Below are 57,671 nucleotides of genomic sequence, written 5' to 3' on the forward strand. Positions count from 1 at the left end.
CGTGAAGCTGGCCCTGCTGATCGTGATCCTGGGCCTCGTCTACGTGAAGCGGGACGACGAGAAGGTGGACAAGGGCCTGTTCGGCCTGGTGGGCCTGCTGACCACGGCGAACATCTTCATCGCGGTGCTGTGGACGTGACATCGGCACGGACGGCCACCAAGGCCGCCCGGACCGCCGCCGCGGCGACCGCGAGCCACACGGCCACGGCGACCCACAGCAGCACCTCCCCGAGCCCCTTCAGCCATGGGACGCCGACGGCCGAGGCGACGGACAGCGTCGCCGCCGCCGTCACCCCCGTCGGGAACGCGGTCGACCACCGACGCACGTCGTAGCGCAGCCGTGGTCGCGGCCGCAGCAGCTCGGCCACCAGCAGGACGGCGTACCAGCACAGGGCGAGCACGAGCAGGGCGACGGTCACGGTGCGCAGGACGCCGAGGTTGTCGTCGTTCCACAGGTACAGGCTCGCGCTCTGGGCGGAGATCAGCTTCGCCCCCGCCAGCGCCGAGATGGCGAGCGCCCCGCCGGCCACCCACTGGTCGCCGGCCCCCTCGACGGTCTGGCGCAGGTCGAAGTAGGCCAGGGCGAAGCCGTAGAGCACGATCCCCAGCCAGAACAGCACCATCGCCGCGCGCGCGAGCCAGGCCGTCGACAGGGCCCCGGCGAGGGTGGCACCGAGCACCGCGAGCCCCTGCGTGGCGACGCACCCGAGGAACACCGTCCCCGGCATACGCCGCCGCCAGTGCCGTACGACGTCGACGAGCAGCACCGGCCACAGCACCACGGACAGCGCCAGCAGCGCCTCGGCGAGGGTGTGCCGGCCCAGTGCGGAGAAACGGGTGCCGAGCACGGTGGTGGCGGCGACCGAGGTGAGTGCGGCGGGCGTGCCCGCCCGGCGCACCCATTTCTCCCGTTCCCACAGCAGCTGCAGAGCGAAGTCCGCCGCCAGCGCCAGCCAGGCGGCGCAGGCGAGCACCAGGGCGATCCGGGACAGGACCTCGTACCCCGACAGCTGCAGACCGACGGACAGGATGCCGGTCGCGAGCACGGCGGCCCCGGCCGCCGGCGGACGCTGCGCCCACCAGGCGCGGGGAGAGGAGGAGCGGGGCATGGGCCGATGCTAAGGAGCACCGCGCGCGTTGCGAGCGGGGCACGCGCGCGGGCGCCCGAAAATACGCGCGGGCGCAGGCACAGCACCACGCTCCCTCAGGACCAGTGCTCCCCCACGCGCGCGTGCCGCACCGCAGTCGGCGGTCAGGCCGGACGCACCACGCTGTGGATCCCCGATTCGCCGTCGTAGTAGATCGACTCCTCGCGGACGTACGCGCCGGGCTTGGGGGCGTGGATCATCATGCCGTTGCCGATGTAGATGCCGACATGGCTGACGTCGTCGTAGAAGAAAACCAGGTCGCCCGGCTGCGCGTCGGCGAGGGAGACGGTGGTGCCGGCGTTCACCTGGTCGTAGGTGGTGCGCGGGAGGGTGACGCCGGCGGCCTTCCAGGCTGCCTGGGTGAGGCCGGAGCAGTCGTAGGAGTCGGGGCCCGTGGCGCCCCAGACATACGGCTTGCCGATCTGCGCGCGGGCGAAGGCGAGCGCCTTCTCGGCCTTGGTGGACGAGGTGGACGAGGAGGACGAGGAGGACGAGCCCGAGCTCGATGTCGTGCTCTCCGTAGCAGCAGCCGCAGCCGCCGCTGCTGCCTGCTGCTTCGCGAGCTCCGCCGCCTTGCGCGCGGCCTCCTCCTGCTTCTGCTTCTCGATCTCCGCCAGCCGGGCCTTCTCCTGGGCGGTCAGCTGCGACAGCAGCACGCGCGCGTCCGTGAGCTTCTCCTGCACGGTCGCCTTGGCTGTCTTGAGGTCGTCCTGCGAGTCGGTGAGCGTCTCGAGACTCTCGGTGGCCTCCCGGCGCTGCTTCATCGTCGCGGCCTGTTCGGTGACGTAGTCATCGACCGCGTCCTTCTGGCGCGAGGTCAGGCGACTCATCAGCTGGGCCTGGTCGAAGTAGTCCTGCGGCGAGTCCGCGAGCAGGAAGGTCGCGGTGTCGGCCGTGGTGGCGCCGGTCCGGTACTGCGCCGCGGCGAAGGAACCAAGCTCCTCGCGCGCTTCGTTGAGCTTCTGGGTGCGCTGGGCGACGTTGTCGAGGAGGGTGTCGACGCGCTTGCGCTGCTTCGCGGTCTTCTCCTTGGCCGCGTTGTAGTTCTCGGTCGCCGACTCGGCCTGGCGGTACAGGTCGTCGACCTTCTTCTCGACCTCTTCGAGGCTCGGCTTGCCGTCGTCGGCCGAGGGGCTGGCGTTGGCCGTCTGGGAGAGCAGGGCGACGGAGGTGAGGGCCGCCGTGGCGAGGGCGGGGGTTCGTATGCCGGCTACGCGCGTACCTGCGGGACGCGACTTGCGGTGCGACGCCAAGGGAGGCGACTCCTTCCACGCTCCGCCTACCGGGTTAGCTGTCGGGTTCGGGCGGATGGATCGGAAGGGTTGCCCTACGGCCTGTCTCCCATGGGGAGTCGGGCCGATTCACCCCGGGTCTCGGTTGGGTCCCCGGCTCCGGTCGCCGTGCGGGCGTACCGGACTCGGCGGAGGCCGCGCGGCCCGGCGACGTTCGCCGGTGGGGGTCGTGCGGCCTGCTCGGCACGGTAGCCAACTCGTGTGGCGCCTGTGAAGGTTGATGGGCGATATGCCCGATACATTTTCGTGACCTAAGGCCAGGGCATTGCTTGCCGTGGCCAATCTGGAGTGATCTGTGGTGACTTGTCCGGAGTGGTGACGTCCGCCCGCTTCGTCGCGCTAGCTTCCAGTCAGCCACGGTCGGGTGCCGTGGCGGGGGAGAGAGGTACGGCCATGAGGAAGCGCACAGCACTCGTCGTCGGCACGTCGGTCGCGCTCGCCGTCACCGCGGGCATCGCACCCGCGAGCGCCGCCGGCGCCACGGGCGGACACGCCGGCGCCAAGCCCGTGATCCGCGTCATCGCCAAGGGCCTCGACAACCCGCGCCAGCTCTCCTACGACGACGGGCACGTGTACGTCGCCGAAGCCGGCCGCGGCGGCAAGAAGTGCGTCGGCGCGGGAGAAGAAGGCCAAACCTGCGTCGGCCTCTCGTCCGCGGTCACCAAGATCTACTGGGACGGCGGCGCATGGCACCACTACCGGGTGGTGAAAGGGCTGCCGTCAGGCGCCGCACCGGACGGCGGCTTCGCGACCGGTGTGGACGGCGTCTCCGCGCTCGACGGCTGCGTCTGGGCCGTCGAGACCTACGCCCCGCCGGAGGCCGGCATTCCCACCGGACCGCCCTGGAACACGCTCGGGAAACTGCTCTCCGTCGACCATGGCACGGCACGGATCGCCGCGGACGTCACCGCCGTCGAACAGAAGTACAACCCGCACAAGGCGACGGTCGAATCCAACCCGTACGCCGTCCTCGCCCTCCCCGACGGCCGCAAGATCGTCGCCGACGCCGCCGGAAACGACCTGGTCGTGGTGGACCCGTCCGGAAAGGCCCGGCCCTTCACGGTCTTCCCCGACCACGACAGGCACCAGGCCGTCCCGACGTCCCTCGCGCTCGGCCCCGACGGCAAGCTCTACGTCGGCGAGCTGAACGGCGAGGCGGAGAAGCCCACCGCGCGCGTGTGGAAGGTCGACCCGCGGACCGGAAAGATCCTCGGCTGGAAGTCCGGCTTCGGCTCGATCACCGGGATCGCCTTCAACGACGACGGCGACCTGTACGTCAGCCAGCTCTTCGCGAGCAGGGTGACGAAGGTCTCGGGCGGCAAGCGTACGAACGTCCAGGTGCCCTTCCCGGCGGGCGTGGCCGTCGATCCGTACGACGGCAAGGTCTACGTCTCCGCCTGGTCGATCGCGGACCGCGACGGAACCGTCCTGGACGGCAGGAAGACGCCGGGCGGGCAGGTCTGGAAGATCCTCGGCTTCTGAGACCCGCGGTCCCCGGTCCCCGGCTCCCGATCCCCGTCACTCGATTCCGGGGATGTTCTCAGGGTGGCGGCGGGTTGTCGGTGGGGCGGCCTAGACTCGGAGAGCGATGAGCAGCCTCTTTGACGACAGCTTCCTGGCGGATCTCCAGGCCCCCCGGGCCCATGGGGAGGAACCCCCGCCTCCGCCCGAGGACGAGCACGTATCGGAGCCGATTCCGGACGACCTGTTCGGCGGGAAGTTCGACGTGCCGCCGGACCGGGACGCGTACTACCGCGACGGTGCCCCGCGCCCCGCGGTCGACCCGGCCGCCCTCCTGGAGGGGCTGAACGAGAACCAGCGTGCCGCCGTCGTCCACTCCGGCTCCCCACTGCTCATCGTGGCCGGCGCCGGCTCCGGCAAGACGCGCGTCCTCACCCACCGCATCGCCCACCTGCTCGGCGAGCGGAACGTGCATCCGGGCCAGATCCTCGCGATCACCTTCACCAACAAGGCCGCGGGCGAGATGAAGGAGCGCGTCGAGCACCTCGTCGGCCCGCGCGCGAACGCGATGTGGGTGATGACCTTCCACAGCGCGTGCGTGCGCATTCTGCGCCGCGAGAGCAAGAAGCTGGGCTTCACGTCCTCCTTCTCGATCTACGACGCCGCCGACTCCAAGCGTCTGATGGCCCTGGTCTGCCGCGACCTGGACCTCGATCCCAAGCGTTTCCCGCCGAAGTCCTTCAGCGCCAAGATCTCCAACCTGAAGAACGAGCTGATCGACGAGGAGGACTTCGCCGCCCAGGCCGCCGACGGCTTCGAGAAGACCCTCGCCCAGGCCTACGCCATGTACCAGTCGCGGCTGCGCGAGGCCAACGCCCTCGACTTCGACGACCTGATCATGACGACGGTCAACCTGCTGCGCGCGTTCCCGGACGTCGCCGAGCACTACCGCCGCCGCTTCCGCCATGTACTCGTCGACGAGTACCAGGACACGAACCACGCTCAGTACGCCCTGGTGCGTGAGCTCGTCGGCACGTCCGAACACCCCGTTGACGTGCCGCCCGCCGAGCACGACCTCCAGCCCGCCGAACTGTGCGTCGTGGGTGACGCCGACCAGTCGATCTACGCGTTCCGTGGCGCGACCATCCGCAACATCCTCCAGTTCGAGGAGGACTACCCGGACGCGACGACGATCCTGCTGGAGCAGAACTACCGCTCCACGCAGACCATCCTGAGCGCCGCCAACGCCGTCATCGAGCGCAACGAGTCCCGCCGTCCCAAGAACCTGTGGACCAACGCGGGCGCGGGCGCGAGCATCACCGGGTACGTCGCCGACACCGAGCACGACGAGGCGCAGTTCGTCGCCGACGAGATAGACCGCCTCACGGACGCGGGCCAGGCGAAGGCCGGTGACGTCGCCGTCTTCTACCGCACCAACGCCCAGTCCCGTGTCTTCGAGGAGATCTTCATCCGCGTCGGCCTGCCCTACAAGGTCGTCGGCGGCGTCCGCTTCTACGAGCGCAAGGAGGTCCGGGATGTCCTGGCCTACCTGCGCGTCCTGGCCAACCCGGAGGACTCGGTCCCGCTGCGGCGCATCCTCAACGTGCCCAAGCGCGGCATCGGCGAGCGCGCCGAGGCGATGATCGACGCCCTCTCCCAGCGCGAGAAGATCAGCTTCCCGCAGGCGCTGAAGCGCGTCGATGAGGCGTACGGCATGGCGGCGCGGTCGACGAACGCCGTCAAGCGGTTCAATACGCTGATGGAGGACCTCCGTACGATCGTCGATTCCGGCGCGGGCCCGGCGACCGTCCTCGAGGCGATCCTCGAACGTACCGGCTACCTCGCCGAGTTGCAGGCCTCCACCGACCCTCAGGACGAGACCCGCATCGAGAACCTCCAGGAACTCGCCGCGGTGGCCTTGGAGTTCGAGCAGGAGGCCGGCGAGGGCGAGACGCCGACCGGGCTCGCCGCCTTCCTGGAGCGGGTGGCCCTGGTCGCCGACTCCGACCAGATCCCCGACGAGGACGAGGACGGCTCCGGAGTCATCACGCTGATGACCCTGCACACCGCCAAGGGCCTGGAGTTCCCGGTCGTCTTCCTGACCGGCATGGAGGACGGCGTCTTCCCGCACATGCGCGCCCTCGGCCAGGCGAAGGAGCTGGAGGAGGAGCGCCGTCTGGCGTACGTTGGCATCACCCGCGCGCGTGAGCGGCTCTACCTCACGCGGTCGGCGATGCGCAGCGCCTGGGGGCAGCCGTCGTACAACCCGCCCTCCCGCTTCCTGGAGGAGATCCCGCCCGCTCACCTGGAGTGGAAGCGGACGGGCGCCACGGCGCCGGTGTCCTCGGGACCGGCCTCGGGGTTGGCGGCCTCGCTGTCGTCCTCGCGTTCGCGTTCGTCGGCGTCGGGCGCGTCCGGTTTCGCCACGCGCAGGGCCTCGGAGAAGCCGGTGGTGTCCCTGGCCGTCGGCGACCGGGTCACACACGACCAGTTCGGGCTCGGCACGGTCGTCGGGGTGAAGGGCACGGGCGGGAACGCCGAGGCGACGATCGACTTCGGGGACACGAAGCCGAAGCGGCTGCTGCTGCGATACGCGCCGGTGGAGAAGCTCTAGCGGTCATGAGTCGAGCCCCCGGCGCACATGCCGGGGGCTCCCTGGTACTTACTGCCGGTGCTCACCGCCGGCCCTTACTGCTGGGTTTTACGTCGGGTCGAGACCGTGGCTCCGCAGCCACGGGAGCGGGTCTATCGCCGAGCCGCCGCTGGGCCGTACCTCGAAGTGCAGGTGAGGACCGGTGGAGTTGCCCGAGTTCCCGGAGTACGCGATCGGGTCGCCGGCCTTCACCGTCGTGCCGGAGGCGACGCGGTAGCTGGAGAGGTGGCAGTACCACGTCTCCGTGCCGTCCTTCGCCGTCACGATCATCATGTTGCCGTACGCGCTGTTCCACTGCGTACGGACGGTGCCGTCGGTCGCGGACATCACGGTCGTGCCGTACGAGACCGGGAAGTCGATGCCGGTGTGCACAGACATCCAGTTGATACCGGCCTGGCCGAAGTAGGCGCTCAGCCCCTTCTGCTCGACCGGAAGGGCGTACTTCGGGCGCAGCCGCTCCTTGCGGGCCGCCTCCGCCGCCGCCTTCTTCTTCTCGGCCTCCTGCTGGGCCTTGAGGTCGATGCGCTCCTGCGTGCGGCTGGCCCGGTCGGCGAAGTCGTCGGCGCCGGCGGAGAGGCTCTCGAGCTGGGTGTCCAGCTTGTTGTTGGCGGCAGACGGTTTCACCGCCTGCGCGTCCGAGGCGGACGCCGTCGTGTCATTGCCGTCGTCGGTCAGGGTGCCGACGGAGGCGGCCGCGATCCCGGCGACACCCATCACGCACGCCGAGGGCACGGCCACGGTGAGCAGCGCGGAGCGCTTCGGGGGCGTACGGCGACGGGAACGGGACGCGCCGCGGGACGCCGCGCGCGGCGCCGGGAGCGGAACGGCCTCCTCCTGGTCGTCAAGGAGAGGCGCTACGGAGGGGAGTTCGCCGGTGTCGGTCGACTCGCCCTCTGCCGGGGCCGGTTCGTCGTCCGAGGCGGGGGACTCGTCGCCGTCGGTGTTCCACTGCGTGGCGTCGTACGCGCCGGTGTCGAAGACCTGCGTGCCCCATTCCCACTGCTGGGTCCGGTCGGCCGGAGTGCTGGACTGGTCCGGCTGCAGCCAGGTGTTCGCGTCCCTCCCCCAGAGGGGGGACCCCCAGCCGGAGACATCGGAGGCCGTGGCCTGCTGCGGGACGGCGGACAGCTGCTGGTAGTCGGCGGACCAGGTCGTCGTGTCGTACGCGCCCGTGTCGTAGGCGGCGTGGTGCTGGGCCGCGTACGGGTCGTAGTTCAGGGTCTGGTGCGCGCCGGTCGACCACTGGCCCGCGTCGTACGAGCCGCTGCTGTGACCGGAGTTGTGGCCGGTGTCGTACGAGCCGACGCCGTGAGCGTCCCCCGGGAGGTCGCCGAAGAGGGGGTCGGTCGCGAAGGCCGTGGCGGCTTGGGCACCGGTGTCGAAGCTGCCCGTTGCGAAGCCGTTCGCGTCATAGCCGCCGCCGTACGTGGTGAAGTCACCGTACTGGGCTTCCTGGGTGCCGTACGACGCGTAGTGCGCCGAGGCGGCGTCGGAAGCCGGAGCCGGGGTGGTCATGGTCCCCGACGGGTGACGGTCGTTCACCAACTTCTCTTTCGCCTCGACAACAGGGGCTGCCAGAGCAGTGCGGTGACTGTACCCGTCGGTATGCGGGCGCGACAATCTTCTGCAGGTTTCGTGCGCGCAGGAAACGGGCATTCGGCCGTGTTTCGGGGGACTGCGGGCACGAGTTTGGCTTTGCGTTCGAAGATTGTTCGAGTTCGAGGTGCCCTCAGGCCCCGGTAAGCCGGCCGCGGTGGGCCACTGTCAGGGCGAAGCGCGCTATATGTCTGCTATTTCCGTCGTGTTCTTATGCCACGGTCAGGTCATCTGCATGCGCGGCGGTGTCGGCGGCGGCGTCCGATGCCGGCTGCTGTGCGGTCTCGAGGGCCTGCCGTATCCCGGTCGCGACGGCCGGGTGTACGGGCAGGGCGAGGTGTCCGATCCCGCTCACCCGCACGTTCTGCGCCAGCAGGTCCGGGTGGTCGATGCAGGCGGTCTCCAGCGGGTCCATCACGTGGTCGAGGTCGCTCCAGAAGCTGACGAACTGCGTACGGCAGCCGGGGGCGGGTAGCGCCAGCTCCTCGATGACCTGGGAGCCGGGGCGCATCTGGCGCACGATGGGGTGCGCGTTCGCCAGTGGCACGGCCCGGGTGCCGGAGTGCGGGGTGCCGAGCGTGACCAGCGTGCGGACGCGCAGGTCACCGCCGAGCCGCTGGGCGTAGTACCGCGCGATCAGGCCGCCGAGGCTGTGCCCGACGATGTCGACCTGCCCGCTGCCCGTGCGCTCGCAGATCTCCTCTACGTGTCGGCCGAGCAGTTCTGCGGCGGTGCGGATGTCGCAGGTGAGCGGCGAGTAGTTGAGTGACATCACCCGGTGGCGGCCGTGCTGGGCGAGGCTGCGGCGCAACAGGACGAACACGGAGCGGTTGTCGATGAAGCCGTGGAGCAGGAGGACGGGGGGGTGGTCGGGCCGGGCCGGGAGCTGGGGGGTGTCCGGGGCGGCCGACGTGCGCCGCTCCTGGGCGATGCCGGAGGGATAAAGGAGGAGGTGTCCCGCGAGGATCGCGACCTCCAGGGCGGTGGCCTTCAGGAGGGCGACGGAGAATCCCGCCAGTCTGGTCGGCAGCAGCCACTGACAGAGGGGCAGTAAGGGCGGCAGTGCCCGGGTGACCTTCATGGCCGACCTCCTGTCGGCACACGGAGGACGGCTCTGTCCCCCGTGTGCTCTCGTGGAAGTCGCGGCGGAGGCTGTCGGTGCGGGTGCGCCGGGTGCGCTGTCGTTTCCTGCTGCCCTGCGTGTCCGGCGTTCCTGCGTCGACTCGCCGCACCGCCACGGCGCGCGGTTTTGCGGCGCGGTGGTACCGGCGACCTCGTTGCGGCTCCCGTGCGCGGGTTCCCTCCTCGCCCCTCGGCCGCAGGGCATGCGGCGCGTGGGCCGCGGAGACTCGGAACGATGCGCGGCGAACGTGTCCCATCGTGTGATTTCCCCCTCGGTGTCCTCCGCGAAACCGCCGGTTACGGGATGTTGGCGATAACGTTCGTTCACTTCCCCGGCGGTCTGGCGTGTGCGGTACTTGTCGGTAGGGATGGATGCAGTCGCTTCATGGAGGCAGTGATGGGTGTGGCAGCCGGTCCGATCCGCGTCGTAGTGGCCAAGCCGGGGCTCGACGGCCATGATCGTGGGGCCAAGGTGATCGCGCGGGCGCTGCGCGATGCCGGCATGGAGGTCATCTACACCGGGCTCCATCAGACTCCCGAGCAGATCGTCGACACCGCGATCCAGGAGGATGCCGACGCGATCGGGCTGTCCATCCTCTCCGGGGCACACAACACGCTCTTCGGGGCGGTGATCGACCTGCTCAAGGAGCGTGACGCGGAGGACATCCTGGTCTTCGGCGGCGGGATCATCCCTGAGGCGGACATCCCGCCGCTCAAGGAGAAGGGCGTCGCGGAGATCTTCACGCCCGGGGCGACGACGGCGTCGATCGTGGACTGGGTGCGGGCGAACGTACGGCAACCCGCCGGAGCGTAGCGGTTCAGCTACGAACGGTGAGTGTCGAGGCGGTGAGCGCCGTGGTGGCGGGGACGGCCGCGCCCAGCTCCTCCGCCATCACCGCGCGCAGGCGCAATGTGGTGACCAGGCGCTGGAAGGCCTCCGCCCAGTACCCCCCGGCCCCCGGTGACGCGTCCTCCGGTTCGTCGGGTATCGCCAGCAGGCCGTCGAGCCGGCTCGCCTCGGCCGGGGCGAGGCAGCGTTCCGCCAGCCCCATCACTCCGCTGAAGCTCCATGGGTAGCTCCCGGCGTCCCGTGCGATGTTGAGCGCGTCGACCACCGCCCGCCCGAGCGGCTCTGCCCACGGCACCGCGCACACCCCGAGCAGCTGGAACGCCTCGGACAGGCCGTGCGCGGCGATGAACCCGGCGACCCACCCGGCCCGCTCCCCAGCGGACAGCGTCCCGAGCAGCTTCGCCCGCTCGGCGAGGGACACCGCCCCCGGCCCGCCCGCCTCAGGCGCGGAGGGCACCCCGAGCAGCGCCCACGCCCACTCGGCGTCCCGCTGGCGCACCGCCGCCCGGCACCACGCCGCGTGCAGTTCGCCCTGCCAGTCGTCCGCCACGGGCAGCGTCACGATCTCCCGCGGGGTCCGTCCGGCGAGCCGCCCGGACCAGGTGGCGAGCGGTGCCGCCTCCACCAGCTGGCCGAACCACCACGATCGCTCACCCCGGCCCGCCGGAGCCTTGGCCACGACCCCGTCGCGCTCCATGTTCGCGTCGCACTCGTGCGGCGCCTCGACGGTGAGCATCGGCTCGGCCCGCATGTGGTCGACGGCCACGCACGCCCCGGCCCGCACCGCCATCCGCGCGGCGAGCGCCGAGCCCGGCAGCGCCGACAGCAACTCCGCCGCCGTCGCCCGCACATTGCGGCTCCGGTCGGCCAGCGCCTGCTCCAGGAAGTCCTCGTCCCGCGGACCGAGGCCCGTACGCAGGGAGTCGAGGAACATCAGCCGGTCCTCCGCGCGTTCCGTCGCCCAGGTTGCCGCGAGCAGCTCGCGCGCGGCCTCGGGCTCGCGCGCCCGTATCTCCGACAGCAGGGCGACCCGCTCGGCGAACAGGCCCTCCTGCCACAGCTGCCCGACCCTGTCCGCCTCCTCCGGGGCCGGCAGCGCCGCACCCCCGCCCGGGGTCGCGCGCAGGGCGAACCGCCAGTCCGGGTTCAGCTGGGCCAGCCACACCGCGCGCGGGCCCGCGAACGTCAGCGCCGCCGGTCGCAGGTCCGTACGACCGCGGGCCGCGTCCAGCAGCGCGGGCAGCGCTTGAGGGGGTGCGGCGAAACCGCGGGAGTTCGCCACCGCGAGCCACTGGGGCAGCAGCTCCATCAGATCCGGCGCCGTGCCTCTGCGACCTCCGCCGCCCACACCGGAACGGTCGGCCAGCAGCATCGTCAGCCTGTGCGCCGCCGCCGCGGGCAGCGCCGGGCGCGGGTCGGCGGGGGCCGGTTCCGGGCGCCGGGCCGCGCGGGCCGGCCGCAGCCCGGCCCGCCGCCGTACGGTCTCCGTGGCCGCCGCGTCCAGCAGCGCCACCGGTGCTTCCCGGCCCCGGCCGGGCCCGGAGGCGGGAGGTGTACGCCGGTCCGTCCCGAGCAGCGCCGCGGTGACCAGGTCCTCCCAGGCGCCCGGCGCGGGCGCGTCCACGGGAGCGGACGTCCTGTTCATAGGGTTCCTTTCCACAGATGGGTGGCGTGCGGTGGCCGACGGTTCAGCACAGCGGCACCGCCTCGCCCGCGCCCTCCGGCCAGGCCGTCAGCGGGGTGAAGCCCCGGTGGCCGCACTCGCCGAAGACCTTGACGGGGCCACCGCCCGAGAGGGCGACCAGGCGCCACAGGCCCGGGCGTGCGCGGGCGGTGGGGGCGAGCGGCAGGGCCGTGTCCTTGTCGGCGTCAGCCAGCTGCCAGGCGTCGCCGTCCTGGACCGGGATCACCCGGTCCAGCGTCACCGGGACCGAGTCCAGCCACGGGTCGTCCCGAAGAGCCTCGCCGTAGCGGGCCGTCGCCTCGGTCGTCGTCACTCCCGGCGGCCGTACCGCCGTCGGCGCGGGTGGTGCGAACTGTCCGCCCAGGGCCGCCCGTGGCTGTCCGGCGCCCGGGTACGCGGACACCTCGGCCTCCAGGGCCAGCCCCACCGGCAGCGCGAGCTCCGGGGCCCGGCCTGCGGCGCCGTAGGAGAGGACAAGCGCCGTACACCCCGAGTCGGCGCCGTGCAGCCAGATGCGGCGGGTCGTCAGTTTCGCGTCCGCCGTGTCGTATTGGGCGAGGACCAGCCAGCGGTCGCGCAGTGGCGGGCCGTCCGCCGCGCCGGGCAGGCCGATGCGGGAACGGACCGTCGCCGCCAGGCCGTCCGGCAGCCGCTCCCGGTGCAGCCAGCCCTGGTCGAGGAGGTGGAGCAGCGCGCACTCCTCCAGCAGACGCACCGGCCAGCCGGGCCCCGACGACGGGATCGCCCCCAACTCGCGCACGCGGGCCGCCAGTCCGGGCGCCTGCGCGTCGACCATGCGGGCCGCCGTCTCCTCCCACAGTCCGTACCCCGCCTGCTCCGCCGTGGCCAGGCCACCGCGCAGCAGGTCCGTCAGACGCTGCTCCAGCTCCGACGCCCCCGCTGTGATCCGCTCGGCCCGGCGCTCCGCCCTGCGCCGCGCCGCCTCGGGATCACCACTCCCCGGCGAGGAACCCCCGGCGCCCGCCGTCCGTTTCTCCCCCGCACGCTTCCTCCTCCCCTCCAGCCACTCCCCGGCCCAGGCCGGCGGCTGCCCCGGCGGCACCGCACCGTCCCCGCCCGCCCAGAGCAACAGCAGCCCGAGCGCGTGCTTGCACGGGAACTTGCGGCTCGGACAACTGCACTTGTACTCGGGGCCGGACGTGTCCGCGACGTCGACGACCGTCTGATACGGCTTGCTGCCGCTGCCCTTGCACAGTCCCCACACCGCCCCCTCGTCAGAACTGCCCGCCTCGGACCACGGGCCGGCCGTGCCGAGTTTGCTCCCCGCCTTGCGTGAAGCAGCGTCAGGCGCCAGTGCCAGCACCTGGTCCGCCGTCCAGCGCACCCCCTGCTGAGTCATGCCATCGAAGGTAGATCCCACCACTGACAATCGGCCCCGCGAGCGGGACGGCGCCGCGTTTGCGCAGGTCGGAACGCATTGTCAGTGCCGTGGTGCACGGTGGGCACCAGATCCGAACCGGCCGAGCTGGAGGGGGCCTCAGCCATGACTGTGTCCGTGGGAACTGTGTCCGTGGAACCGACGGTGGTCGATCCGCCCGCGCAAGAGACGGGCGAGGCGTTGCGGCCGCACGCCGAGGACGCCTTCGCCGCCGAACTCGCCGCACTGGCCGCGCAGGACGACCGCCCGCGCCCGGCCCGCTGGAAGCTGTCGCCGTGGGCGGTGGCGACCTACCTGCTCGGCGGCACCCTGCCCGACGGCACGGTGATCACGCCGAAGTACGTGGGCCCGCGCCGCCTCGTCGAGGTTGCCGTCACCACGCTCGCCACCGACCGCGCGCTGCTCCTGCTCGGCGTGCCCGGCACCGCGAAGACCTGGGTCTCCGAGCATCTGGCCGCGGCGGTCAGCGGCGACTCCACCCTGCTGGTGCAGGGGACGGCCGGCACACCGGAAGAGGCGATCCGCTACGGCTGGAACTACGCGCAACTGCTCGCCCACGGCCCGAGCCGCGACGCCCTCGTGCCCAGCCCCGTCATGCGGGCCATGGCGGAGGGGATGACCGTGCGCGTCGAGGAACTGACCCGTATCCCGGCCGATGTGCAGGACACGCTCATCACGATCCTGTCGGAGAAGACCTTGCCGATACCGGAGCTGGGCCAGGAGGTGCAGGCGGTCCGCGGGTTCAACCTGATCGCCACGGCCAACGACCGCGACCGTGGGGTCAACGACCTGTCCAGCGCGCTGCGCCGCCGCTTCAACACGGTCGTGCTGCCGCTGCCGGAGAGCGTCGAGGCCGAGGTCGACATCGTCGCGCGCCGCGTCGACCAGATCGGCCGCTCCCTCGACCTGTCGGCCGCGCCTGACGGCATCGACGAGATCCGCCGCGTCGTGACCGTCTTCCGCGAACTTCGTGACGGGGTCACCGCCGACGGCCGTACGAAGGTGAAGTCGCCCAGCGGCACGCTGTCCACGGCCGAGGCGATCTCCGTCGTCACCAACGGCCTGGCGTTGGCCGCCCACTTCGGCGACGGCGTGCTCCGGGCGGGCGATGTCGCCGCGGGCATCCTCGGCGCAGTGGTCCGCGACCCGGCGTCCGACCGGGTCGTCTGGCAGGAGTACCTGGAGGCGGTCGTACGGGAGCGGGACGGCTGGAAGGACTTCTACCGGGCCTGCCGGGAGGTGAGCGCATGAGCGACACCGGGTGGGGGTTCCTGGATTGCTCCCGAGGGCGACGGCGAGGACAAGGGGGAGTGGGATGACGACCGGTGCCGGCCCGGGGCCGCTGCTGCTGGGCGTACGGCATCACGGGCCGGGGTCGGCGCGGGCGGTGCGGGCCGCGCTGGAGGCGGCGCGGCCGGGGGTGGTGCTGATCGAGGGGCCGCCCGAGGCCGACGCGCTGATCCCGCTGGCCGCCGACGAGGACATGCGGCCGCCGGTCGCCCTCCTCGCCCATGCCGTGGACGAGCCCGGCCGCTCGGCGTTCTGGCCGCTGGCCGAGTTCTCCCCGGAATGGGTGGCGATCCGCTGGGCCGTGGAACACGGCGTCCCGGCCCGCTTCATCGATCTGCCGGCCACCCACACCCTGGCGTGGGGGAGGGCAGCGAGCGACGAGGGAGAAGGAGAAGGGGAGGCCGAGGCACACGCTCCCGGCGCCGACGTCCGGATCGACCCCCTCGGCGTGCTCGCCGAAGTCGCCGGTTACGACGATCCCGAGCGCTGGTGGGAGGACGTCGTCGAGCATCGGGGCGCGGGTGACGGGGACGTAGGCGCCCAGTCGGGCGCGGGTGACGAGGACGTGTTCGCTCCGTTCGTGGCGCTCGAGGAGGCCATGGGGGCGCTGCGAGAGGCCTACGGCAGCGGGGGCCACGACCGGGATCTCGTGCGAGAGGCGTACATGCGGCTCCAGGTGCGGGGGGCGCAGCGGGAGTTCGAGGGCGGCGTCGCCGTGGTGTGCGGGGCCTGGCACGTGCCCGCACTGCGGCAGAGGACCACCGCGGCCGCCGACCGGGCGCTGCTGAAGGGGCTGCCCAAGGTCAGGACGGACATGACCTGGGTGCCGTGGACGCACCGCAGACTGTCGCGGGACAGCGGCTACGGCGCAGGCATCGACTCGCCAGGCTGGTACGGGCACTTGTTCGGCGCGCCGGACCGGCCGGTAGAGCGGTGGATGACCAAGGTCGCCGGACTGCTGCGCGCGGAGGACCGGCTCGTCTCCTCGGCCCACGTCATCGAGGCGGTGCGGCTGGCCGGGACGCTCGCCGCGATGCGCGGCCGCCCGCTGCCCGGGCTGAGCGAGACGACCGACGCCGTGCGGGCGGTGATGTGCGAGGGCTCGGACGTGCCGCTGGCGCTGGTGCACGACCGGCTGGTCGTGGGGGACGTACTGGGGGAGGTGCCGCGGGCGGCGCCGGCGGTGCCGTTGCAGCGCGACCTTGACCGGTCGCAGCGCCGACTGCGGCTCAAACCAGAGGCCCTGGAGCGGGAGTTGGAGCTCGACCTGCGCAAGGAGACCGACGCCGGGCGCAGCAGGCTGCTGCACCGGCTGCGGCTGCTGCGCGTCGACTGGGGCGAGCCGGCCGCCTCGCGGGGCAGCACGGGCACGTTCCGGGAGACGTGGCGGCTGCGCTGGGAGCCGGAGCTGTCCGTGCGGGTCGCCGAGGCCGGCGTGTGGGGGACCACCGTGCTCGCCGCCGCGACCGGGAAGGCGGAGGCGGACGCCGTTGCCGCGCAGAGCCTCGCCGACGTCACCGCACTCGCCGAGCACTGCCTGCTGGCCGACCTGCCCGACGCGCTCCCCACGGTCATGCGGATCCTCGCCGACCGCGCGGCCCTCGACACGGACGTCGGTCACCTCGCCCAGGCCCTGCCGGCCCTGGTCCGCTCCCTGCGCTACGGCGACGTGCGCGGCACGGACACCGGGGCGCTCGCCGAGGTCGCCGCGGGCCTCGCCCGGCGGGTCTTCGTCGGTCTGCCGCCGGCCTGCGCCGGACTCGACGCCGACGCCGCCGACGAGATGCGGCGCCACGTGGACGCGGTGCACGGGGCGGTGGCCCTGCTGGGCGACGTTCCCGCACCAGTCCACGGCGACCTGCGCGGGCGCTGGCACCGGGTGCTCAGGGTGCTGTCCGCGCGGGACACCGTGCCCGGCGTGGTCCGGGGGCGGGCCGTGCGGCTTCTGCTGGACGGCGGGGAGTTGGCGCAGGACGAGGCGGCGCGGCTCATGGGGCTCGCTCTGTCCCCGGGGACGCCGCCGGGGGACGCGGCGGCCTGGATCGAGGGCTTCGTCGGCGGCGGGGGCGGGATGCTCCTCGTGCATGACGAGCGGCTGCTCGGCCTGGTCGACGGCTGGCTCACCGGGGTGCCGGCGGGGGCGTTCACGGACGTGCTGCCGCTGCTGCGGCGCACCTTCTCGGCGTACGAACCGGGGGTGCGCAGAACGCTCGGCGAGCTGGTGCGGCGCGGGCCCGGAGAGCGGGGGAGCGCGGCGGGCGGTCCGAGCTCCGGCATACCCGGCTTCGACCCGGAACCGGACACCGTGCGCGCGGACGCCGTACTGCCGGTGGTGCGGCTGCTGCTCGGCCTGGACGCCGAAGAGGGGAAGACCGGCGAGGGACAGGCCGACGACAACGACCTTGTGGGGGTGGGCACATGACGACCGGGCCGACGGGCGCGCCGGATCCGACGCAGGAGCGGATGCGGCGCTGGCGGCTGGTGCTCGGCGGTGACTCTGCCGACGGCACCGGGTGCGCGCTGTCCGGGCAGGACTCCGCGATGGACGGGGCGCTCACCGCGCTCTACGGCAAGGGGGACAAGCCGCAGTCGGGGCGGGACCGTTCGGCGGGGCTGGGAGCGTCGGCGCCGTCCGTGGCGCGCTGGCTCGGGGACATCCGGACGTACTTCCCCTCCTCCGTCGTGCAGGTCATGCAGCGCGACGCCATCGACCGGCTCGGGCTGTCCACGCTTCTGCTGGAGCCGGAGATGCTGGAGGCGGTGGAGGCCGACGTGCACCTCGTCGGCACGCTGCTCTCGCTCAACAAGGCGATGCCCGAGACGACGAAGGAGACCGCACGGGCCGTCGTGCGCAAGGTCGTCGAGGACCTCGAGAAGCGGCTCGCCACCCGCACCCGCGCCACCCTTACCGGCGCCCTCGACCGCAGCGCCCGCGTCAGCCGGCCGCGCCACCACGACATCGACTGGAACCGCACGATCGCGGCCAACCTCAAGCACTACCTGCCGGAGTACCGAACGGTCGTGCCGGAACGGCTCATCGGGTACGGGCGCGCCTCGCAGTCCGTGAAGAAGGAGGTCGTCCTCTGCATCGACCAGTCCGGGTCGATGGCGGCATCGGTCGTCTACGCGTCCGTGTTCGGGGCGGTGCTGGCCTCCATGCGGTCGATCAGCACGCGGCTCGTCGTCTTCGACACGGCGGTCGTCGACCTCACCGACCAGCTCGACGATCCCGTCGACGTCCTCTTCGGGACACAGCTCGGCGGCGGCACGGACATCAACCGGGCACTCGCCTACTGCCAGTCACAGATCACCCGGCCCGCGGAGACGGTGGTCGTGCTGATCAGCGACCTCTACGAAGGGGGGATACGGAACGAGATGCTCAAACGGGTCGCGGCGATGAAGGCGTCGGGGGTGCAGTTCGTGACCCTGCTCGCGCTGTCGGACGAGGGGGCGCCGGCCTACGACCGGGAGCACGCGGCCGCGCTCGCCGCACTGGGAGCACCGGCGTTCGCCTGCACGCCCGACCTGTTCCCGGAGGTGATGGCGGCGGCGATCGAGAAGCGTCCGATACCGGTGCCGGACAGTCAGTGACAGCCGATGGGGTGAGGGAAAAGGGGGGCACGAAAGCGGACATGACTACCCATCGGTAACAGGGGGCTTGCGCAACCGCGGGAGTCGCGTGCGAGGATCGATGCCACCCGTCATCTGTCACTTGCTCCGCCGCACGTGAGGATCCGCCCCCTCTTGACCTGGCCCGCAGTCCTGTCCGGTGCCGCTCTGCGCGTGTTGCGCACGGCGGCCGGGCGGCGTGCGCTGCAAGTCGCGGTGCTGGTGGGCGGATTGTTCGCGCTCGGGTTCCTCTGCGGGGAGCAGGCACATGCGGCGGAGGGCACGACGCCGATGACCTCGGTCTCTTCCTCTTCGGCTACGGCTTCGGCTTCGACGACGAGCTCGGCCTCTGCCGTGCCGTCGGCCGCGGTGGACGGGGTCCGGTCGTTGACGAAGGGCACGAAGGGCACGAAGGGCACGAAGGGCACGAAGGGCACGAAGGGCACGAAGGGCACGAAGGGCACGAAGGGCACGGTGGGTCGGCTCACGCCGGACAAGCCCGTCGTACGTCCAGCGGGTCACCGTGTCGCCGCTTCCGTCCGGGAGGCGCTCGCGCACCCGGTGACCGAGGCCGTGACGCAGCCGGTCGGGACGCTGGTGACCGCGGGGCTGGCGGAGACGCGGACGCAAGTGCCGCCGCTGCCATCCCTGTCTGCCTTGCCTGCGTTGCCCGCGGCGCCCTCGCTGCCGGGCCTGCCCCCGCTGCCGGGGAAGACGCTGCCCGCGCCGGTCACCACGGCACCGCAGCCGGCGGGCTCCGCGGACATCGTGTCGTCCGGCGGGCGTACGGAACATCCGGCGCCGACGGACTCGTACGGGCCGTGTCCCGCCGCTGACGGCATCGGCACCGACACGGGCACCGCGGCCGACATCACCCGCCACCGCCCCGTCCACGCCGCGCCGGCGTACCCGGCGCCCACCGGCGACCCCAACGGTGCGCTGGTCAACCAGTCGGCGCTCGACAACGGCACGTCGCGGCATGGCGACGCGCATGCCGTGCCCCCGAGCCTCCAGGCGCCGCTGCGGCTCGTGCCCGGCACCGCGGCGCGTGCCGACGCTGCCGGGACCAGGGACAGGTACCGGGACATCCCCGTATTCCCCGCCTAGGGCAGGCCTTCCCCCGCTGCTGACCTGCCGCGCGGGGGCGGAACAGGCCTGCCCTCCCGTCCGGACACCCCTCCGTTCTCCGGACCCCATGTCCCGATGTCCCGACGTCTCGACGTCTCGACGCCTCGGAATCCCGTAAGGATCTGACGCACGCATGAACAAGAACATCCGCCGCTCCATCGTGATAGCAGCCGGCGTCTCCGGCGCGTGGGCGCTCGGCTCCGCCGTCGCCAGCGCCGACGAGCTGCCCTCCTCGACCGTGTCCGTACCGGACGCGACCACCGACGCCGGTGGCACCCTCGGCGCGGTCGCCGACACCGTCGACGCCGTCACCGGAACGGCCACCGACACCGCGGCCGAGGTCACCTCCTCGGTCACCGAGACCCTCGGCGCCGCGACCCAGGCCGGCACCAATGCCGGCGCCGACGCCGGTACCCACGCCAAGGCGACGACTCACGCCGCCGACACCGCGGAGCAGGCCCGTCGCTACGTCGACGCCAAGGTCACCGCCCCCACCGCGTCCAGGATCAGGGGCGCGCAGGCCATCCAGGGCGCACGGGCCGCGAAGGCCACTGCCACTGCCACGGCGACAGCCACAGCCACGGCCACCGTCGCGGCCGGCAAGGCCGCCGGCGCAGTCTCCGACGCGGCCCCGGCCGTGACCCAGACCCCGACCCAGACCCCGATCACCCCCCAGGACGGGATCGACTACCTCTTCGGCCCGCTCTCCGTCTTCGCACCGGAGTTGGAGCAGGCCCTGGCCGCCGCCCAGACGAAGCTCCAGGGTGCCCAGTCGGCGGCCCGTGGTCAGGGGCAGGGCGTCGACGGCGTCATACGGACGAAGGCGCGGCACACGGTCGCGGGCGCCGGCCGTATCGGGGCGGAAGCGACCGCCACCGCACAGGGCACGGTCGCCGGTGTCGACTTCCACACCGCCGGAGCGGTCACCGGCACGGCGGACGGCGTGCAGTCCGCCGCCGAGGCCACCGTCAGCTCCGTGCCGAACCACGTCACCGGCACGGTCGGCGGGGTCGAGCAGCGGGTCGTCGGTACCGTCGCCGCCGTCCCCGGCACGGTCACTCCGGTGGTCGAGCAGACGGCCGGTGTGGTCGTCCCGCCGGTGGCCGCCGCCGCGGTCGACGGCGTGCTGCCGGTCGCCGGCCAGGCCGTGGCGGGCGTGACGCCGGTCGCAGGGCACGCCGTGTCGGGCGTGGTGCCCGTGGCGACGGGGGCGGTGAGCGGGCTGACTCCGACCGTCAGCGACGCGGTGACCGGGGTCGCGCCCGTCGCCACGCACGCGGTGACGGGGGTCGAGTCGACCGCCGGTCACGCCGTCGATGCGGCGACCGGTCTGGCGTACGGGGTCGTCGCTGACGTCCAGCCGGTCGCGGGCGGTGTCGCCCAGGGCGTGTCGCCGGTGGCCTGGGGCGCGGTCTCCGACGTGCGAGGGGCCGCGGGCGGTGCGGTCACCGGTGTGCAGCCCGTCGCCGCCGGGGTGGTCGCCGACGTTCAGCCGGTGGTCGGCGGCGTCGTCACGGACGTACCGCCGTACGCCACCGGCCTCGTCGGGCAGGTGACCGCCGACACGACCGGCGCCGTTCTGCCGCCCGTCGCGAACACCGCCGTGCACGGGGTCGTGCCCGTCGCCGGGCAGGCCGCCGCGGACGCGACCGGTCTGGCGTACGGCGTCGTGGGTGACGTGGAGCCCTTCGCGGGCGGCGTCGTCGGTGCCGTACCGCCGCTCGCGCACGGCGTGGCCGGGCAGGCCGGGGCCTTCGCCGGGGGTGTCGTGGGTGAGGTTCCGGCGTTCGTGCAGGGGGTCACGGGGGCCGTGCAGCCCGTCGTCGACACCGTCACCGAGACCGTGCGGCCGGTCGTCCAGGGCGTCGGCGGCAGTGCCACGACGCTGGCGTACGGCGTCGCAGGCGATGTCGCTCCCTTCGGGGGCGGGGTCCTCGGCGAGGCCGCGCCGTTCGTCGACGGGGTCACGGGCCGAGTCGCGCCGTTCGCGCAGGACCTGACCGGGACCGTCGAGGCGACCGGCGGCCCGCTGGCCGGCCACGCCCTTACCGGCGTCGAGGGCGTCGTCGAGTCGATCACGCCGAGCTACACGCAGGACGCGCAGTACGTGCAGTACGTGCAGGACGTGCAGGAGGCGCAGTACATGCAGGACGTGCGGAACATGCAAAGCATGCAGAACGTGCACTACGGAAGCACGTACAGCATCTGACCCCGCGGGGCCGAAGGACCCGGATGGCCGAAAGCCGTCGGTTGGTCCGGCCCAGTCTCCGCGGATGGGACGGGTGGTCCTCATTGGGGTGAGGATCACCCGGCCTGGGCCCCTTGTGGGCTGTTTCAAGGGGCCTCACCGGGTCAACCCCAGCCCGGTGAGGCCCCACCTTCGCGGCACGCCGTGCCAAAGAGGGCCGTAAAAACGGCATCATGTGACAGGTATCACCGCTCATGTGTGACCCTCGATTTAGAGACCCCCTGCAACCGGCGATAACCTGCGAGACGGACATGCCGCGCGCTCGGACACCGTGTGCGCATCCCCTGTGACACATGCGGTCGTCACGTTGCCCTTCGCGGCACGCCCACGCATCCAACGAACCGCGAGATCACTGATAGGGACGGAAGCGCGTGGACCTGTTCGAGTACCAGGCGAGGGACCTCTTCGCCAAGCACGATGTACCGGTGCTGGCCGGTGAAGTCATCGACACGCCTGAGGCGGCCCGCGCAGCCACTGAGCGTCTCGGTGGCAAGTCCGTCGTCAAGGCGCAGGTGAAGGTCGGTGGCCGCGGCAAGGCCGGCGGCGTGAAGCTGGCCGCGACCCCGGACGAGGCCGTCGCCCGCGCGACGGACATCCTCGGCATGGACATCAAGGGCCACACGGTCCACAAGGTGATGATCGCCGAGACGGCCCCGGAGATCCTGGAGGAGTACTACGTCTCCTTCCTCCTCGACCGAGCCAACCGCACCTTCCTCTCCATCGCGTCCGTCGAGGGCGGCATGGAGATCGAGGAGGTGGCGGCCACCCGTCCGGAGGCTGTCGCCAAGACGCCGATCGACGCCAACGTGGGTGTGACCCCCGAGGTCGCGCGCCAGATCGTCGAGGCCGCGAACTTCCCGGCCGAGGTCGCCGACAAGGTCGAGAACGTCCTGGTCACCCTGTGGAAGACCTTCATCGAAGAGGACGCGCTCCTCGTCGAGGTCAACCCGCTGGCCAAGGTCGCCTCCGGCGACGTCATCGCCCTGGACGGCAAGGTCTCCCTGGACGAGAACGCCGATTTCCGTCAGCCGGAGCACGAGGCGCTCGTCGACCACGCGTCGGCGAACCCGCTCGAGGCTGCGGCCAAGGAGAAGAACCTCAACTACGTCAAGCTCGACGGTGAGGTCGGCATCATCGGCAACGGCGCGGGTCTCGTCATGAGCACCCTGGACGTCGTCGCGTACGCCGGTGAGAACCACGGTGGCGTCAAGCCCGCCAACTTCCTCGACATCGGCGGCGGCGCGTCCGCGGCCGTCATGGCGAACGGCCTGGAGATCATCCTCGGCGACCCGGACGTCAAGTCCGTGTTCGTCAACGTCTTCGGTGGCATCACCGCCTGTGACGAGGTCGCCAACGGCATCGTGCAGGCGCTGAAGCTCCTGGAGGACCGCGGCGAGGACGTCACCAAGCCGCTCGTCGTCCGTCTGGACGGCAACAACGCCGAGCTGGGTCGTCAGATCCTCTCCGACGCCAACCACCCGCTGGTCCAGCGCGTGGACACCATGGACGGCGCGGCCGACAAGGCCGCCGAGCTCGCGGCTGCGAAGTAAGGAAGAGGGACTCAGACAGCCATGGCTATCTTCCTCAACAAGGACAGCAAGGTCATCGTCCAGGGCATGACCGGCTCCACGGGCATGAAGCACACCAAGCTCATGCTCGCCGACGGCACGAACATCGTCGGTGGCGTGAACCCGCGCAAGGCGGGCACGACCGTCGACGTCGACGGTACGGAGATCCCGGTCTTCGGCACCGTCGCCGAGGCGATCGAGAAGACGGGCGCGAACGTGTCCGTCCTCTTCGTACCGCCGGCCTTCGCCAAGGCCGCCGTCGTCGAGGCGATCGACGCGGAGATCCCGCTCGCGGTCGTCATCACCGAGGGCATCGCCGTCCACGACTCGGCCGCGTTCTACGCGTACGCCGTGTCGCAGGGCAACAAGACCCGCATCATCGGCCCCAACTGCCCCGGTCTCATCACCCCGGGCCAGTCGAACGCCGGCATCATCCCGGGCGACATCACCAAGCCGGGCCGCATCGGCCTGGTGTCGAAGTCGGGCACGCTGACGTACCAGATGATGTACGAGCTCCGTGACATCGGCTTCTCGTCGGCCGTCGGCATCGGTGGCGACCCGGTCATCGGTACGACGCACATCGACGCGCTCGCCGCGTTCGAGGCCGACCCCGACACCGATCTGATCGTCATGATCGGTGAGATCGGTGGCGACGCCGAGGAGCGGGCCGCGGCCTTCATCAAGGAGAACGTGACCAAGCCGGTCGTCGGCTACGTCGCGGGCTTCACCGCGCCCGAGGGCAAGACCATGGGCCACGCCGGCGCCATCGTCTCCGGCTCCTCCGGCACGGCTGCCGCGAAGAAGGAGGCCCTCGAGGCCGCCGGCGTCAAGGTCGGCAAGACGCCGACCGAGACGGCGAAGCTCGCGCGCGAGATCCTCGCGGGCTGACGCTCGGGCATGACAGCTCGGGCATGACAGCTCCGGGCATGGCAGAAGGGCCCGCACCCTCACGGGGGGTGCGGGCCCTTCCGCATGCTCAGCGTGCTCAGCGCGAGAGAGGCACCAGCCTCTCCGGCCCGTGCTGCGCCTCCGAGCGCAGCTTGGCCCGCAGGGTCAGTTCCGTGTGCGAGAGGGGGCCCGGCGCCGCCTTCGGCGGGACTCCCCGTACCGTCTCCCCGGCGGGCACCGGTGGTTCGTAGCGCGTGGGTGCGGTGCGCAGGGTGAGGGAGGTCGCGCCGACGATGGCGACCGTGAACGCGATCGCGGCCCGGGTCCAGAAGCGTGCCCTGCGTTCGCCGTTCACCCGCACGGTCGTCGGCTTGGCCGCCTGGAGACGTTCCGTGGAGGCCAGTTCGGTCAGCTGCCGGTGCAGGCCGGACGGCTCCGTGAGCTGCGGCAGGCGCGCCGCGACGGCCTCGCGCGCGTGCAGCAGCCGCTTCGCTGCCGCCCGTGTGCTTGCCTCCGTCTCCGCCGCGGTCTCCGGCAGACCGAGGCCGACACCGTCGTAGAGGAGGAGGGTGCGACGGTACGGCGGCGGGAGTTTGAGCAGTACGTCCAGCAGCGCGCGGTCGGTGGCGTCGGCGGGCGGCGGTTCGGGGTGCCGGTAGCGCAGGCGGAAGCGGTGCCAGGGGGAGAGCGCGTACTCGTACGCCGTCGCCCGCACCCAGCCCGCCGGGTCGCGGTCCCGGGCCACCTCGGGCCAGCGCTGCCAGGCGAGCTGGAAGGCCCGTTCGACGGACTCGCGTGCGAGCTCGCGGCGCCCGGTGAGCAGGTACGTCTGGCGTACGAGGGCGGGGGCGCAGAAGGCGTACAGCGCGTCGAAGGCCTGAGCGGGCGTCAGGGGGTCGGTCGTCCCAGGGGGCTGCGACGCCTCGGCGGCTGCCGACGCCTGCTTCTCCAGGCGTAGGGTCACTTCGGTGTCGCTCGCCGTATCCTGACCGGTCGTCATGCCGCTCCAGGGCTCGGCGAACGCGGCCAGCACCTTGGCGTACTCTTCCCGTTTCCGGCCCCGCGGAGCCGTGCGGCCGGCCTCCCATGCGCGCACCGTCTTCCGCGTGACGCCCACCCGTGCCGCGACCTGGTCCTGCGTCAGCGAGGCCTTCTCGCGCAGGCGTCGGCATTCCTCGGGCGGGGGGAGCGGGGGTGCAGGGCTCTGTGTCACAGGGTGCCCTTTCGTACGAAAAAGTACATAAACATATATTGAGTGACACGGCGGAAGTTCGCCTGTTACGACGGGAAAGCGCGTGTCGTTGGGAGCATGACGGTCGTGATCCAGATGACCGTTCGCCGACCGTCGTTGTCGCCCCTGCTCGCCCGGATGCGTGACCGTTCGCCCGGGCTGGCCGCCAGTCTCCTGGGTGGTGCCGTCGCCGCGGGGCTGGGGCTCGGCTCGTTCGCCGTGCTCGTGCTGGTGCTGTGGATCAGTTCGCCGTATCCCGACAGCGGGCCGGGGGGCGCCCTGCACGTCGCCGCCGCCCTGTGGCTGCTGGCGCACGGTGCCGAACTGGTCCGCACCGACACCCTCTCCGGCGTCCCGGCCCCCGTGGGCGTCACCCCCATGCTGCTGCTCGTGCTGCCGGTCTGGCTGGTGTACCGGGCGGCACGGGACGTGGCGGACGGCGGCGAAGACGTGGATACGGACGGGGACGCGGGGGACGTAAAGGGGAACCTGAACAGGAATGCACATGGGGACGTGGATGCGGATGTGGCCGCACCGCGGGTGGCCGCGTGCACGGCATGGGTGGGCGTCGTCCTCGGCTACCTCGCCGTCGGTGCGACCGCCGCCCTCTATGCCGCGGGCGGCGAGCTGCGGCCCTCGTGGGTGTGGACGGGGGCGTGTCTGCCGCTGGTCGCCGCGGTGGCGGCCGGGGCGGGGGTGTGGGCGGCGTACGGGCGGCCCGGCGACGCCGCGGACAGCGTGCTGGTCCTCCTGCCGGGTGCGCTGCGGCGGCTCGTTCTCGGGGTGGACGCCCGGGTGCGGCTGCGGGCCGTCGTACGGGCCGCCGGTGCCGGGACGGCGGTGTTCTTCGGCGGCGGCGCGCTGCTGGTGGGAGCGTCGCTGGTGTGGCACGGAGGGGCGGCGCGCGCGTCCTTCTGGCAGCTGACGGACGGCTGGTCCGGACGGTTCGCCGTCCTGTTCCTGTGCCTCGTGCTGCTCCCGAACGCGGTGGTGTGGGCGGCCGCGTACGCCGTCGGCCCCGGCTTCGCGCTGGGCGTCGGCCATGTGACGAGCCCCCTGTCCTCGGCCCCCGCCCCGCTGTTCCCGCCGTTCCCCCTGCTGGCGGCGGTACCGGACGCGGGCCCCGGCACACCGCTGAACTGGGCGTCCGTGGCGGTGCCGGTGGCAGCCGGGGTGACGGTGGGGTGGTTCGTCGGCGGAGCGGCTTCGGCGGTGAAGAAGGACGGGGCGGGGAAGGACGGGGTGGGGAAGCGGGGGGTGGGGGTCTGGTCGCGTGGGCGGACCTTCGCCTCCGCTGTGCTGGCGGCCCTGCTGTGCGCGGTGGCGCTGGCCGTGCTCGCCGCGCTGGCGGGCGGAGCGCTCGGCGTCGCCGCGCTCGCCCGCTTCGGGCCGGTGTGGTGGCAGGTGGGCGGGGCGACGCTGGTGTGGACGGTGGGTGCGGGGGTTCCGGTGGCGGTGGCGGTGCGGGAGTGGCGGTGCAGGGGCGGTCGGGGGGCGGGGCAGGAGTCGGAGATCGGCAGGCCGCGGGGGGAGGCATGTGGGGAGACGCCGGGGGAGACATCAGGGGAGGCGCCACTGGAGGGACCTTCCAGCGGGCGTCGGCGTGGGCTACGGATGCGGATGCCGGGGCGGGGGCGGGGCTCGAGTGGGCGAGGGACGATGCCGGGGAGCCGCCAGGACACCGGAAAGCACAGCGAGCACGAGAGCCTGTACGACCTCCTGCCCGCCGATCCTCCAGCCGTCGAGCCGACGCCCGAGCTCTGGTACGACGACACCTTTCGCGAGGCTCGCTGGTCGGCGCTGAGGGAGGTGTCCGGCTCGCCGGAGGACGTCCCTGGCGAGGCCCTTGGCGAGGCTCCTGGGCACTGACGTCGCCGAGGGGTGACTCGCCCCCGTCAGCTCGTTCCCAGCACTCCCCGCAGCTCCTCCGGCAGAAGCTGCTTGCAGGACTGTTTGGCCTCGTTGGTGAGGGCGTCGGTGGTGCAGGTGTAGTAATCGCGGTAGACGAGTTGCGCGGTGAAGCCCGCGGCGACCAGGGCGATGGCCAGGGACGCCGTGACCAGGCCGCTCACCGCGGCCGTGGTCTGGGGGCGGCTGCCGGTGTCGGTGGCGGGGGTGTTCGGGTCGCCGGTGCGGGGCTTGGTCCGCAGGGCGCTGATGCCCCAGTAGAGGGCCAGGGCGCCGAGCAGCAGGGCCACATAGGGCCAGCTGAAGAGGGCGAAGAAGAAGGCCCACATGCCGCACAGGAGGGCGTAGCGCGCACGGCGCTGGACCGGGTCCGTCGGGTCCCAGCGCATACCGGTGCCGGGGCCGCCGCCGGACGGTCCCTCGGGACCACCACCGTTGCCGTTGCCATTGCTGTTGCCACTGCCCGGGCGCTCGCCGAAGCCGCCCTGGGAGCGGCCGGGCTGCCGGTCGCTCCACTGGCTGCCCCACGGGGAGCCGCCGGAGCCGCCGTCGTCGCCCTCGCCGCCCGCCGGGCGTCGCGGCTGCCACGGCCGGTCGGGCGTGCCCTCCGGCGGCGGCGCGAACGGGTTGTCCTCCTGGGCCGGGCCGTTGCCGCCCTGCTCGCCGCCGTTCTTCCTGCCCGAGGATGCGTCGGGAGGCGAGGCGGGTTGCTCGCGCAGCAGCACGCCGCTGCGCACCACTCCCTGCGCCGACTGCGGGGGGAGCGTGAGGAGTCGCTGGCTGCGGTCCGGCATCAAGTGAGCGTCTTCCCCTTGGTGAATACGACTGGTATCGCGACGGGTCCTGCGTGAGCTGTCACGGTCCTGCGTGAGCTGTCACTTCGTGAACGCACCGCACACCGACCGCGTTCCCGAGCCCGCTCCTCCCAGACGCTACCTTCCGGCCACGCCCCCGTCCCGTGGGGGCCGCCTCGTGTGCCGGTATCGTTGCTGACGGTCGGCCGCTTCGTAGACTTCCCCGTATCCGGGGGCGCGAAGCATTCGTACGACCGTACAAACGCTTCCCCGAGAAAGGGCCCCACCGTGGCCGCCAAGCCCGTGGCCAAGCGCCTCGTCGTGCTGGTCTCCGGATCCGGCACCAATCTGCAGGCGCTCCTCGACGCCATCGCGACCGCCGGCACCGAGGCGTACGGAGCCGAGATCGTGGCCGTGGGCGCCGACCGCGAGGGCATCGAGGGGCTCGCGCGCGCCGAGCGTGCCGGGCTGCCGACCTTCGTCACGAAGGTGAAGGACTACGGCAGCCGGGAGGAGTGGGACACGGCCCTCGCCGAGGCCGTCTCCGCCTACGAGCCCGACCTGGTCGTGTCGGCCGGGTTCATGAAGATCGTGGGGAAGGCGTTCCTCGCCCGGTTCGGCGGGCGGTTCGTCAACACGCATCCCGCCCTGCTGCCCAGTTTTCCCGGAGCCCACGGTGTGCGCGACGCGCTCGCGTACGGCGCCAGGGTCACCGGCTGCACCGTCCACTTCGTCGACGACGGTGTCGACACCGGACCGATCATCGCTCAGGGCGTGGTGGAGATCCGGAACGAGGACGACGAGAGCGCTCTGCACGAGCGCATCAAGGAAGTCGAGCGAAGGCTGCTCGTCGATGTCGTGGGGCGGCTCGCCCGCAACGGCTATCGCATTGAGGGACGAAAGGTAGTTATCCAGTGACCGCCACCGCCGAGAGCAACAAGCGAGCCATCCGTCGCGCGCTCGTCAGCGTCTACGACAAGACCGGGCTCGAGGAGCTCGCGCGCGGGCTCCAGGAGGCCGGTGTCGAGCTCGTCTCCACCGGGTCCACGGCCGCCCGTATCGCCGACGCCGGCGTTCCCGTCACCAAGGTGGAGGAGCTCACCGGCTTCCCCGAGTGCCTGGACGGCCGGGTCAAGACCCTGCACCCCAAGGTCCACGCGGGCATCCTTGCCGACCTGCGGCTGGACAGCCACCGTGAGCAGCTCGCCGAGCTGGGTGTCGAGCCGTTCGACCTCGTCGTCGTCAACCTCTACCCGTTCCGCGAGACCGTCGCCTCGGGCGCCTCCCCCGACGAGTGCGTCGAGCAGATCGACATCGGCGGTCCGTCGATGGTGCGTGCCGCCGCCAAGAACCACCCGTCGGTCGCCGTGGTCACCAGTCCGGCCCGGTACGCCGACGTCCTCGCCGCGGTCAAGGACGGCGGCTTCGACCTCGCCGCCCGCAAGCGGCTGGCCGCCGAGGCCTTCCAGCACACGGCGTCGTACGACATCGCGGTCGCGGGCTGGTTCGCCGGCTCCTACGCCCCCGTCGACGACTCGCAGTTCCCCGATTTCCTCGGCGCCACCCTGGAGCGCAAGAGCACGCTGCGCTACGGCGAGAACCCGCACCAGCCGGCCGCGCTCTACGTCGACGGCACGGGCGCCGGCCTCGCCGAGGCCGAGCAGCTGCACGGCAAAGAGATGTCGTACAACAACTACACGGACACGGACGCCGCCCGCCGTGCCGCGTACGACCACGCCGAGCCGGCCGTCGCGATCATCAAGCACGCCAACCCCTGCGGCATCGCGATCGGCGCGGACGTCGCCGAGGCGCACCGCAAGGCGCACGCCTGCGACCCGCTGTCCGCGTTCGGCGGCGTCATCGCCGTCAACCGGCCGGTCAGCAAGGAGATGGCGGAGCAGGTCGCCGAGATCTTCACCGAGGTCATCGTCGCGCCCGACTACGAGGAGGGCGCCCTGGAGGCCCTCGCCAAGAAGAAGAACATCCGGGTGCTGAAGGCCCCGACCGCGCCCTCGCACCCCGCCGAGGTCAAGCCCATCGACGGCGGCGCACTGCTCCAGGTGACCGACCGCCTCCAGGGCGAGGGCGACGACCCCGCCAACTGGACGCTGGCGACCGGTGAGGCGCTCACCGCGGACGAGCTTGCCGAGCTCTCCTTCGCCTGGAAGGCCTGCCGGGCCGTGAAGTCCAACGCCATCCTGCTCGCCAAGGACGGCGCCTCGGTCGGCGTCGGCATGGGCCAGGTCAACCGGGTCGACTCCGCGAAGCTGGCTGTGGAGCGGGCCGGCGAGGAGCGGGCGCGCGGCTCGTACGCCGCCTCCGACGCCTTCTTCCCGTTCCCCGACGGCCTGGAGATCCTCACCGCGGCCGGCGTCAAGGCCGTGGTCCAGCCCGGCGGATCGGTCCGTGACGAGCTGGTCGTGGAGGCCGCTAAGAAGGCGGGCGTCACGATGTACTTCACCGGGACGCGGCACTTCTTCCACTGATCGCCTGATCGCTCGGCCGCCTCGCCCGAAGACACCAGGGCCGTGTCTCCCCCTCCACGGGGGTGAGACACGGCCCTCGGGTGTTGCTGGTGCGAATCTTCGGCCGCGTCCGGTCCGTTCAGTACCGCGGGCGGTTGAACCAGGCCGAGCCCGACGGGGCGATCATCGCCGCCGCCATGATGCCGCCGAAGCCGATCCACAGCAGCGCCCACACCAGGGCGGCCGAGGAGCTGGCGTCGGCCGCGCCGATCAGGATGAGGACGCCGAAGAGGGCGCCCAGGATGCCGTAGATCATGGTGGTGATGCGGATGCCCTGGCCGCCGCGGGAGAACTTCACGCCCAGGGTGATCGACAGTCCCGCGAGGGCCAGGAAGAGCACGGCGACGACGAAGATGATGCCGGCCGAGGCGTGGCCGATGTCGGAGAAGTCGTTGCTGCCGAAGGCGTCCTCGCCCGAGTTGGAGGCGTCGTTGATCGTCGCGGCGCCGAAGATGGCGAAGATGCCGATGAGGATCTGGACGGCCGCCACGATGTAGAGCAGGACCCGCGCGGTCACCATCAGACCGGGCATCGACTGCGGCAGCATGTTCGCCCCGGCGTAGCCGGGGTACGCCGGCTGCTGCGGATAGCCATAGCCCTGCGGCGGTACGCCGGGCGGCTGCTGCGGGTATCCGTAGCCGGGAGCGGCCGGCGGCTGCTGGGGCGGCTGCCCGTAGGGGTTGTTCGGGTCGCCGAAACTCATGGCGGTCCTTCCTCCGTGTTGCCCAAGTGCGGGGACGACGCGCGGCACGGTTCGGAGGAAAGTTCTACAGATGCGGTCCGTCCCCCCGGTACTGCCCGCGGCACTGTGCTGCTCATCGTTCTTTAGTCTCCGCTTACTTGTCCAGCCGCATTCCGCATGTGTTGTGCAAGTGCAACATCGCCGATCATGGGGTGAAACGGGCCGGGCGGCGTGGCTGTGGACCCGGATTGGAACCAGGGGGTGGTCATCCGGGAGGATGGGGTCATGACCGCCCAGATTCTCGATGGCAAGGCCACCGCAGCCGCGATCAAGTCCGATCTGACCGCCCGCGTGGCGGCGCTGAAGGAGAAGGGCGTCACGCCCGGCCTCGGCACGATCCTCGTCGGAGACGACCCCGGCAGCCAGAAGTACGTCGCCGGCAAGCACCGCGACTGCGCCCAGGTCGGTATCGCCTCCATCCAGCGCGAGCTGCCCGCCACGGCGACGCAGGAGGAGATCGAGGCGGTCGTCCGGGAGCTGAACGAGGACCCGGCGTGCACCGGTTACATCGTCCAGCTGCCGCTACCCAAGGGCATCGACGAGAACCGCATCCTCGAACTGATGGACCCGCACAAGGACGCCGACGGCCTCCACCCGACGAACCTCGGCCGGCTGGTCCTCAACGAGCCCGCGCCGCTGCCCTGCACCCCCAACGGTGTGCTGACCCTGCTGCGCCGCTACGGCGTGGAGACCAAGGGCGCCGAGGTCGTGGTCGTCGGCCGGGGCGTCACCATCGGGCGTTCGATGCCGCTGCTGCTGACGCGGCGCAGCGAGAACGCGACGGTGACCCAGTGCCACACCGGCACCCGTGATCTGTCCGCCCACCTCAAGCGCGCCGACATCATCGTCGCCGCGGCCGGTTTCGCGCACCTGATCCGCCCCGAGGACGTCAAGCCGGGCGCCGCCGTTCTCGACGTCGGCGTCTCGCGCAACGCCGAGGGCAAGATCGTCGGGGACGTCCACCCGGGCGTCGCCGAGGTCGCCGGCTGGATCTCCCCGAACCCCGGCGGCGTCGGCCCGATGACCCGCGCCCAGCTGCTCGTCAACGTGGTCGAGGCGGCGGAGCGCAGTGTCGGCTGAGGCGGAGGGCACCCCGCGGGAGTCCGCGCTGGACACCGCGGAGGATGACGTGCGGGGCGACAAGCGGGGCGACCAGCAGGGTGAGGCGCACGGCGACGCGCACGGCGATGCGCACGGCGACGAGGAACTCACCGTCCGCGATCCGGTCAGCGCGCCCGACGCCGAGGGGACGCCGAGGCGCACCACGCGCCGGTTCCCGCTGTTCACCAAGGACACCGCGCGCCCCGAGGGCGGCGGCCGGGCCGCCGCCGGCGACGCCCCGGCGCCCGCCAGACAGTGGCCGATCCTCGCTGTGCTGATCGTGGTCGCGCTCGGCCTGCTGCTGACGGCGCTGGACCTGTTCCGGGTCGGGACGATACTGATCGGCGTCGCCCTGCTCGGCGGAGCCGTCATGCGCTGGATACTGCCCGGCGTCGGCATGCTCGCGGTGCGCTCCCGCTTCACGGACATCACCACCTACGGCGTGCTGGGCCTCGCCATCGTGCTGCTGGCGCTGATGGCACAGCCGAACCCCTGGCTGGTGATCCCGTTCCTGAAGGGCGCGCTGCACTTCACCGTCAGCAGCTGAGCGGCCCCGAGGCCTCGTTTCCCGTACGGCGGTCCGTCCTCACCCCCGATGAAGGACGGACCGCCGTACGGGAACCACCCTCCCCCGCCATGAACGTGCTGTTCAACGGCTGTCTGTGCGCTGTGGCACGGAAGTGACCGTTCCGGTACGAGGGTGCGTCCGGGAACCGATGCGCCGTCCCGCTATCTCAACGCCGTACAGCCCCCGCCGCGGCACGCCGTGACCGCGCTCTGCCGCGTCGCGGGACTGGACGGTCCGGACGCCGAACGCTTCGGTGTGCGCTGGGAACTGGCGGTCGAGGCCTGGCCCCGCCCGGCGGCGGAGCCCGCGCAGGGGGCGGGCGGCGAGGCGTACGAGGACGACCCGACCGTTCCGTGGTGGGAGCGTCCGGAGGAGGAACCGCCGTCCCGGCCGCCCGGACGCCTGCTGCTGTACGCCGTCCTGCTGCTGCTCGTTCTGCTGCTCACCGCCGTCGTCGGTGCCGTGGTGGCTGGGTGACTTGAACGCCCCTGGGGCGGGCGAGGTCACGGGTGTGTCCCCGTTGTGTCGATGAATTGACAAGTTCGGGAAGTATCCCGAATCGGCTGTACAGCGCGGCTAACGTGTCCAATCGGGACGGTCCGGGACGTCCCGAGGTCAGCCAGGCGTGCAATGGTGCATGCCCACGGGCCCGAATGCTCCCGTGCGCCCCCACCCCGGGAACTGAGGGCCTTACTGGGCGCATCTCTGTGGGTAGCCAGAACGGGGACTTGGGGGCAGGGCGTCACGCACGGGGAACGACCGGCACGTACCGGGGGGAAGAGGGGGGTTCAATGCCTCGTTGGAGGGCCTTACCGGATGAACTCGATCCGCAGGTGCGGGAGTTCTCCAGTCAGCTGCGCCGACTGGTGGACCGCAGCGGTTTGAGCATCGCGGCGGTGGCCGACCGCACGGGCTACAGCAAGACGTCCTGGGAGCGTTACCTCAACGGCCGGCTCCTCGCGCCCAAGGGCGCGATCGTCGCCCTGGCCGAGGTCACCGGCACCAATCCGATCCATCTGACCACGATGTGGGAGCTCGCCGAACGCGCCTGGAGCCGTTCGGAGATGCGCCACGACATGACCATGGAGGCGATCCGCATCTCCCAGGCGCGCGCCGCGCTGGGGGAGTTCGGTGCGCCGCCCGCGAACACCAAGCCGGGCAAGGCTGCCCGTAAGAGCGGCAGCGCCACGGTGGTCCCCGGGATCGCGGGGCCCGCGGGCGTCGCCCCGACGGTGCCGCCGCAGCCGACGGCACCCGACGCCGACGCCCGGGAGCGGGACGCCTCCTCACGGAGCGGATCCGGTTCCGCCACGGGTTCCGGATCCAAGTCCGAATCCAGGTCCGCTTCTGGGCCCGGTTCCGGCTCCTCGGGCGGCAACTCGTGGGGGCTGGCGGGGTACACGGGTTCGTCGCCGGCATCCGCGCCGGGAACGCCGGGTCCGGATCCGGTTCCGACGCCGACTGCGAGTCCCTACGGCGAACCGCCACAGGGTGCCGGGCCGGGTGCCGGTGCGTCGGCGGACGGCTCCGGCTCCTCGCGCGGAAAGCGGCGGGCGACGATGTTCCTCGCGGGTGCCGTCGGTGCCCTCGCCGTCGTGTCCGCGGTGTTCTTCTTCGCCAACGGCGGCGACAAGAAGAGCGAGGGGGCGACCGGCTCGCCCTCGTCGTCCGCCAGCACCGCCCTCGATCTGCCCGCCGGGGTGAAGTGCGGCGGCGCCGGCTGCACCGGCAAGGACGCGGAGAGCATGGGCTGCAGCGGCGACCTGGTGACCACCGCCAAGACCGCCACCGTCGGCACGACCGTCGTCGAGGTCCGCTACAGCGAGACCTGCGGGGCGGCGTGGGGGCGCATCACGCAGGCCGCACAGGGGGATGCGGTCCAGGTGAGCGTCGGTACGGCCAAGCAGTCCGGGAACATCACGACGGCCGGGGACACCATCGCGTACACGCCGATGGTGGCCGTGAAGGACGCGGGCGAGGCGACGGCGTGCGCGACGCTGGCGTCCGGGCGGAAGGGGTGCACCCAGTAGGCGCTGGCAGGCGTCGAAACAAATTGGCGTGAGGCAGGCATGGCCGCCGACATCCGGGGCAGGCGCACGTTACCCCCACGGGAGTCCGGCAATCCGGTACCCCCACGGCGGCCGCCTGTGTCCCCCTCTCCCGGACCGGCGGCCGCCTCCTTTTGCCCCGTCGGCGTCACTCTGTGGGGCGGGCCACACGGGCCCGCGCATCCGGGATCTCGGATGCGCGATAGCCTGATCGCTGGATCTCTCTTGACGCCAAGAGATCGATCATTCGGTGATCGATCATCGTGGCCGGCGCCGGTCACGAGTCGGCGGCGGGGATCCCGAACCCCCGGGGCAGGGACGCCCCACCGCCAGCTGTCATACGGAGAACGCCATGACCCGCACTCCCGTGAACGTCACCGTCACCGGCGCGGCCGGCCAGATCGGTTACGCCCTCCTCTTCCGCATCGCCTCCGGCCAGCTGCTCGGCGCGGACGTGCCGGTCAAGCTGCGTCTCCTGGAGATCACGCCCGCGCTGAAGGCCGCCGAGGGCACGGCCATGGAGCTGGACGACTGCGCATTCCCGCTCCTGCAGGGCATCGACATCTCGGACGACCCGAACGTCGCCTTCGACGGCGCCAACGTCGCCCTCCTCGTGGGCGCCCGCCCGCGCACCAAGGGCATGGAGCGCGGTGACCTGCTCTCCGCCAACGGCGGCATCTTCAAGCCGCAGGGCAAGGCCATCAACGACAACGCCGCGGACGACATCAAGGTCCTCGTCGTCGGCAACCCGGCCAACACCAACGCGCTCATCGCGCAGGCCGCCGCCCCGGACGTACCGGCCGAGCGCTTCACCGCGATGACCCGTCTGGACCACAACCGCGCGCTGACCCAGCTCGCGAAGAAGACGGGCTCGACGGTCGCCGACATCAAGCGCCTGACCATCTGGGGCAACCACTCCGCCACCCAGTACCCCGACATCTTCCACGCCACGGTCGCCGGCAAGAACGCCGCCGAGACCGTGAACGACGAGAAGTGGCTGGCCGAGGACTTCATCCCGACCGTCGCCAAGCGCGGCGCGGCGATCATCGAGGCCCGTGGCGCGTCCTCCGCGGCCTCCGCCGCCAACGCCGCCATCGACCACGTGTACACGTGGGTCAACGGCACCGCCGAGGGCGACTGGACCTCCATGGGCATCCCGTCGGACGGCTCCTACGGCGTCCCGGAGGGCCTGATCTCCTCCTTCCCGGTCACCACCAAGGACGGCAAGTACGAGATCGTCCAGGGCCTGGACATCAACGAGTTCTCCCGCGCCCGCATCGACGCCTCCGTCAAGGAGCTCGAGGAGGAGCGCGACGCGGTCCGAGGCCTCGGTCTCATCTGAGTCTTCCGAGCCTTCTGAGCCTGCTGAGCCTTCGCGGTTCTGTCACGGCCCTGCACAGGCCCCGTTCCGGTTCCGACCGGAACGGGGCCTGTGGCCGTTTTCGCCGCTACCGTCGGAAGCGGTACCCGGCAGGGCATTCGGGGGGTTCGCGATGGGCGGATTCGGATGGGACGGCCACAGCTCCGACTCGGGGTCGGAGCACGAGCCGAGCGAGGAGAGCGGCCGCGCGACCTGGGCCGCCGAGGAGGGCTCCACCCCGCCGTGGGCCTCGGCGGAGACACAGACCGGCGGGACGCTCCCACCGCCGTGGGCCCCGCCGCCGACGGGGGCCGGCGGAGCACCTCCGCCGCCGTGGGCCCCGCCGCCGACAAGGGGCGGCGGAACGTCTCAGTCGCCGTGGGCCCCGTCGCCGACCGAGATCGGCGGAGCACTCCCGCCGCCGTGGGCCCCGCCGCCGACCAGGACCGGCGGAGCACTCCCGCCGCCCTGGGCGCCCGCGCCCATGTACGCACCCGCGCCCGCCCCCGCTCGTTCTCACGGGGCCGCCCGTCTGCTGCTCGTCCTCACCGCCACCGTCGTCCTCGGCGCGGGCACCGGAGCCGGGGTCTGGTACCTCGCGCGTGACCACTCCAGCGCGACCGGAACCACCCCGCACGCGAGCGTCAGCGTGACCTCGTCGCCCCCGGCTGTCACCCCGTCGGCGTCGGCGCCCGTCTCCCCGTCCGCGTCGGCCGCCCCGGGCTACCGCACGGCCCGCGACCCGATCGGCTACACCATCGCCGTTCCCGAGGGCTGGACCCGCAGACAGAAGCAGGGTGAGAAGGCCCCGGTCGTCTACTACGACTCCCCGGACGACGGCCGCCAACTCCAGATCTTCGCGCTCGCCGAGCGCACCCCGGCCGAGTCCCTGGACCTCGCCGAGAACGACCCCGGCTACGGCTTCGCACGCCAGCCCGGCTACCGGGCCCTCGTCCGCAGGTCCGACACCACCTGGTCCGAGCTGACCTACCGTTACGACGACGCGGACAACGGCCCCCGCCAGGTGATCGACCACCGCTTCCGGGCGGCCGACGGCACCCTCTACGCGATCCGCGTCAGCGGCCCCGAGGACCTGGCCCGCGCCCTGGTCCGCGAACCGCTCACCACGGCAGTGGCCTCCTTCTGCCCGCCGGGCAGGGAGTGCGGGTAGGTCCCGGCGGGACACCGTCGCTCGCATGGCGCGCCCCACCTTCCGCCCCGCCTTCCGCCCCGCCTTCCGCCCCGCCTTTCGCCCCCGTTTGTCCGAATAGTCAGTGACTCGGCGCACTTTCGGCCACTCATTGCGCATGCGACCGGAGGCCGAGGGCATGCGCTCATGGTCCCGGTGAGTGGCATCCATGTCACACAGGGGCGCTGAACAGGAACGGAAGGCAACACCGATCATGGTCGACAGAACGGAACTCCAGGCGCGCAGGACCATCCACGCGGGAGGGGAATGGCTTGAAGCCGTCTCCGGCGCCACGCGCGAGATCCTCGACCCCGCGGACGCCCGGCCCTTCGCCGTGGTCGCCGAGGGCGACGAGAAGGACACCGACCTGGCCGTGGCGGCCGCCCGCGCCGCCTTCGGCGGCGGCCAGGGGGAGTGGCCCCGCACCCCCGTCGCCGAGCGCGCCGCGCTGCTGCGCCGCGTCGCCGGTCTCCTCGTGCGCGACCGCGAGGCGCTCGGGCTCCTGGAGAGCCGGGACGCGGGCAAGACCCTGGAGGAGGGCCGGGTCGACATCGACTGTGTCGCCGACGCCTTCCGGTACTTCGCCGACCTCGTCGCCGCGGAGGCCCCCGGCCGCGTCGTCGACGCGGGCTCGCCCGACATCCACAGCGTCGTCGTACACGAACCCGTCGGCGTGTGCGCGCTGATCACGCCCTGGAACTACCCCCTTCTCCAGGCCAGTTGGAAGGTCGCCCCCGCCCTCGCGGCCGGCAACACCTTCGTGATCAAGCCGAGTGAGATCACCCCGCTCACCACCGTCGCCCTCATCGATCTGCTCACCGAGGCCGGGCTGCCCGCAGGTGTCGCCAACCTCGTCACCGGGCCCGGCCATTCGGTCGGCGCCCGTCTCGCCGAACACCCCGACGTCGACCTCGTCTCCTTCACCGGCGGTCTCATCAGCGGCACGAAGGTCGCCCGGGCCGCCGCCCCGACCGTGAAGAAGGTCGCCCTCGAACTCGGCGGCAAGAACCCCAACGTCGTCTTCGCCGACGCCTGCGCCACCGACGAGGCCTTCGACACCGCCGTCGACCAGGCCCTCAACGCCGCCTTCATCCACAGCGGCCAGGTCTGCTCGGCCGGCGCCCGCCTCATCGTGGAGGAGACCGTCCGTGAGCGCTTCGTCGCCGAACTCGCCCGCAGGGCAAGCCGGATCCGCCTCGGCCGCGGCACCGAGGCCGGCGTCGAGTGCGGCCCGCTCGTCTCCGAGCAACAGCGCGCCAAGGTCGAGGCGTACGTCGACTCCGCGCTCGCCGAGGGCGCGGTGCTGCGCACCGGCGGCAGGCGACCGGAACCCGGCGAGACCAGGCCGGCCACCGGCTACTTCTACGAGCCGACGGTCCTCGACCAGTGCCACCGCGAGATGAGGGTCGTACGGGAGGAGGTCTTCGGGCCGGTCCTCACCGTCGAGACCTTCCGCACCGAGGACGAGGCGATCGCCCTCGCCAACGACACCGAGTACGGCCTCGCCAGCGCCGTCTGGACCGCCGATGCCGGACGCGCCCGCCGGGTCGCGGGCCGGCTGCGCCACGGCACCGTCTGGATCAACGACTTCCACCCCTACCTCCCGCAGGCGGAGTGGGGCGGCTTCGGCAAGAGCGGAGTGGGCCGCGAGCTCGGCCCCGCCGGACTCGCCGAGTACCGCGAGACCAAGCACGTCTACCAGAACCTCGCACCGCGCCCGGTGCGCTGGTTCACCGGCTGAGTTCCCCCCGACTCGCCCAAGCCCCCCACACTCTGGAGCACCCCCCATGCCCGAGAACCCGCCCACGCCCGAGAACACCCACGAATACGACTACGTCGTCATAGGCGGCGGCACCGCCGGATCCGTCATCGCCGCCCGTCTCACCGAGAACCCGGATGTCACCGTCGCCGTCATCGAGGGCGGCCCCAGCGATGTCGGCCGCGAGGACGTCCTCACCCTGCGCCGCTGGATGGGCCTGCTCGGCGGCGAGCTGGACTACGACTACCCGACCACCGAACAGCCCCGCGGCAACTCGCACATCCGGCACAGCCGGGCCCGTGTCCTCGGCGGCTGCTCCTCCCACAACACCCTCATCGCCTTCAAGCCGCTGCCGTCCGACTGGGACGAGTGGGAGGCGGCCGGCGCCAAGGGCTGGGGCGCGGTGCCGATGGAGGCGTACTACGCCCGCCTCCTCAACAACATCGTCCCGGTCGACGAGAAGGACCGGAACGCCATCGCCCGCGACTTCGTCGACGCGGCACAGCAGGCGCTCGGCGTCCCCCGCGTCGAGGGCTTCAACAAGAAGCCGTTCAAGGACGGCGCCGGCTTCTTCGACCTGGCCTATCACCCCGAGAACAACAAGCGCTCCAGCGCGTCGGTGGCGTACCTGCACCCGGTGATGGACGAGCGGCCGAACCTGACGATCCTGCTGGAGACCTGGGCGTACCGGCTGGAGCTGAACGGCACCCGCGCCGAGGGCGTGCACGTGCGCGACAAGGACGGCGAGGAGACCCTCGTACGGGCCCGGCGCGAGGTCCTGCTGTGCGCGGGCGCCGTCGACTCGCCCCGGCTGCTGCTGCACTCCGGCATCGGCCCGCGCCAGGACCTCGAAGCCCTCGGCATCCCCGTCGCGCACGACCTGCCCGGCGTCGGCGAGAACCTGCTCGACCACCCCGAGTCCGTGATCGTCTGGGAGACCCACGGGCCCATCCCGGAGAACTCCGCGATGGACTCCGACGCCGGCCTGTTCGTGCGCCGCGACCCCGACCACGCGGGCCCGGACCTGATGTTCCACTTCTACCAGATCCCGTTCACGGACAATCCGGAGCGACTGGGCTACGAGCGCCCGGAGTTCGGCGTCTCCATGACCCCGAACATCCCCAAGCCGAAGAGCCGCGGCCGGCTCTACCTCACCAGCGCGGATCCATCCGTCAAGCCCGCCCTCGACTTCCGCTACTTCACCGACGAGGACGACTACGACGGCCGCACCCTCGTCGACGGGATCCGCATCGCCCGCGAGATCGCGAAGACCGAGCCGCTGGCCGGCTGGCTCAAGCGCGAGGTGTGCCCAGGACCCGAGGTGCTGGGTGACGCCGAGCTGAGCGAGTACGCCCGCAAGGTCGCGCACACCGTGTACCACCCGGCGGGCACCTGCCGCATGGGCGCCGCCGACGACGCACAGGCGGTCGTCGACCCCGAGCTGCGCATCCGCGGCCTGGACGGCATCCGCATCGCCGACGCGTCCGTCTTCCCGACCATGCCCGCCGTGAACCCGATGATCGGGGTGCTGATGGTCGGGGAGAGGGCCGTGGACCTGATCGGAGGTGGTGCGTGATGAGCGGTACTCCCGTCGTGACGAGCGGCACTCCCGTCTTCTCCGTCCAGGGCCTGTGGAAGGTGTTCGGCCCGAAGCCCGAACAGGTCCCCGCCGACCCCGAGCTCACCGCCCTCGACCCCGCCGAACTGCGCACCCGCACCGGCTGCACGGCCGCCGTCCGTGACGTGGGCTTCGATGTGCGCAAGGGCGAGGTGTTCGTCGTCATGGGCCTGTCCGGCTCCGGCAAGTCCACGCTGGTGCGCTGTCTCACCCGGCTGATCGAACCGACCGCGGGCACCATCGCCATCGACGGCGAGGACGTCCGCGCCATGGACAAGGCGCGACTGCGCGAACTGCGCCGCCACCGGGCCGCGATGGTCTTCCAGCACTTCGGCCTGCTCCCGCATCGCACGGTCCTCGACAACGTGGCGTACGGCCTGGAGATCCAGGGTGTGTCGCGGGGAGAGCGCCGGGCGCGGGCCGCCGAGGTCGTCACCAAGGTCGGCCTGGAGGGCATGGAGCAGCGGCGGCCCGGCCAGCTGTCGGGCGGCCAGCAGCAGCGCGTCGGCCTGGCCCGCGCGCTCGCCGCCGACCCCGAAGTCCTCCTCTTCGACGAGCCGTTCAGCGCGCTCGACCCGCTGATCCGGCGCGACATGCAGGAGGAGGTGATCCGGCTGCACCGCGAGGAGGGCCGCACGATGGTCTTCATCACCCACGACCTGAACGAGGCCCTCAAACTCGGCGACCGCATCGCCCTCATGCGCGACGGCCGGATCGTGCAGCTGGGCACCCCGGAGGAGATCGTCGGCTCCCCGGCCGACGACTACGTACGCGAGTTCGTCCGGGACGTCCCGCGCGAGCAGGTCATGACCGTGCGTACGGCCATGCGCACCGGCGACTGCGGAGGCCAGGACCACCCCGGCGCCCTCGCCCCCGACACCGTCGTCGCCGACGCGATCAGGACCGTTGCCGACAGCGGCAGGGCGGCCTGCGTGGTGCGGGACGGCCACTGCCTGGGGGTCGTCGACCACGAGCGGTTGCTCGGCGTGGTCGCCGGAACGGAGCCGCACAAGGAGCCCCAGAAGGAGGCGGCGTGATGGCGACGGTCACTGCTCCCGCCCCGCGCACGGCCCTGCCGGGCATCCTCAGACACCGTGCCGTGGCCAAGCTCCTGCTCCTCGCGCTCGCCGCGGCCGTCCTCGTCCCCCTCTCGGGCGCCCGCTGGGCCGACGGCAGCTGGCCGCACGCGCTCACCGTCGACCTGTCCGGGCCGCTGTCCAGGGCCAGCGACTGGATCATCGACAACCGCGACAGCCACCCCCTGTTCCTCTACTTCTTCGGCTACGTCAGCAACGCGGTCGTCCTCTCCGTACGCGCCGTGTACCTGCTGCTCCTCGGCGCCGGCTGGGCGGGCGTGACGGCCTTCGGCGCGCTCGTCGCCTGGCGGGTCGCCGGCGTACGCCTCGCGCTCGGCACGGCTGCCGCGTTCCTCGTCTGCGGGCTGCTCGGCATGTGGGTGCCGACCATGCAGACGCTCGCCCTCATGGTGGCCGCGGTCCTCGCGTCCGTCGTCGTGGGCGCCCTGCTCGGTCTCGCCGCGGGTCTGTCCGACCGCATGGACCGGGCGCTGCGCCCGGTCCTCGACACCATGCAGGTGATGCCCGCCTTCGCGTACCTGCTCCCCGTCGTGCTCGTCTTCGGCATCGGTGTCCCGGCCGCCGTACTGGCCACCGTCGTCTACGCCGCCCCGCCCATGGCCCGCCTCACCTCGCTCGGCCTGCGCGGCGCCGACCAGGGGGTCCTGGAGGCCGTGGAGTCGCTGGGTGCCACCGGCCGCCAGCGCCTGCTGACCGCCCGGATCCCGCTCGCCCGCAGGGAACTCCTCCTCGGCCTCAACCAGACGATCATGATGGCGCTGTCCATGGCCGTCATCGCGTCGGTGATCGGCGCGGGCGGCCTCGGTGACCGCGTCTACCAGGCGCTGGCCTCGGTCGACGTGGGCGCGGCACTCGCCGCCGGAATCCCGATCGTGCTGCTCGCCGTCGTCCTGGACCGGGTGACGGGCGCCGCGGGGGAGAACCTCGGCAGCGCGCAACCCCGGCGAGGGCCGTGGGCGTACGCCCTCGCCGCCATCGTCGCCGTGGCCCTCATCGGCCGCATGGTGGGCCGCCTCGACTGGCCCGGCGTCTGGACGGTGCACATCGCCGAGCCGGTCAACCGCGCCGTCGACTGGATGACCGCCCACCTGTACTCGGGCGTCCCGTACGTGGGCGGCACCGCCGACTGGGCGGGCCACTTCACCACCTGGGTGCTGGATCCGCTCCGCGACGGCCTCCAGTGGCTGCCCTGGTGGTCGGTGCTGCTCGTCGTCGCGGCCCTCGCCTGGCTGATCGGCACCTGGCGCACCGCGCTCACCGCCGTCCTCGCCATGGCCGCGATCGGCGTGCTCGGCGTGTGGGAACCGTCCCTGGACACGCTGTCGCAGGTCCTCGCGGCCGTCGCCGTCACCCTCGTCCTCGGTTTCGCGACAGGCATCGCGGCCGCCCGCAGCGACCGCTTCGAACGAGCGCTGCGCCCGGTCCTGGACGTCTTCCAGACGATGCCGCAGTTCGTGTACCTGATCCCGGTTGTGGCCCTCTTCGGCGTAGGCCGCGCGCCGGCGGTGGCCGCCGCGATCGTGTACGCGCTCCCGGCCGTCGTCCGCATCACCACCCAGGGCCTGCGCCAGGTCGACCCGGCCGCCATGGAGGCGGCCCGCTCGCTCGGCGCGACCAGCGGCCAGCAGTTGTGGCAGGTCCAGCTCCCGCTCGCCCGGCGGTCGTTGCTGCTCGCCGTCAACCAGGGCGTGGTCCTGGTCCTCGCCGTCGTCATCATCGGCGGCCTGGTCGGCGGCGGCGCGCTCGGCTACGACGCCGTCTTCGGCCTCGCGCAGGGCGACCTCGCGACCGGCCTGGTGGCCGGCGCCGCGATCGTCTGCCTCGGCCTGATGCTCGACCGGGTGACCCAGCCGACCGAGCGACGCCCGAAGAAGGGAGCGTGACATGCGACTTCGTACGACATCCGCGGTGGCCGGCGCGGCGGCACTCCTGCTGCTGACCGGCTGCGGCGCCGCCGACATGACCAAGCAGGCCTCGCCCTTCGCGGGCGCCCAGGGCGCGAAGACCGTGACCCTGTCCGTGCAGTCCTGGGTGGGCGCACAGGCCAACGTGTCCGTGGCCCAGTACATCCTGGAAAACAAGCTCGGCTACCGCGTCGACACCGTCCAGGTCGACGAGGTCCCCGCCTGGGACGCCCTCAGCCAGGGCCGGGTCGACGCGATCCTGGAGGACTGGGGCCACCCAGACCAGGAGAAGCGGTACGTCGACGACAAGAAGACGATCGCCTCCGGCGGCGGCCTCGGCGTCACCGGGCACATCGGCTGGTACGTCCCCACGTACTTCGCCAAGCAGCACCCCGACGTCACCGACTGGAAGAACCTCAACAAGTACGCCTCGCAGCTGCGCACCGCCGAGAGCGGCGGCAAGGGTCAGCTGATGGACGGCTCGCCCTCCTACGTCACCAACGACAAGGCGCTGGTGAACAACCTGAAGCTGGACTACCAGGTGGTGTTCGCCGGTTCGGAGGCCGCGCAGATCACCCAGATCAAGCAGTTCGCGAAGGAGAAGAAGCCCTTCCTCACCTACTGGTACGCGCCGCAGTGGCTCTTCAAGAAGGTCCCGATGACAGAGGTGAAGCTGCCGGCGTACAAGGAGGGCTGCGACACGGACGCCGCGAAGGTCGCCTGCGCCTATCCGCACACCCCGCTGCAGAAGTACCTCAACGCGGACTTCGCGAAGAGCGGGGGCAAAGCGGCCGCCTTCCTGAAGAAGTTCAAGTGGACGACCGAGGACCAGAACGAGGTCTCCCTGATGATCGCCGACCAGAAGCTGAGCTCCGACGAGGCGGCGAAGAAGTGGGTGGACAGCCACCCCTCGACGTGGAAGGCGTGGCTGTCCTGAGGGTCAGTGACCCAGCCCGGCCGCGATCTCCCGCAGCGACTGCTCCGCGCGCCGCTGGAGACCCGGGCCGAACGTGACGCGGGTGGCCTCGAGTTCACCGAGCTCGGTGGGCGAGGGGCCACTGCCGTCGAGCCGGGCCAGCATGTTCACCGGCCCCTGGATCCCGGCCCGCAGCAGCGGCAGTACTGTCACCGGGGCGGCGATCGGATACACGCAGTCGGCGCCCGCGGCGATGTACAGCGCGGCCCGCTCGATGGCCCGTTCGGGATCGGCGACCCTGCGGACGAAGGTGTCGATGCGCGCGTTGACGAAGAGCCGGCCGGCGGCGGCCGACCGCACCTCGGCCAGCCAGTCGGCGTGTTCCCGCGGGTCCTTGAGGACACCGCCGACGGAGTCCTCAAGGTTGCATCCCACGGCCCCCGTCTCCAGCACGCGCTCCACCAGCTCCTTCGGCGTGAGCCCGTACCCCCCTTCCAGGTCCGCCGACACCGGCACGTCCACGGCCCGCACGATCCGCGCCACCGCCGCGAACATCTCGTCGGCCGGGGTCGCCCCGTCCGCGTACCCCAGCGAGGCCGCGACCCCGGCGCTGGGCGTGGCCAGCGCCGGGAAACCGGCCTCGGCGAAGACCCGGGCGCTCGCCGCGTCCCAGGGGCCGGGCAGGACGAGGGGGTCGCCCGGGGACGGCCGGCGGTGCAGCGCGCGGAAGATCTCGGCCTTGCTCACGGCTGGTAACCCCCGGGCGGGACACGGCGGCTGACCATCACCCGGTTCCAGTTGTTGATGGCGACGATCAGGCCGATGAGGTGAGCGAGCCGGCCGTCGTCGAAATGCCTGGCGGCCTCCTCGTACACCCCGTCGGGCACGAACCCGTCGGTCAGGACCGTCACCGCCTCCGTCAGCGCGAGCGCCGCCCGCTCCCGGTCGTCGTAGATGTCGTCCCCGGCCTCCTCCCAGGCGCTCAGCAGATCGAGCTGCTTCTCGCTCACCCCGTGCTTGCGGGCGATGGCGAGGTGCATGTCGAGGCAGAAGGCGCAGTGGTTGAGCTGCGAGGCCCGGATCACGACCAGTTCGGCGAGACCGGGGTCGCCGAGGCCCTTCTTCGCGGCCGCGCTGAGCGTGGACATGGCCTTGCCGACCTCGCGGTCGAGGAGCGACGTACGTTCCGTCACTTGAAGTCGCCCGCCTTGTAGTGACCCGGCACCGCACGCGTGGTCACGCCGAACCGGTTCCACGCGTTGATCACCGCGATCGTGGCGATGAGCTGGGCGAGCTCCGCCTCCTCGAAGTGCTTGGCGGCCTTCTCGTACACCTCGTCCGGCACGAACCCGTCGGTCAGGACCGTGACCGCCTCGGTCAGCTCGATCGCCGCGAGCTCCTTCTCCGTGTAGAAGTGCTTCGACTCCTCCCACGCGCTCAGCTGCACGATGCGGTGGACGCTCTCGCCGGCCGCGAGCGCGTCCTTCGTGTGCATGTCGAGGCAGAACGCGCAGTGGTTGAGCGAGGAGGCGCGCAGCCGCACCAGCTCCACCAGCCCGGGGTCGAGGCCCTGCTTGGCGGCCGCGTCGAGGCGGACCATCGTCCGGTAGACCTCGGGGGCGTGCTTGGCCCAGGACATCCGGGGCGGCTGTTCGGGGGCGTACCCGTCGGTCGTCGTGATGTCGTCGTGCGTCGTCATGCCATCGACACTAGGAGCAAGGCAGCCCAGGAGTATGGTCCATTTCCATGGCGAAATCCTGGGCCACTTTGGGTGTCGACCTGCATCTCGAACCGACCGGACCGGGCCTGCGGCGCGGCCTGACCGACGCCCTGCGCGAGGCGGTCCGCAGCGGCCGTCTGGCCCCCGGCACGCGGCTGCCGTCCTCCCGTTCGCTCGCCGCAGACCTGGGCATCGCCCGCAACACGGTCGCCGACGCCTACGCCGACCTGGTCGCCGAGGGCTGGCTGACCGCGCGCCAGGGCTCCGGCACCCAGGTCGCCGAACGCGCCGTACCCCAGCCACCCGACCGTCCCGCACCCCACCCGCGCCGGCCCGGCCGCCCCACGTACAGCCTCGTCCCGGGCACCCCGGACCTCGCCTCCTTCCCGCGCACCGAGTGGCTCAAGGCCGCCCGCCGCGCCCTCGCCGCCGCCCCGAACGACGCCCTCGGCTACGGCGACCCCCGCGGCCGCGTCGAACTGCGCACCGCGCTCGCCGCCTACCTCTCCCGGGCCCGGGGCGTACGCACGGCCCCCGACCGCATCATCATCTGCTCCGGGTTCGCCCAGGGGCTGCGGCTGCTCGGCGAGGTACTGCACGCCCGCGGGCTGCGCACGCTGGCCGTCGAGTCGTACGGCCTGGACGTGCACCGCGGCCTCGTCGAGCGCACCGGCCTGCGCACGGTCCCGCTCCCCTTCGACGACCTCGGCACCCGCACCGAGGACATGACCGGGGTCCGGGCGGTGCTGCTGACCCCGGCGCACCAGTTCCCGATGGGCGTGGCCCTGCGCCCCGAGCGGCGGGCCGCCGTCGTCGACTGGGCCCGCCGCACCGGCGGCCTGATCCTGGAGGACGACTACGACGGCGAGTTCCGCTACGACCGCCAGCCCGTCGGCGCCCTGCAGGACCTCGACCCCGAGCACGTGGTCTACCTGGGCACGGCCAGCAAGTCCCTCGCCCCCGGCCTGCGGCTGGGCTGGATGGTGCTGCCCCCGTCCCTGGTCCCCGAGGTCGTCGCGGCCCGCGGCGCGTCCACCGGCGTCCTGGACCAGCTGACCCTCGCCGAGTTCATCACCTCCGGCGCCTACGACCGCCACGTGCGCGCCGCCCGCCAGCGCTACCGGCGCCGCCGCGACGCCCTCGTCGCGGCCCTCGCCGACCGCGCACCGGACGCCCGCGTCACCGGCATCGCCGCCGGCCTGCACGCCGTCGTCCGGCTCCCGCCCGGCACCGAGCAGTCGGTGATCCAGGCGGCCGCCTGGCAGGGGCTGGCCCTCCAGGGCCTGTCCCGCTTCCGCCACGAGCTGGCCACCACCGAGCCCCTGGACGCCCTCGTCGTCGGCTACGGCACCCCGTCGGACCACGCGTGGGCGGGCACGCTGGAGGCGCTGTGCCGGGCGCTGCCGTAGGGCGGTGTCGGACGGATGCCTGCCCCGGTCCTCCTCGAACTGGCCCTTTCCTCATGGGGTTCGGGGCCGGGTGCCGTAAGCAGACTGCCCGATTACGTCCCCTTACGCCCCGCCCTCATTGCCCTCCGTAGACGCCGGTGCTGGACTTGGGCCGACATTCGGGCGCGGCCTCGGGGGAGGTTCTGCCATGAGCGCTACCGCCATGCCCGGGGGACACCACGGACACGCGGGGTTCCTCGGACACGCGGGGTTCCTCGGGCACACGGCGTTCCTCGGACGCGCGGGCGAACTCGCCGGTCTGCGCACGCTGTACGAGGAGGCGTCGGGCGGACGGCCCCGGCTGGTCGCCGTCGAGGGCCCCGCCGGCATCGGCAAGACCGCGCTCGTCCGGCACTTCGTCACCGGCACCGCCAGGGGCGGCGTCCTGACCGCGGCCGGCGCGGAGAACGAGACGTCGCTGCCGTACGGGGTGCTGGGCCGGCTCCTCGGCCGGCCCGTGCACGCCGACCCGCTCACCGCCGGGGCCGGGCTGCTCGAACCGCTGGGCGAGATGCAGCGCCGGGAACCCGTCGTGCTCGTCGTGGACGACGCGCACTGGGCGGACGCGCCGTCGCTGCACGCCCTCACCTTCGCCCTGCGCCGGCTGCGCGCGGACCGTGTGCTGTGCCTGGTCGTGGTGCGCGACCTCGGTGACGGCCGGCTGCCCGACGGACTGCACCGGCTTCTCACCGACGACACCGCCGTACGGCTGCGCGTCGGCGGCCTCGACGTCACGGACGTCGTAGGACTCAGCGCCCGGCTGCTGCCCGAACCGCTGCCCCCGGCCGCTGCCCGGCGACTGCACGCCCACACCGGCGGCAACCCGCTGCACTGCCGGGCCCTGCTGGAAGAGGTGCCGGCGGCCACGCTGCGCCGCGCCGACGCCCCGCTGCCCGCCCCGCAGTCGTACACCCGCTTCGTCCTGAACCGGCTCGCGCGCTGCGGCCCGCCCGCCCGCGACCTGGTGCGGGCCGCGGCCGTACTCGGCACTCACTGCACCCTTGCCCGCGCCGCCCGCCTCGCCGGCATCGAGGAACCGCTGCCCGCCCTCGCCGAGACCCTGGCCCACGAGCTGCTCCACGAGATCCCGGGCACGGGAGCGATCGGCATCGCCTTCACCCACCCCCTGGTCCGCGCCGCCGTCTACCACGCGCTCGGCCCCGTACGGCGTACCGCCCTGCACACCCGGGCCGCCGCGGCCGAGGACGACGAGTACCCGCGGCTGCACCACCGGGTGCTCGCCGCGCACGGCCCCGACGAGAAGCTGGCCGCCGAACTCGCCGACTGCGCACGGCGGCGCGGCGCCGTGGGCCGTTGGGTGGAGGCCGCGCCGCTGCTGCGCCACGCGGCCGCGCTGACCGCGAGCCCCAGGGAGCGGGGACGGCTGGACTGCGAGGCCGTCGAGGCGCTGCTGTTCGACGGCAGAGAAGAGGAAGCGAGCAGCGTGGTGGCCGGCCTCCCCGACGCGACCGACACGGCCGTACGCTGCTGCGCCCGCGGCCATCTCGCCCTGGTCGCCGGACGCGTCGGACAGGCCCGCACACTGCTGGACGAGGCCTGGCGACTGCGCACACCCGGCGCGGACCCCGGGCTGGAGGCGCGGATCGCGGAACAGTACGTGATGGTCCACATGATGACCGGCCACGCATCCCTGTGCTGCCGCTGGGCGGACACGGCGCGGCGGGGGGATGGTTCGGCGGGGGCGGACATGGCCCGGCGGGGGGATGGTTCGGCGGGGGTGGGCGGGGCCCTGTGCGGGGATGGTTCGGCGGGGGTGGGTGGGAACCTGTGCGGTGACGGACCGGCTGGGGCAGGTGGTGCTTGGCATGGTGACGGCCAGGCCCGGGCGGTGGGTGCTTGGCATGGTGACGGCCCGGCCCGGGCGGTGGGTGCTTGGCATGGTGACGGCCCGGCCCGGGCGGTGGGTGCTGTGCGTGGTGGCGGGCGGGCGCGGGCCGGTGGGACTTTGCGGTTCGTTCACCTGGTCGCCCTCGGTCATCTCGGCGCCTACGACGAGGCCTTCGCCCTGGCCGAAGGGCTGCCGGACGCCCCGCTGGTGGGGCCGCAGGATGTCGAACTCCTCCTCGGCAGGGGCACGCTGTACCTCTACACCGACCATGTCGCACAGGCCCGCGCCGACCTGGAGAGCGCCGTCGAACTCGCCCGCAAGGGCCCCGTACCCCTGCGGGTGATCGCCCTGGCCATCCTCGCCAAGACCGAGTTCCTGTGCGGCGACTGGGACCTGGCGGAGCTGCACTGGGAGACGGCGTCCTCGGTCGCCGCGGACCTCGGCCAGCGATGGATCGCCCCCGTGGTGCACGCCGAGGCCGCGCTCCCGCTCGCGGCCCGCGGCGCGTTCGAACGCGCCGACGAGCATCTGCGGCACGCCCAAGGCGCTCCCGTGGTCCGGGAGTCCACGATGCTCGAGATCTTTGTGACGTACGGCCGCGCCTTCCTCGCCCACGTCCGCGGCGACCCCGTCACCGCCGCCCGCTTGCTGCGGCCGCTGCTCATCCACGAGGACCTGGACTTCACCGCGGAGACGACCAACATCCCCTGGCGCGACCTCCTCGCCGACTCCCTGCTGGCGGCCGGCGAACCGGACGAGGCCGAGAAGGTGCTGGACGCGCTGGAGGAACGGGCCGCCCGCCGCTCACGCGCCTCGACACTCGCCGCCGTACACCGCATGCGCGGCGCCCTGTACGCGGCCCGCCGCGAGCCCAAGCTCGCCCGGGACGCCTACACCGAGGCGCTCGACCGCGTCACCCGCCTCGGTCTGCCCTTCCAGCAGGCCCGTACCGAGCTCGACTTCGGGGCCTTCCTGCGCCGGACCGGCCGCCGTGCCCCGGCCCTGGAGCTGCTGCGGACGGCCCGGTCGCGGTTGGCCGTCCTCGGCGCGGTCCCCCTCCTCAGGGACTGCGACCGGGAACTGGCCGCCTGCGGCGCCGCCCCCGAGGCTGCGTCACCCTCCTGGGCACGGGAGCGGCTCACCCCACAGGAGTACGCCGTGGCCCAACTCGCGGCGACCGGCCTGACCAACCGCCGGATCGCACGCGAGCTGGTCCTCAGCGCGAAGACCGTCGAGTACCACCTGAGCCATGCCTACGCCAAGCTGGGCATCCGGTCCCGGGTGGAACTCGTCGGGTGTCTCGCCGCGGGCCCTACCTGGGAAGGATCTGGAACTGCGGACTGACGGCGAAGGTCACGCCGGGGTCGCTGGTCCCGTACAGCACCGAGCCGTGGGCCTGGACCATGTGCCCCTTGCGGGCGTCCAGTTCCGCGCGGTCGATGACGAACACGAAGCTGGCCGGGAGGTTCGGCCAGTTGGCGTCGGTGAAGTTTCCCGCCACCTCGTTGGCCGTGGCCGCGTTGAGCACACGCGCGGGAATCGCGGTCAGATCGTTGAGGTCACGCAGGATGAGCGTCACGATGTACTTGCCCGCGTTCTGGTGCAGCGTCCCGCCGGCTTCGGCCTCCAGCACGATCTCCGCGTCGGTCTTCGGGTCCAGCGTGAAGTCCGCGATCGGGCCCTTGGGCTCGCGGCTGAACACGCGCACGATCTGGGCGTCGTTCGGTCCCATGAGTTGCCCCCTTTTCTTCCGGCCGGCTCTCCGGCCGTGCAGTCGAACGCTAGGGAGCGGGACGGGGCCGCGGCCTCAGGGAAGGGCTAGGGGAAATCCCCGGGGTGCGAGGGCACCGCACGCGGTTCCGCCGCCGTCTCCTGCGGTGCCTCCCCGAACCGCGCCAGCGCCAGCGCACCCGCCACCGCGACCGCGAAACCGAGAACCGCCAGCCAGGCGAGCCCCTCACGCGTACGGTCCCCGAGCCACACCACCCCCACCGCCGCCGGCCCGATCGTCTCCCCGATCACCATCCCGGCGGTGGCCGTCGTCACCGAGCCGCGCTGCAACGCCGACGTCAGCAGCAGGAACGCGGCCCCGCCGCCGAGCAGCAGCGCGTACGCCGCCGGATTGGCGAGCAGCGCGCCGGGGGAGAGGTCGTCGATGAGCCGGACCGCCACCTCGACGACCCCGAACCCGAAGCCCGCGCCCAGCCCGAGCAGCAGGGCCCGCCCGCGTTCCGGGAGCCGCCCCGCCACCAGCCCCAGCAGCAGCACGGCCCCGGCCGCGGCGAGCATCGCGTACTTCAGCGCGGTCGACCCGGCCCGATCGCCCTCCGGCCCGGACGCCAGCCCCAGCATCGCCAGACCCGCGCACACCACCCCCACCGCGCCCCACTCGATCCGGCTCAGCCGCACCCGCAGCAGCCGCGCCGCGACCACCGCCGTCACGGCGAGACTCGAGGCCAGCGCCGCGCCGACGGCGTAGATCGGGATCGAGCGCAGCGCCGCGATCTGCAACAGGAACCCGAGCCCGTCCAGCGCGAGCCCCGCCAGATACCGCCACTGCCGCAGCGCCCGCAACAGCAGCGCCGCCTCCCCGCCGCCGGAGGCCGCGGCCGTCCGCGCGGCCATCGCCTGCAACACCGTTGCCGTGCCGAAGCAGACCGCCGCACCGAGCGCGCACACCATCCCAAAGAGCACGAAGTGACTGTAGGGGAGGACGTAGGGAAGGGGGCTCCTGCACGAGGTCTCTCACCGATCTCTAGGCTGACCGCCAGGACAGCCCGCCGAGCGGCGGGCCGGGCAACGGGGGAGACACCACATGGCGGAGACACGCAGACGGCTGCGGTCGAGCACGGTCGTGCTCGGCGGGATGGGAGTCATCGCGGCGGCCCTGACCTCCTGCGGATCAGAGCCCGACCGCCGGTGTGTGGACCGCGACAGCTACGACACCCTCGACGGCTACCGGATCATCGCCGACAAGAACTGCAAGTCGAGTTCCTCAGGCTCCTCGTCGACCTCCAAGACCAGCAAGAGCAGCAAGAAGACCGGCGCCGGGACGAGCAAGAGCGTCGACGCCGCCTGGTACTACGACTCCGAAGTCAGCGGCAAGTATGCCGACTACGGCACCTTCAGCCGCAGCGAGGCCGTCGACCGCGGTGGCTTCGGCTGCTCGGGCTCCGGCAGCGGCGGCGGCTGAGCGGACCACGGGAACGCACGGACACGCGCGGGAACGCACGGAACGCCGGGAACGCACAGGACACACGGGAACGCACGCCATGGAACGCCGCACCATCGAGCCCCGCCCCGGCTGGCAGCAGACTGTCGAGGAACAGGGGCTCGTCTATCCGCTCACCCGCCACCCCGACGACTCCCTGCGCCCCTACTGGGACGAGAGCGCCTACTACGCCTTCACCCTGGAGGAGGTCGAGGCGCTCGAAGACGTCGTCGAGGAACTCCACCGCATGTGCCTGGCGGCGGCGGACCACATCGTCACCGCCGACCGCTTCGCCGACCTCGGCATCACTGACCCGCGCGTGGTGGCCACGGTCGCCGAGGCCTGGCACCGCCGCGCCGAACTCCCCTCCGTCTACGGCCGCTTCGACCTCCGCTACGACGGCACCGGCCCGGCCAAGCTCCTCGAGTACAACGCGGACACGCCCACCTCCCTGGTCGAGGCCGCCTCACCCCAGTGGTTCTGGATGGAGGACCGCTTCCCCGGCGCCGACCAGTGGAACTCCCTCCATGAACGCCTCGTCGACGCCTGGAAGAAGCAGGGCCCCCTCCTCCCGCCGGGCAACCCCCTGTACTTCGCGCACTCCACCGCCGACGAACTCGGCGAGGACCTGATGACGGTCGCCTACCTGAAGGAGACCGCCGAGCAGGCGGGCCTGGACACCGCCTGGATCCCCATGGAGGAGATCGGCTGGGACCCGCTCTCCGGCCGTTTCGTCGACAACCGGCTGCGCTTCATCCGCAGCTGCTTCAAGCTCTACCCATGGGAGTGGCTCACCACCGACCGCTTCGCCGACCACGTCCTCGACACCGTGGACAACGGCGGCGGCACGGGCACCACCCTCTGGATCGAGCCCGCTTGGAAGATGCTCCTCAGCAACAAGGCCCTGCTGGCGATCCTCTGGGAGCTCTACCCGGGCCACCCCAACCTGCTCCCCTCCTACCTCGACGGCCCTCGCGACCTGGCGGCCACGACCGGCTACGTGGCCAAGCCCCTCCTCGGCCGCGAGGGCGCCGGAGTGACGGTCCACAAGCCCGGCACCGGCATCGACGCCGACACCGCCCCTGTCCTCCGGGACGAACCCTGCTGCTACCAGGAACTGGCTCCTCTCCCCGCCTTCGACGGCAACCACGTCGTCCTCGGCGCCTGGGTCGTCGCGGACGAGTCCGCCGGCCTCGGCATCCGCGAGTCCTCCGGCCTGATCACCGACGAGTACGCACGCTTCCTGCCGCACGTGATCCTCTGAGGGCCCATCTACGGGCCCGTCTGAGGGCCCACCTACAAGTCCAGCACCGCCCGCAGCTGATCCAGTCCCCAGTCCAGATCCTCCTTCCCGATCACCAGCGGCGGCGCGATCCTGATCGTCGAGCTGTGCGTGTCCTTCACCAGCACACCCCGGTCCATCAGCCTCTCGGAGACCGCCCGGCCCGTCCCGTACGCCGGAGCGATGTCGATGCCGGCCCACAGTCCGCGCCCGCGTACCGCCGTCACCCGCCCGGTGCCGGTCAGCGTGGCCAGCTCCCGGTGCAGATGCCCGCCCAGCTCGGTGGCCCGCGCCTGGTACTCGCCCGACCGCAGCATCGCGATCACCTCCAGCGCCACCGCGCAGGCCAGCGGATTCCCGCCGAACGTAGACCCGTGCTCCTCGGGCCGGAACACCCCCAGCACCCCGGCGTTCGACACCACCGCCGACACCGGCACGATCCCACCGCCCAGCGCCTTGCCCAGCACATACACATCGGGCACCACGCCCTCGTGCTCGCACGCGAACGTCCGCCCCGTCCTGCCCAGCCCCGACTGGATCTCGTCGGCGACGAACAGCACGTTCCGCTCCCGCGTCAGCTCCCGTACCGCCGGCAGATAACCGGCCGGCGGCACCAGCACCCCCGCCTCACCCTGGATCGGCTCGAGCAGCACGGCCACCGTGTTCTCGGTCAGCGCCGCCCGCATCGCCGTGAGATCCCCGTACGGCACGATCTCGAAGCCCGGCGTGTACGGCCCGAAGTCCGCCCGCGCCTCCGGGTCGGTCGAGAAGCTGATGACCGTCGTCGTACGGCCGTGGAAGTTGTTGCCCGCGACCACGATCTTCGCCATCTCCGCCGGCACACCCTTGACCCGGTACCCCCACTTCCGGGCCGTTTTCACGGCCGTCTCCACCGCCTCCACGCCCGTGTTCATCGGCAGCACCATCTCCATCCCGCACAGCTCGGCGAGCTCCGTGCAGAACGCCCCGAACCGGTCGTGGTAAAACGCCCGGGATGTCAGCGTCACCCGTTCCAGTTGTGCCTTCGCCGCCTCGATCAGCCGCCGGTTGCCGTGCCCGAAGTTGAGCGCCGAGTAACCGGCCAGCAGATCCAGATAGCGGCGCCCCTCGACGTCCGTCATCCAGGCGCCTTCCGCCGTGGCAACGACGACCGGCAGTGGGTGGTAGTTGTGCGCGCTGTGCGCCTCGGCCGCGGCGATCAGCGATTCTGTAGCGGTCACGGGATCTCCAGAAGTCAGGCTGACCTCCTTACTATCGTCGCTCGCATGGTGGACGCGGGACCTTGGCCCCGCGACGCGCCCGGTAGGCTTTCCGGCAGGCCGTGACTGGCGCGCTGGGATGGGACGGACCATCGGGGAGCGGCCTGTGAGTGATCAGTGCCGTGCGCCTGGGCCGACCCGTGAACCGTGACCGCTCAAAGCCACGCCCGGAGGCCGAGATGACAGAGCAGCAGCCCCTCTCCACCGAGTCCACCGCCTTCCGCGCCGCCCTCGACGTGATCCGCGCCGTCGAGCCGCGCGTCGCCGACGCCATCGGCCAGGAGGTCGCCGACCAGCGCGAGATGCTCAAGCTGATCGCCTCCGAGAACTACGCCTCCCCGGCCACCCTCCTGGCCATGGGCAACTGGTTCAGCGACAAATACGCCGAGGGCACCGTCGGCCGCCGCTTCTACGCCGGCTGTCGCAACGTCGACACCGTCGAGTCCCTCGCCGCCGAACACGCCAAGGAGCTCTTCGGCGCCCGCCACGCCTACGTCCAGCCGCACTCCGGCATCGACGCCAACCTCGTCGCCTTCTGGGCCGTCCTTGCCCAGCGCGTCGAGGCCCCCGCCCTGGAGAAGGCCGGCGTCCGCCAGGTCAACGACCTCTCCGAGGCCGACTGGGCCGAGCTGCGCCGCGCTTTCGGCAACCAGCGCATGCTCGGCATGTCCCTGGACGCCGGTGGCCACCTCACCCACGGCTTCCGCCCGAACATCTCCGGCAAGATGTTCGACCAGCGCTCCTACGGCACCGACCCGGCCACCGGCCTGATCGACTACGAGGCCCTGCGCACCTCCGCCCGCGAGTTCAAGCCGCTGATCATCGTGGCCGGCTACTCCGCCTACCCCCGTCTCGTGAACTTCCGCATCATGCGCGAGATCGCCGACGAGGTCGGTGCCACGCTCATGGTCGACATGGCGCACTTCGCGGGCCTGGTCGCCGGCAAGGTCCTCACCGGCGACTTCGACCCGGTCCCGCACGCCCAGATCGTCACCACGACCACCCACAAGTCGCTGCGCGGTCCGCGCGGCGGCATGGTCCTGTGCGACGACTCCCTCAAGGACCAGGTCGACCGCGGCTGCCCGATGGTCCTCGGCGGCCCGCTCCCGCACGTCATGGCCGCCAAGGCCGTCGCCTTCGCCGAGGCGCGTCAGCCCTCCTTCCAGGACTACGCCCAGCGCATCGTCGACAACTCCCGGGCGCTGGCGGAAGGCCTTATGCGGCGGGGCGCCAGTCTCGTGACCGGCGGTACGGACAACCACCTCAACCTGATCGACGTCACCTCCTACGGCCTCACCGGCCGGCAGGCCGAGGCCGCCCTGCTCGAGTCCGGCATCGTCACCAACCGCAACGCCATCCCGGCCGACCCCAACGGCGCCTGGTACACCTCCGGCATCCGTATCGGCACCCCCGCCCTGACCACCCGCGGCCTGGGCACCGCCGAGATGGACGAGGTCGCCGGCCTCATCGACCGCGTCCTGACCACCACCGAGCCCGGCACCACCTCCAAGGGCGCCCCCTCCAAGGCCCAGCACGTCCTCGACCCGAAGATCGCGGACGAGATCTCCCGCCGCGCCACCGACCTCGTGTCGGGCTTCCCGCTGTACCCGGAGATCGACCTCGGCTGACACCTCGGTCCCGACGACGGGCTAAAGATCGATCAGCTCCTGGCGTGGTTCCTCCCGCGGCGGTCCGGCTCCGTGCCGGGCCGCCGCGCGGCGTATCAGCAGCGAGCCGCCGACACCGGCCGCGAACCCCACGGCCAGGCCCGGTACGGCCCACCAGGCGCTGTTTGCAGTCCGGCCGCCCTCGTGCCGGGCGGCCTCGCCCCCAGCGGGCCCGTCGCCGACCCTGCCGAGTACTCCCTCCTGGTGGAGTCGTACGAAGACCGAGCGTGGCGCCCGATGCCAGCGGATGTCGTCGTCGTCCACGTCCGGCGCGGGATCCGAGCGCACCCAGGGCGTGCCGTCCGCCGCCACGACCAGCTGGTCCTGCCGCTCGACGGCCACGTCACCACCCGGTGGCCGGTTCGTCTGCGGCCATCCTCCGACGCCCGTCAGCCCCCACACCACGGTCATGTGCACCGGCGGATAACGGCCTTCCGCCCAGGCATCCGGTACCCGCTCCGTCCCGGTGTACGTCGGCTGCAGCAACTGCCACAGGCCGGCGAAGGCCGACTCCCCGGAGCGCACCACCGTCGTCCGCC

46 protein-coding genes and 2 riboswitches (2 of these 48 only partly in view) are annotated in these 57,671 nt (G+C 72.1%); of the genes, 30 read left to right on the plus strand and 16 right to left on the minus strand.

The features are described from left to right. Positions 1 to 139, plus strand: the 3' portion of a protein-coding gene (locus tag ABT114_RS18060; RefSeq protein ID WP_351143564.1) for a hypothetical protein. Its footprint begins 215 nt before the window's first position; 139 of the gene's 354 nt are visible here — the last part of the coding sequence; its start codon lies beyond the left edge, outside the window; the stop codon is at positions 137 to 139. On the opposite strand, the gene ABT114_RS18065 is transcribed toward ABT114_RS18060, so the two are convergent. Continuing rightward, a complete protein-coding gene (locus tag ABT114_RS18065; protein ID WP_351143566.1) occupies positions 117 to 1,109 on the minus strand; it encodes a tellurite resistance/C4-dicarboxylate transporter family protein in 993 nt (330 codons plus the stop codon). The genes ABT114_RS18060 and ABT114_RS18065 overlap by 23 nt on opposite strands. A 143-nt stretch (positions 1,110 to 1,252) precedes the next feature. Beyond that, on the minus strand, positions 1,253 to 2,401 hold the full coding sequence (locus ABT114_RS18070) for a C40 family peptidase (RefSeq protein ID WP_351143568.1): 1,149 nt from the start codon (positions 2,399 to 2,401) through the stop codon (positions 1,253 to 1,255). An 8-nt stretch (positions 2,402 to 2,409) separates the two neighbouring features. After that, positions 2,410 to 2,581, minus strand: a riboswitch (cyclic di-AMP (ydaO/yuaA leader). Positions 2,582 to 2,833: 252 nt separating this feature from the next. Between ABT114_RS18070 and ABT114_RS18075 the strand changes: the two genes are divergently transcribed. Together ABT114_RS18075 and pcrA are read left to right on the plus strand one after the other, a co-directional pair. Beyond that, entirely contained in the window at positions 2,834 to 3,922 is a 1,089-nt protein-coding gene (locus tag ABT114_RS18075; RefSeq protein ID WP_351143570.1) for a ScyD/ScyE family protein, read from the plus strand. Positions 3,923 to 4,028: 106 nt separating this feature from the next. Beyond that, positions 4,029 to 6,515, plus strand: coding sequence for a DNA helicase PcrA (pcrA, locus tag ABT114_RS18080; RefSeq protein WP_351143572.1), 2,487 nt, complete (start codon positions 4,029 to 4,031; stop codon positions 6,513 to 6,515). Between the two features lie 87 nt (positions 6,516 to 6,602). On the opposite strand, the gene ABT114_RS18085 is transcribed toward pcrA, so the two are convergent. Both ABT114_RS18085 and ABT114_RS18090 read right to left on the minus strand, forming a co-directional pair. Further along, positions 6,603 to 8,096: a M23 family metallopeptidase gene (locus ABT114_RS18085; RefSeq protein ID WP_351143574.1), complete on the minus strand. Its 1,494-nt coding sequence runs from the start codon at positions 8,094 to 8,096 to the stop codon at positions 6,603 to 6,605. Between the two features lie 265 nt (positions 8,097 to 8,361). Next, entirely contained in the window at positions 8,362 to 9,231 is an 870-nt protein-coding gene (locus ABT114_RS18090; protein WP_351143576.1) for an esterase/lipase family protein, read from the minus strand. 438 nt (positions 9,232 to 9,669) lie between these two features. On the opposite strand from ABT114_RS18090, the gene icmB reads away from it, so the two are divergent. After that, entirely contained in the window at positions 9,670 to 10,086 is a 417-nt protein-coding gene (gene icmB / locus ABT114_RS18095) for a coenzyme B12-dependent isobutyryl CoA mutase small subunit (protein WP_351143578.1), read from the plus strand. A gap of 4 nt (positions 10,087 to 10,090) precedes the next feature. Here the strand turns inward: icmB and ABT114_RS18100 are convergent, their stop codons facing one another. Further along, positions 10,091 to 11,767, minus strand: coding sequence for a DUF5691 domain-containing protein (locus ABT114_RS18100; RefSeq protein WP_351143580.1), 1,677 nt, complete (start codon positions 11,765 to 11,767; stop codon positions 10,091 to 10,093). A gap of 43 nt (positions 11,768 to 11,810) precedes the next feature. Then, positions 11,811 to 13,166, minus strand: a complete 1,356-nt coding sequence (locus tag ABT114_RS18105) for an SWIM zinc finger family protein (protein WP_351143582.1) — start codon at positions 13,164 to 13,166, stop codon at positions 11,811 to 11,813. Positions 13,167 to 13,310: 144 nt separating this feature from the next. Between ABT114_RS18105 and ABT114_RS18110 the strand changes: the two genes are divergently transcribed. The 7 genes from ABT114_RS18110 (at position 13,311) to sucD (ending at position 23,936) form a co-directional block, all read left to right on the plus strand. Beyond that, complete coding sequence (locus ABT114_RS18110) at positions 13,311 to 14,456, plus strand: ATP-binding protein (protein WP_351143584.1); 1,146 nt, start codon at positions 13,311 to 13,313, stop codon at positions 14,454 to 14,456. Positions 14,457 to 14,520: 64 nt separating this feature from the next. Further along, on the plus strand, positions 14,521 to 16,917 hold the full coding sequence (locus tag ABT114_RS18115; protein ID WP_351143586.1) for a DUF5682 family protein: 2,397 nt from the start codon (positions 14,521 to 14,523) through the stop codon (positions 16,915 to 16,917). Further along, positions 16,914 to 18,086: a vWA domain-containing protein gene (locus ABT114_RS18120; protein WP_351143588.1), complete on the plus strand. Its 1,173-nt coding sequence runs from the start codon at positions 16,914 to 16,916 to the stop codon at positions 18,084 to 18,086. Before ABT114_RS18115 ends, ABT114_RS18120 begins: the two co-directional genes overlap by 4 nt. Before the next feature lie 153 nt (positions 18,087 to 18,239). Next, complete coding sequence (locus ABT114_RS18125; RefSeq protein WP_351143590.1) at positions 18,240 to 19,211, plus strand: hypothetical protein; 972 nt, start codon at positions 18,240 to 18,242, stop codon at positions 19,209 to 19,211. Positions 19,212 to 19,365: 154 nt separating this feature from the next. After that, the gene (locus tag ABT114_RS18130; RefSeq protein ID WP_351143592.1) at positions 19,366 to 21,441 is read left to right on the plus strand and encodes a hypothetical protein; all 2,076 of its coding nucleotides are present in this window, start codon (positions 19,366 to 19,368) and stop codon (positions 21,439 to 21,441) included. A 410-nt stretch (positions 21,442 to 21,851) separates the two neighbouring features. Further along, positions 21,852 to 23,030, plus strand: a complete 1,179-nt coding sequence (gene sucC, locus ABT114_RS18135) for an ADP-forming succinate--CoA ligase subunit beta (protein WP_351143594.1) — start codon at positions 21,852 to 21,854, stop codon at positions 23,028 to 23,030. Positions 23,031 to 23,051: 21 nt separating this feature from the next. Further along, on the plus strand, positions 23,052 to 23,936 hold the full coding sequence (gene sucD / locus ABT114_RS18140; RefSeq protein WP_030930211.1) for a succinate--CoA ligase subunit alpha: 885 nt from the start codon (positions 23,052 to 23,054) through the stop codon (positions 23,934 to 23,936). Positions 23,937 to 24,033: 97 nt separating this feature from the next. On the opposite strand, the gene ABT114_RS18145 is transcribed toward sucD, so the two are convergent. Further along, positions 24,034 to 25,149: a helix-turn-helix domain-containing protein gene (locus ABT114_RS18145; RefSeq protein ID WP_351143596.1), complete on the minus strand. Its 1,116-nt coding sequence runs from the start codon at positions 25,147 to 25,149 to the stop codon at positions 24,034 to 24,036. A 96-nt stretch (positions 25,150 to 25,245) separates the two neighbouring features. Between ABT114_RS18145 and ABT114_RS18150 the strand changes: the two genes are divergently transcribed. Further along, positions 25,246 to 27,036: a cell division protein PerM gene (locus tag ABT114_RS18150; RefSeq protein WP_351143598.1), complete on the plus strand. Its 1,791-nt coding sequence runs from the start codon at positions 25,246 to 25,248 to the stop codon at positions 27,034 to 27,036. A 26-nt stretch (positions 27,037 to 27,062) separates the two neighbouring features. On the opposite strand, the gene ABT114_RS18155 is transcribed toward ABT114_RS18150, so the two are convergent. Then, positions 27,063 to 27,869: a hypothetical protein gene (locus tag ABT114_RS18155; protein WP_351143600.1), complete on the minus strand. Its 807-nt coding sequence runs from the start codon at positions 27,867 to 27,869 to the stop codon at positions 27,063 to 27,065. 288 nt (positions 27,870 to 28,157) lie between these two features. Between ABT114_RS18155 and purN the strand changes: the two genes are divergently transcribed. Next, entirely contained in the window at positions 28,158 to 28,787 is a 630-nt protein-coding gene (gene purN, locus ABT114_RS18160) for a phosphoribosylglycinamide formyltransferase (RefSeq protein WP_351143602.1), read from the plus strand. After that, a complete protein-coding gene (purH, locus tag ABT114_RS18165; protein WP_351143604.1) occupies positions 28,784 to 30,355 on the plus strand; it encodes a bifunctional phosphoribosylaminoimidazolecarboxamide formyltransferase/IMP cyclohydrolase in 1,572 nt (523 codons plus the stop codon). Before purN ends, purH begins: the two co-directional genes overlap by 4 nt. A gap of 118 nt (positions 30,356 to 30,473) precedes the next feature. Here the strand turns inward: purH and ABT114_RS18170 are convergent, their stop codons facing one another. After that, positions 30,474 to 31,097, minus strand: a complete 624-nt coding sequence (locus ABT114_RS18170; protein ID WP_351143606.1) for a hypothetical protein — start codon at positions 31,095 to 31,097, stop codon at positions 30,474 to 30,476. 264 nt (positions 31,098 to 31,361) lie between these two features. Between ABT114_RS18170 and ABT114_RS18175 the strand changes: the two genes are divergently transcribed. The 11 genes from ABT114_RS18175 (at position 31,362) to ABT114_RS18225 (ending at position 44,717) form a co-directional block, all read left to right on the plus strand. Next, positions 31,362 to 32,216 (plus strand): bifunctional methylenetetrahydrofolate dehydrogenase/methenyltetrahydrofolate cyclohydrolase, encoded by an 855-nt coding sequence (locus ABT114_RS18175; RefSeq protein WP_351143608.1) that lies wholly within the window; start codon positions 31,362 to 31,364, stop codon positions 32,214 to 32,216. A gap of 28 nt (positions 32,217 to 32,244) precedes the next feature. Continuing rightward, a complete protein-coding gene (locus ABT114_RS18180) occupies positions 32,245 to 32,784 on the plus strand; it encodes a DUF3017 domain-containing protein (protein WP_502988339.1) in 540 nt (179 codons plus the stop codon). Between the two features lie 153 nt (positions 32,785 to 32,937). Next, positions 32,938 to 33,282: a hypothetical protein gene (locus ABT114_RS18185; protein WP_502988338.1), complete on the plus strand. Its 345-nt coding sequence runs from the start codon at positions 32,938 to 32,940 to the stop codon at positions 33,280 to 33,282. Between the two features lie 314 nt (positions 33,283 to 33,596). After that, positions 33,597 to 34,835, plus strand: a complete 1,239-nt coding sequence (locus tag ABT114_RS18190) for a helix-turn-helix domain-containing protein (RefSeq protein WP_351143612.1) — start codon at positions 33,597 to 33,599, stop codon at positions 34,833 to 34,835. A 370-nt stretch (positions 34,836 to 35,205) separates the two neighbouring features. Then, the gene (locus ABT114_RS18195; protein ID WP_351143614.1) at positions 35,206 to 36,195 is read left to right on the plus strand and encodes a malate dehydrogenase; all 990 of its coding nucleotides are present in this window, start codon (positions 35,206 to 35,208) and stop codon (positions 36,193 to 36,195) included. 151 nt (positions 36,196 to 36,346) lie between these two features. Continuing rightward, a complete protein-coding gene (locus ABT114_RS18200; RefSeq protein ID WP_351143616.1) occupies positions 36,347 to 37,384 on the plus strand; it encodes a serine/threonine kinase C-terminal domain-containing protein in 1,038 nt (345 codons plus the stop codon). Between the two features lie 232 nt (positions 37,385 to 37,616). Next, positions 37,617 to 39,143, plus strand: a complete 1,527-nt coding sequence (locus ABT114_RS18205; protein ID WP_351143618.1) for an aldehyde dehydrogenase family protein — start codon at positions 37,617 to 37,619, stop codon at positions 39,141 to 39,143. A 46-nt stretch (positions 39,144 to 39,189) separates the two neighbouring features. Next, positions 39,190 to 40,737 (plus strand): GMC family oxidoreductase, encoded by a 1,548-nt coding sequence (locus ABT114_RS18210; RefSeq protein ID WP_351143620.1) that lies wholly within the window; start codon positions 39,190 to 39,192, stop codon positions 40,735 to 40,737. Next, complete coding sequence (locus ABT114_RS18215; RefSeq protein WP_351143622.1) at positions 40,737 to 41,816, plus strand: quaternary amine ABC transporter ATP-binding protein; 1,080 nt, start codon at positions 40,737 to 40,739, stop codon at positions 41,814 to 41,816. Before ABT114_RS18210 ends, ABT114_RS18215 begins: the two co-directional genes overlap by 1 nt. Continuing rightward, a complete protein-coding gene (locus ABT114_RS18220) occupies positions 41,816 to 43,759 on the plus strand; it encodes an ABC transporter permease (RefSeq protein WP_351143623.1) in 1,944 nt (647 codons plus the stop codon). Before ABT114_RS18215 ends, ABT114_RS18220 begins: the two co-directional genes overlap by 1 nt. 1 nt (position 43,760) lies before the next feature. Then, entirely contained in the window at positions 43,761 to 44,717 is a 957-nt protein-coding gene (locus ABT114_RS18225) for an ABC transporter substrate-binding protein (protein ID WP_351143625.1), read from the plus strand. Positions 44,718 to 44,720: 3 nt separating this feature from the next. Here ABT114_RS18225 and ABT114_RS18230 read toward each other — a convergent pair whose 3' ends face one another. The 3 genes from ABT114_RS18230 to ABT114_RS18240 are packed head-to-tail and all read right to left on the minus strand — an operon-like array spanning position 44,721 to position 46,395. Beyond that, positions 44,721 to 45,443 (minus strand): isocitrate lyase/PEP mutase family protein, encoded by a 723-nt coding sequence (locus ABT114_RS18230; protein ID WP_351143627.1) that lies wholly within the window; start codon positions 45,441 to 45,443, stop codon positions 44,721 to 44,723. Then, entirely contained in the window at positions 45,440 to 45,889 is a 450-nt protein-coding gene (locus ABT114_RS18235; RefSeq protein ID WP_351143629.1) for a carboxymuconolactone decarboxylase family protein, read from the minus strand. Before ABT114_RS18235 ends, ABT114_RS18230 begins: the two co-directional genes overlap by 4 nt. Beyond that, positions 45,886 to 46,395 carry a carboxymuconolactone decarboxylase family protein gene (locus ABT114_RS18240; RefSeq protein ID WP_351143631.1) on the minus strand — a complete coding sequence of 170 codons (510 nt, stop codon included), beginning with the start codon at positions 46,393 to 46,395 and terminating at the stop codon, positions 45,886 to 45,888. Before ABT114_RS18240 ends, ABT114_RS18235 begins: the two co-directional genes overlap by 4 nt. 47 nt (positions 46,396 to 46,442) lie before the next feature. Between ABT114_RS18240 and pdxR the strand changes: the two genes are divergently transcribed. Together pdxR and ABT114_RS18250 are read left to right on the plus strand one after the other, a co-directional pair. Then, positions 46,443 to 47,825, plus strand: coding sequence for a MocR-like pyridoxine biosynthesis transcription factor PdxR (gene pdxR / locus ABT114_RS18245; RefSeq protein WP_351143633.1), 1,383 nt, complete (start codon positions 46,443 to 46,445; stop codon positions 47,823 to 47,825). A gap of 187 nt (positions 47,826 to 48,012) precedes the next feature. Then, a complete protein-coding gene (locus tag ABT114_RS18250; RefSeq protein WP_351143635.1) occupies positions 48,013 to 51,057 on the plus strand; it encodes a helix-turn-helix transcriptional regulator in 3,045 nt (1,014 codons plus the stop codon). Here ABT114_RS18250 and ABT114_RS18255 read toward each other — a convergent pair. Both ABT114_RS18255 and ABT114_RS18260 read right to left on the minus strand, forming a co-directional pair. Then, positions 51,026 to 51,445, minus strand: a complete 420-nt coding sequence (locus ABT114_RS18255) for a hypothetical protein (protein ID WP_351143637.1) — start codon at positions 51,443 to 51,445, stop codon at positions 51,026 to 51,028. The two genes, ABT114_RS18250 and ABT114_RS18255, sit on opposite strands and share 32 nt — an antisense overlap. 86 nt (positions 51,446 to 51,531) lie before the next feature. Next, positions 51,532 to 52,395 (minus strand): DMT family transporter, encoded by an 864-nt coding sequence (locus ABT114_RS18260; protein WP_351143751.1) that lies wholly within the window; start codon positions 52,393 to 52,395, stop codon positions 51,532 to 51,534. 133 nt (positions 52,396 to 52,528) lie between these two features. Between ABT114_RS18260 and ABT114_RS18265 the strand changes: the two genes are divergently transcribed. Together ABT114_RS18265 and ABT114_RS18270 are read left to right on the plus strand one after the other, a co-directional pair. Next, a complete protein-coding gene (locus tag ABT114_RS18265; RefSeq protein WP_351143639.1) occupies positions 52,529 to 52,906 on the plus strand; it encodes a hypothetical protein in 378 nt (125 codons plus the stop codon). 79 nt (positions 52,907 to 52,985) lie between these two features. Continuing rightward, positions 52,986 to 54,188 (plus strand): glutathionylspermidine synthase family protein, encoded by a 1,203-nt coding sequence (locus ABT114_RS18270; RefSeq protein WP_351143640.1) that lies wholly within the window; start codon positions 52,986 to 52,988, stop codon positions 54,186 to 54,188. Between the two features lie 32 nt (positions 54,189 to 54,220). Here ABT114_RS18270 and rocD read toward each other — a convergent pair whose 3' ends face one another. Further along, the gene (gene rocD / locus ABT114_RS18275; protein ID WP_351143642.1) at positions 54,221 to 55,426 is read right to left on the minus strand and encodes an ornithine--oxo-acid transaminase; all 1,206 of its coding nucleotides are present in this window, start codon (positions 55,424 to 55,426) and stop codon (positions 54,221 to 54,223) included. Positions 55,427 to 55,517: 91 nt separating this feature from the next. Then, a riboswitch (ZMP/ZTP riboswitch) is annotated at positions 55,518 to 55,606 on the plus strand. A 38-nt stretch (positions 55,607 to 55,644) separates the two neighbouring features. Between rocD and ABT114_RS18280 the strand changes: the two genes are divergently transcribed. Beyond that, the gene (locus ABT114_RS18280) at positions 55,645 to 57,093 is read left to right on the plus strand and encodes a glycine hydroxymethyltransferase (protein WP_351143644.1); all 1,449 of its coding nucleotides are present in this window, start codon (positions 55,645 to 55,647) and stop codon (positions 57,091 to 57,093) included. Between the two features lie 21 nt (positions 57,094 to 57,114). On the opposite strand, the gene ABT114_RS18285 is transcribed toward ABT114_RS18280, so the two are convergent. Further along, on the minus strand, positions 57,115 to 57,671 hold the 3' portion of the coding sequence (locus tag ABT114_RS18285) for a hypothetical protein (RefSeq protein ID WP_351143646.1). 85 nt of this gene lie beyond the right edge of the window; the window shows 557 of its 642 coding nt (coding positions 86-642); its start codon lies off the right edge, out of view — the gene reads right to left on this strand; its stop codon occupies positions 57,115 to 57,117.

This window comes from Streptomyces sp. NPDC002088, from assembly GCF_040296605.1.
Classification (GTDB): domain Bacteria; phylum Actinomycetota; class Actinomycetes; order Streptomycetales; family Streptomycetaceae; genus Streptomyces.

Coding starts and splice junctions, on each gene's coding strand:
- ABT114_RS18065 (WP_351143566.1), bottom strand. CDS start 1,109: ATGCCCCGCTCCTCCTCTCCCCGCGCCTGGTGGGCGCAGCGTCCGCCG.
- ABT114_RS18075 (WP_351143570.1), top strand. CDS start 2,834: ATGAGGAAGCGCACAGCACTCGTCGTCGGCACGTCGGTCGCGCTCGCC.
- pcrA (WP_351143572.1), top strand. CDS start 4,029: ATGAGCAGCCTCTTTGACGACAGCTTCCTGGCGGATCTCCAGGCCCCC.
- ABT114_RS18090 (WP_351143576.1), bottom strand. CDS start 9,231: ATGAAGGTCACCCGGGCACTGCCGCCCTTACTGCCCCTCTGTCAGTGG.
- icmB (WP_351143578.1), top strand. CDS start 9,670: ATGGGTGTGGCAGCCGGTCCGATCCGCGTCGTAGTGGCCAAGCCGGGG.
- ABT114_RS18100 (WP_351143580.1), bottom strand. CDS start 11,767: ATGAACAGGACGTCCGCTCCCGTGGACGCGCCCGCGCCGGGCGCCTGG.
- ABT114_RS18105 (WP_351143582.1), bottom strand. CDS start 13,166: ATGACTCAGCAGGGGGTGCGCTGGACGGCGGACCAGGTGCTGGCACTG.
- ABT114_RS18110 (WP_351143584.1), top strand. CDS start 13,311: ATGACTGTGTCCGTGGGAACTGTGTCCGTGGAACCGACGGTGGTCGAT.
- ABT114_RS18115 (WP_351143586.1), top strand. CDS start 14,521: ATGACGACCGGTGCCGGCCCGGGGCCGCTGCTGCTGGGCGTACGGCAT.
- ABT114_RS18120 (WP_351143588.1), top strand. CDS start 16,914: ATGACGACCGGGCCGACGGGCGCGCCGGATCCGACGCAGGAGCGGATG.
- ABT114_RS18130 (WP_351143592.1), top strand. CDS start 19,366: ATGAACAAGAACATCCGCCGCTCCATCGTGATAGCAGCCGGCGTCTCC.
- sucD (WP_030930211.1), top strand. CDS start 23,052: ATGGCTATCTTCCTCAACAAGGACAGCAAGGTCATCGTCCAGGGCATG.
- ABT114_RS18150 (WP_351143598.1), top strand. CDS start 25,246: ATGACGGTCGTGATCCAGATGACCGTTCGCCGACCGTCGTTGTCGCCC.
- ABT114_RS18155 (WP_351143600.1), bottom strand. CDS start 27,869: ATGCCGGACCGCAGCCAGCGACTCCTCACGCTCCCCCCGCAGTCGGCG.
- ABT114_RS18170 (WP_351143606.1), bottom strand. CDS start 31,097: ATGAGTTTCGGCGACCCGAACAACCCCTACGGGCAGCCGCCCCAGCAG.
- ABT114_RS18175 (WP_351143608.1), top strand. CDS start 31,362: ATGACCGCCCAGATTCTCGATGGCAAGGCCACCGCAGCCGCGATCAAG.
- ABT114_RS18190 (WP_351143612.1), top strand. CDS start 33,597: ATGCCTCGTTGGAGGGCCTTACCGGATGAACTCGATCCGCAGGTGCGG.
- ABT114_RS18195 (WP_351143614.1), top strand. CDS start 35,206: ATGACCCGCACTCCCGTGAACGTCACCGTCACCGGCGCGGCCGGCCAG.
- ABT114_RS18200 (WP_351143616.1), top strand. CDS start 36,347: ATGGGCGGATTCGGATGGGACGGCCACAGCTCCGACTCGGGGTCGGAG.
- ABT114_RS18205 (WP_351143618.1), top strand. CDS start 37,617: ATGGTCGACAGAACGGAACTCCAGGCGCGCAGGACCATCCACGCGGGA.
- ABT114_RS18210 (WP_351143620.1), top strand. CDS start 39,190: ATGCCCGAGAACCCGCCCACGCCCGAGAACACCCACGAATACGACTAC.
- ABT114_RS18215 (WP_351143622.1), top strand. CDS start 40,737: ATGAGCGGTACTCCCGTCGTGACGAGCGGCACTCCCGTCTTCTCCGTC.
- ABT114_RS18220 (WP_351143623.1), top strand. CDS start 41,816: ATGGCGACGGTCACTGCTCCCGCCCCGCGCACGGCCCTGCCGGGCATC.
- ABT114_RS18225 (WP_351143625.1), top strand. CDS start 43,761: ATGCGACTTCGTACGACATCCGCGGTGGCCGGCGCGGCGGCACTCCTG.
- ABT114_RS18240 (WP_351143631.1), bottom strand. CDS start 46,395: ATGACGACGCACGACGACATCACGACGACCGACGGGTACGCCCCCGAA.
- pdxR (WP_351143633.1), top strand. CDS start 46,443: ATGGCGAAATCCTGGGCCACTTTGGGTGTCGACCTGCATCTCGAACCG.
- ABT114_RS18250 (WP_351143635.1), top strand. CDS start 48,013: ATGAGCGCTACCGCCATGCCCGGGGGACACCACGGACACGCGGGGTTC.
- ABT114_RS18255 (WP_351143637.1), bottom strand. CDS start 51,445: ATGGGACCGAACGACGCCCAGATCGTGCGCGTGTTCAGCCGCGAGCCC.
- ABT114_RS18260 (WP_351143751.1), bottom strand. CDS start 52,395: ATGGTGTGCGCGCTCGGTGCGGCGGTCTGCTTCGGCACGGCAACGGTG.
- ABT114_RS18265 (WP_351143639.1), top strand. CDS start 52,529: ATGGCGGAGACACGCAGACGGCTGCGGTCGAGCACGGTCGTGCTCGGC.
- ABT114_RS18270 (WP_351143640.1), top strand. CDS start 52,986: ATGGAACGCCGCACCATCGAGCCCCGCCCCGGCTGGCAGCAGACTGTC.
- ABT114_RS18280 (WP_351143644.1), top strand. CDS start 55,645: ATGACAGAGCAGCAGCCCCTCTCCACCGAGTCCACCGCCTTCCGCGCC.